Origin of the sequence: Trichococcus alkaliphilus (assembly GCF_003008695.1) — a bacterium.
Lineage (GTDB): Bacteria > Bacillota > Bacilli > Lactobacillales > Aerococcaceae > Trichococcus > Trichococcus alkaliphilus.
Genome location: NZ_PXZT01000006.1, coordinates 57672 through 115342 on the forward strand (window position 1 = coordinate 57672; position 57671 = coordinate 115342).

The window sequence follows — 57671 nt, forward strand, 5'->3', positions numbered from 1 at the left end:
GTCTTGCGTCGGCTAACTCAACTCCGGAGAGCGAATGCTGGCCGGAGGAGGATAAGTTGCGGGCGGTTGTAATCCTGCGAAGCGGCGGTGGTCGGAGGTAACCGTCATTTGGGATGTTCTCTTCCGGCGGAAATATGGTTCACCGGAGGAAATCACAGCTCCGATGAGACGGGCCCTCATCGGAAGACAGCCTTGCGTCGGCTAGCTCAACTCCGGGGAGCGAATGCTGACCGGAGTTGAGAGCAGTGCGGGCGTCTGTACTCCTGCGAAGATGCGGTGATCGGAGGTGATCATCATTTGGGATGTTCTCCTCCGGCGGGAAGGCTCCTGCCCGGAGGAAAACGTCAGCTCCGATGAGGCGGGCCCTCATTGAATATTGCAAATTTATAGAGCCGCCTTTGCGGATGATGGAGCCGGCGAGTGCATGAAGGAGAGCCACCAAGTGCGAACTTGGTTACCGTTCATTGAAAAATGCTAGTGCTAAACTGAATTGAACAGTTTCCAATGATTAAGATTGAACATTTTCGCCAAAGTTGAATATTGCAAATGGATAGAGCCACTTGTGCAGAGAAATGTACCAGCAAATGCAAAGCTTTTTACCACTCTCGGCAAAGAGGTTACCAGTTGGTGTATCTAAGCCACCAGTTGTACCAATCGTATAAAGTGGTAACATCAGTGGCACTCGCTGGTAATTCTCGTGTCATTGACTGGTAAGTATCCTGTCACTGATGGTAACTGGCCTGGCGGGGGATGTTGCAGATAACAGAGCCTCGTATCTGGATGAAGGGACACTCTCCTCGATTACTCCACCTCCGATGAGAATGTTTTGCCCGGAGCTAGTCGATTTCCGCACTCCTGAAGTACGGTGAGGCCATGCTTACCGGAGGTAGGTATCTTTTCGGATCTCCAGCTCCGGCGAAAGAGCTGCTCGTCGGAGCTGAGCTATTAGGACACAACAGCCAGGTTCTCTATTACCGCCATGAAATGCTCGAAGGAAGGCTCACTCAGAATACGTTCCTGTTTCTCAGCCTGATCCATCAATTCCAGCAATAAGTCATAAATATATTCTGTATTCGCATAGTCTTGCTTCGTGATCGAGAACAGGAAGACGAATTTCACAAGGTGGCCGTCTCCCCAATCGATGCCGTTCGGAATCACAGAGAACAGGGACAACCGACTTGAATGCCATCAGCGACATCGGATGCGGGATGGCCAGGATATTGTTGAGATTGGGATCTGATCAAACAATGAAAAACTGACAATAGGTGAAGCTGATGAAAGTGGAATGAGGATAGAGTTGTGATTTTATTATTTAATCATAGTTTAATGCGAAAGCGTGTAGTAAAATTGAAATTAGGAATTATAGAATTATTGTAAAGTTTTTCTCGGCTACGAGCGATGGCAAATACAAACTCCAGTTGGCATTGGTGAATGCTGGTTATTTTCATCAAACTTGCGTGAACTGTAGGGTAATTATTAAACAAGGAGGCTTATGGATGAGTGAACGGACTGTTTGGGAAATTGATTTTGAAATGATTGGGCCCATTACAATGGATAGGCAGATTTCTTTCCAACAAGAAAAGGGCTTTCATATGAATCAATTTTACAGTGATATACAGCTGAGCAAATCCCCATATGGCATTAATGCTACGATAACTGCCTACGCTGATAATCCAGAGGATGCCGAACGTATAGCATATGTGTATTTTGGGCGCATGAGAGATGTTCTTTCACTAAATAGCGATGTACCAATCCGATTAAATATAGGGCATGGAAATTCAGTTGGGCGAAAACCTAACATCCGCAGAAGGGTAATACGACACTCAGAAATAAAAACGGCCTTCAATATGGCGAGAACATTTGAGAAGGAACATAAAAAAATATTAAGAGCGATAAGTTGGTATTCAAAAGGCAAATTATCACATAATACACTGGATCAATTCTTGTCTTATTGGAGTGTAATTGAAATACTCGCAAATGAGTATCATAAACCAACACAAAGAACAAATCACGGAGTAATCAATAAAGCTTACCAGAGTTTTCTTGATTACTTTGGTGAAATAGAGCAATGGGGCCTGCCAGCAAGATGGATAAATGATACATATGAAAAGCGAAACATGATTGTTCATGGTGCAGAGGACTTTACGATAGAAGCAATCATCAAATATTCGGATGAAATCCCATTGCTGGAAGGCACTGCTAGCAGACTGATTAAAGCGATTATACAGGCGCATTATGGTGGGATGGGCATATTTACTGAGTTTAGAAGATAAAAAAACATATGGAATAATAAATATTTTTATGCTCCGTATAGTCTGAAAAATTGGGTTTTGATGTACAAATATTATTACATTTCGTTGTATATTATCAATAAATTATCAACAATAGTTCATTTTGTCAAATTATGGAGGTTTAGAATGTTTATTTACAAAGCAATACGTGACTTAAATTCAAAATACGATGTAAAAATGTCTAGTTCAGGTTACAAAAAGGAAGGTCTCATTGAAACTAAGAAATACGGGGTATATAAAAGAAAGAAATTTTACACCAATTATGGTGTTTTGAAACTATCTTATAAATGGAAAATTATATTTGAGGCTGATTCGAATGCGGATATAAACTTCCAAAATTTTTGGTACTATGATAAAGAGTTTGATGTATTAGTGTCTTTAAAAAAATTCGATAAACCTCAGGAGAAGATTTCAATAAACTTCCCATATAATTTGAAAATCACATGTTACACATTTTCAGAAGATAATTTAAAAAACATGCATGATGATTCGAATGAGTTAATTGAAAAGTTAACGTTAATATTAATTGATAAATTTTCAATAGTCTTAAAGAGTGTTCAGCAAGTAGAAATTTATAATCCAAGCAATAATCATAGCGTTTATAGCGCACAGCGTACACTCTATAATAAGCAGACTAAAAGAGTAATCGATGATACTTATAATACATACATAAAAGGTTTAATGGATAATGCCAACTATAAAATCCCTAGCGATCAAAATCAGAATTTGAGAGCGTATAAAGAAATTTTAAAATCAGAAAATATTGTAGGAAACTATCTAACATTGTATGGAATGATGCAAGATAATGTTCCTAAACCAACTGGAGGCTACAAGGCTCAAAAATATGTAGATGCATTTATTAGAAGAGTTTATGCGATTTTATCAAGTGATCCATCTTTTATCCAGTATGAGAAAAACCATGACAGTCGCTTTAACAACAACGGGAGCCCGAATAGCTTTCAAATGAATGATGATTCTTTTGTAAAATGGGTGAATGAATTAATAGATAGTGAATTAAAGGTTGGAAATAATCTATTTGAGATAAACCAAAAGGGATGCTTTTCTGCAGCACACGACCAGTTTAAAGTTAAGATGGGGTTAGAAAAAATTATAGGATATCAATTAAGAACCTTAGACGATGAGGATCTAAGAAAATTAATAGAGGTAGAGACCTCCTTAAAAAATAAAAACTATCATGAAACAATTTATAGTTCAGTGCGAAATGAAATTGGACACTTTTCGAATGAGGTTGAATATTGTTCCGTTTTACAAAGTGTCGATAAATATTACTATGGTTTGGTTATTTTAGTGAAGTTGGTGTTATAAAAAATTTCAAATTGCAATAAATAGCAGAGGAATTGTTTTGTTGTAATTCAAAAATAAACTTTGTCATCTATCAAGTACTGGTGTAAGCAGGCAACTATATTCCCCCCAAAAAATGACTTTAACAATTACTACGGAAATACAGACTTTCTGAAATATTTTGAATTATTTGACTTGAAAACTACTGAAAAACGACTGAAATTCTATGGAGGGTATGGGTCGTTCATTGATAAAAATACAAAAGAAATTAATAACCAGACTTTTACGTTTCAAGCCTTTTATAGAATAATCTAACATTTAAATAAATATGAGGTGCCCCATGAATAAAAAATACCTTGCATTTTACGTTTCTTCCCACGGCTTCGGCCATATGACCCGCTGCCTGGCAATCATCGAGGAACTTTTGGAAACAACGGATAATATGATTTATCTGGCGAGTGGCGCCTACCAGAACAGCTTTGCCAGAACCTACCTCGCCCGTTTCGGTGACCGCGTCGTTTACAAGGACATCCGCACCGAAGTCGGCCTGGTCAACAGGGAGAACAGTCTGCAGGTCGACATCCCGCGCCTGGAGCACGAGCTGACCGATTTCATGGCCGGCTGGGATACGGCCGTAGTGGAGGAAGTCGTCTATCTTCAGCATATACCCGTTGCCTGCGTCGTCAGCGACATCAGCGTCATCGGCATCCAAGTGGGGGAACAATTAGGTGTGCGCAACATCGGCATCGCCAACTTCACTTGGTGCGAACAGTACGAGCACCTCGGCCTTTCCGAAATCCTTATCGCCCGATTCAGGGAAGTCTACGCCAAACTCGACCTCCTAATCGAATACGACCTGATGCTGCCGATCCATGACCTGGATGTCCCCAGAAAGAAGATCGGCTTCCTGTCCCGCAAATTCGATCCGGACCGTATCGCAGCCATCAAAGAACGATACGGCCCAAGCATCTTCATAACCTGCGGCAAATCCGCCAATCTGGATAATATCCAGATTCACAACTACGACGGTACCATCTTCGCCACCAGTGGCATCGACATAACCAGCACCGCCAAAATCGTCCAACTCCCCGTCGAAACCTTCGACACCCACAACTACCTCGCCGCCAGCGACATCATCATCGCCAAAGCCGGTTGGGGCACCATCTCCGAAGCACTACTTTCCAAAAGTAACCTCGTGCTGATCGAAAGGGAAGGCGTGCTGGAAGATACCGAAAACATCAATGAACTGAAACGCAGAGGAGTCGCAGTCTCAATCAAAGAAACCAACTTAGCGCGTATTGATATGCATGCGATCAGCGATCTGAGCGCATCGAATATCGTCAGAGAGAATTTGAATGCTTATAAAAATGCCGTCGAAGAGGTTGTCAGCATTCTGAAATCAAATAGTCACGCCTAAGGTGTGACTACCTCCGACAAGGCATCCCTAACAGGAGAAGAACATACATCCAGCTACACCAACTCCGATGAGAAACCTTTCATCGGAGCTGGAAACATTTTATATTGGCTCACCTTCGACAAACACATTCCTCATCGGAGGTGAGAATCAGTCAAGGCAATCCCATCATTTCCCGCAAAATAACAGTCCTGGTTCTAGCTCTGGTCAGCGGTGTGCTGGTGCTTTCCACACTCGTCAGTAGACGGTTTATCGATAAGAGTTAGTTGCATTTTAATATAGAAGAAGCTCACCGGCGAAATTCGCCGGTGAGCTTCTTCTATATTGCTGGAGGTGGGCTTTCTCCGACTAGGACGGTGCTCGCCGGAGCACAGAGTGCCCTTGCTTTTAATCCACTCAACTCCGACGAGCCGATCCTCATCGGAGCTAAGATCCCGCAGGAATGCACGAACTCCGGCGAAGCCGTCGCTCACCGGAGGAGAGGGGGCTTCGCCGAACAAACAGGCATTGCCAAGCGCAAAGCGATGAAAGGTCAATGCAATACTTGGCCTTTACCATGGTAGTAGCCTTGCTGATAAACCATGCCTAAGTTTTTAAGCTTGTTGCTGATGCATTCTGACTCGACTCCTTCAACTATCATTTTAAGATGGTAATAGTTTGACAGATTATGCCAACTAGTCAAGAAATTGAACATGATGTCTTCATTGATGTTTCTGAAATTTAACAATGAGATTTTAATAGTATGAATATTTTGAATGTTGTTTGATATTAATTCAAAGTTGTTTTGGCCACTCCCTATATCATCAATCGCTAATGAAAAACCTTTATCCTTTAGATTTGAGATATAGGTTTGGAGGTGATTCGCTCTTTCGATTGGGTCAAATTCGCAGTAGTGCTCAGTCAATTCGATTGAGATATTTCCTTTCATCGAGGAAATATTGTCCAAAAAAGTCCAAGTTGAAGGATGTTGCAACTGTTTTGGATGCAAATTCAGCGATAGTTTGGTGTTGCAGTGGCTGGCCATTAATTTTTTCAGTTCCCTAAAATAATAAGCCATCAACTTGGAATTGCGTTCTTCCTTCTCAATGAACCACAGGAACATTTTTTCAGGGAAAGCACACAGCTTTTTTGATCTTAACAAAATTTCGTACCCATCGATACTATTTGTGTGTGAACATAGCATGATTGGCTGACATACCAAGTATAAATCATCTAACAACTCTTGCATCTTATCCATTAACTTTTCCCCCTTTACGATCACTGCAAATGAACCAGTGAAAATATGTTGGACCTAATCCTACGGTTTAATAATTACAACGATTATATTAAAAGATATCCAATGATTATTCGAATACATTTGTGTGTAAAAATCACTAACTATCTAAGACAATGCCTCGTCGAACTTCCGGATCATAGCCGATTCAATTGGCATTTCATAATAGCTACATCCTAAAAGAGGTGACTCTATACAGTGAAAAAGGAAAATCTTATATGTAACAGCATTTATCCTGACTGTGATTTATCTTGTTTGGAGAGGGCTCAATACGCTCCCATAGGACGAATCTGTTTTGCACGCGTCTTTGGGATTTTGTCATTTATCTGTGAGCCTATATCTAATTTTACCGCTGCGATCCTTATTTGGATCAAAAAAGTCTTAAAAGAATAACCAAACCTGTATACATCCAGTGTCATATTTTCGCTGGAGGTTGCCATGATGGTACTTTCCCGATACTGAGTGGTTCTTCGACCAGAAAAGAGTTGGAAGGAGAAAGCTATCCAAGGGACTCATCTCCGACGAGCAGGGTGTTCATAGGAGGACAGATCTGCGCCAGCGAGATCAACTCCGGGGACCGAATGTTGGCCGGAGGAGGATGCATTGCGGACGGCTGTACTCCGGCGAAGCCGCGGTGGTCGGTGGTGATGATCTTTTTGGATCTTCTCCTCCGGCGGAAAGGTTGCTGCCCGGAGGAAAATGTCAGCTCCGATGAGAAGGGCGCTCATCGGAAGACAGCATTGTGCCGGATAGCTCAACTACGGGGAGGGAATGCTGGCCGGAGGAGGATGCATTGCGGGCGGCTGTACTCTGGCGAAGCCGCGGTGGTCGGAGGTAATATTCTTTTTGGATTTTCTCCTCCGGCGAAAGGACCGTTCACAGGAAAAGCGGGACGCTTAAAACCCTACTGAAAAAGCAATCAATTTCTGGTGAGTCGCGTATATTATCTTCGAATGCTTAAACGCCTCTCTCGTGCTTAACCGATTAAAGGAGCTGCTGAATTTGGAAATAATACTGCTTTTTCTTCTGGCTGTTGGTTTGTTTAAGGAATTTAGTGGAGGCCCGCCGAAGCAGAAGAAACATAAACGATACAACCGATACCAAAGGACCGCGTATAATGCTGCAAGCGGCAATAGCGTCTTCGATACTCTGTTTGATGATGGGAAATATGGCGAATTCCTCATCTATTCCTGTTTGGAGGACTTGGGCGATGAGCACAAATTGTTGACGAATATTTATTTGCCCAAGGGAAATGGGACGACCACTGAAATCGACTTGATCATGATTTCGGCAACCGGCATTTATGTTCTCGAGTCGAAAAATTACAGCGGTTGGATTTTCGGGGATGAGAACAGCAAGTACTGGAAACAGATTTTTCGAGGCGGCCGGCACTATCAATTCTATAATCCCATTTGGCAGAACAAGAAGCATATCAGCGTTCTGAAACAGCATCTTGGTCTGGGCGACGAGGTTTTTCGTTCTTATATCGTTTTCAGTGAGCGGTGCGCCATCAAGAAAATGTTTGTTTATTCGCCGGAAGTGAAGGTGATGAACCAGGATGTGCTGGCTTGCGAAATTGTAGAGGACATGATGCAGCGGCCGGAATTCTTCACGCCTTTGGAAATGGAACAGATCTACAACGAATTGAGTCGATACACCCAAGCTGATGAGGAAACGAAACAGGCGCATATCGATGCGATTAAGCGCAGAGATCCGTGAGGGGGATATCTGTTCATATATAATCATGAAATGAATAATTGTAGCGTACTTGCTACAATAAAAAGACCGATGGGACGATATTCCATCGGTCTTTTCAGCATGCTCAAGAAACGAGATCCCTCATGAAAAAGTGTGGAGACGGAACTCCTACGAGAGGAGAGCTCCACGGAAGATAGTCTCGAGCTGGTCAGATTACCTCTGACGAGCGAATGCTGGCCGGAGGAGGCTGTGTTGCGGGTGGCCGAACTCCGGCGAAGCCGTGCGTCCCCGGAGGTAACACTAGGAAGTGATGCACCAGCTCCGGCGAGGAAGGCCTCCCCGGAGGACAGCCCCAGCAGGCGGCGCCAACTACGGAGAGCCCGCCGCTCACCGGAGGAGAGCGCACAAAAATGTTTGGCCGGAGTCCCGGCCGCAAAGATCAAACCAACACTTGGCCTTTCCCATGGTAATAGCCTTGCTGATAAACCATACCCAAATTTTTAAGCGTATTGCTGACGACTTCACACTCAATCCCTTCAATAATTAGTTTAAGATGATACTGTTGGGATAGTGAAAGCCAGCTGTTCAAAAAATTGAACAAAACTTGCTCATTTAGATCTCGAAATTTCAACAGTGAAAATTTTATCGTGGTAATATTCGGGATGTTCCTCGTTACTAATTCAAAGTTATTTTGACCGCTCCCCACATCATCAATCGCTACGGAAAATCCTTTTTTCTTCAGTTTTAAGATATAATTTTGGAAGTAATCCTCTCTATCTGGCCGATCAAATTCGCAGTAGTGCTCAGTCAATTCGATTGAGACATTCCTTTTCATCGATGAAATAGTGTCCAAAAAATCCCAGGTTGAGGGATGCTGCAACTGTTTGGGATGCAGATTCAGTGATAATTTGGTGTTGCTGTGGATATCCATTATTTTTGCCAGTTCCCTCGAATAATAAGCCATCAATTTGGAATTGCGCTGCTCCTCTTCGATGAACCACATGAATGTTTTTTCAGGAAAACGGCGCTGCTGTTTTGATCTTAGTAAAACTTCGTACCCATCGATAATATTTGTATTTGAACACAGCATGATTGGCTGGCACACTATGTATAAATCATCTAACAACTCTTGCGTCTCATCCACTAACTTTCCCCCTTTATGATCACTGCAAAATAACTAGTGAAAATACATTGGATTGAATCCTATGGTTAAATTATTACAGCGATGAAAATATATTATACCAGATGATGATTCGAATGTATTTGTTCTTTTGCAAAACTAAAATTACCAAGCTAAAGTTAACTTATCGGTTAAAAAAAATATTTTTAATCCCAAAACAAAAAACAATATTGTATTTTGATTGTTCAAATATTTTTTACTTTTTTTATTATTATACAATATGAAATAAGTAAGATATAATAAGCAAGATATTACTGTATTTAAGAAAATGTTTGTTCTAATCAAACGTTTATTCTGCGGTAATTTATACTTAAATTTTATATAACGATGCAAGGTTTAAAAAAAAAATAACTCGTTTCTATTAGGCATGCATGTAAGGAGAACACGATGGGTAGTCTACTGGCAAATATTGGAATCATGTTTTTGGGTATTTATTTCTATTTGAGGAGCAAGTTTGGGTCGCCCAATCAAGATAATGCGAAAATATCCTACTTCATCAAATGCATATTATTGGAAGTGCTGGTAGGAATCGTTTTGTTAAGCTTTTCCACGGTTATTCTGGGCATAAGATATGATTTCAGATTTCTGATGTTTTGTTTTTCTGCTAAATATATGGATTGGAAAATAACCAGTTCGACTATCCTATTGTTAGGGATTCTCAGATTTTTCTGGGGCAATACTAGCATTGCCCAGGTCAACCTGATTGTCGGTATTTTGCTGGCAGTCACATTGCCGCTGATAGTCCATTATACTCAGGACAGGTTGAACGAGCTGACCCAATTGCTTGTCTTGGTCACTTATTCTCTCATCCCTACATTGGTAATTACTAACCATATAATAGCTGATAAATCAATCGTGCTGTTGATAAGCGGTATTCTGTTTATCTCCGGTTATGTCTCAACTTTTGTCATGCACTATTTCATTACGGATCTATACAGTTTGATTGTATCTGCCAGTACCGATCCTCTAACGAAGCTCAAGAATGTGCGTACTTTCAACAACGATCTGATGAAAATGGAGCGGGAAAAGAAAGCAGTCACATTGGCAGTGATCGATATCGATCACTTTAAGGCCTATAACGATAGCTTCGGACATGATGGTGGGGATGCGCTTTTAAAACAGTTGGCACAGGTGTTCAATGAGCTTACGACACCTAGTAAATCCTTCTACAGAATCGGTGGGGAAGAGTTCGCCGTGATCATCGACAACTTAAATCCAAGGGATGCAGAGGAGTTCATTTATGATTTGCAGGAAATAGTCGCTCACAGCAAATTCTCTATAATGTCAGGTGATCCGGTAAGTGTCACAATATCTGTGGGGGTGGCGCACAGCCGCACCGAAGAAACCTTGAAAAAAACGTTCAAACAGGCCGATGTAGCGCTATATGAAGCAAAAAAAGGCGGCAGAAACAAAGTTATTGTTTCTTTCCCGCATCAATAACAAGGCGGTCATTGTGTTGAACAGGAATCAAGGCTTCATTTGTAATAAGTAAGGTTTCTAAACTAACGTGTACTCGGCCGCTCTAAATAAGGGATATGGGTATTTCCGTTAAAGACAGCCATAAATGTTGATAAAACAACTTTTGTGGCTGTTTTTCTATATTTTAGTGCTGGTCGGAGAATAATAGTTATCGGGGGTTGAGTGATGGGAAGAGACAAATTAAAGATGGTAGAAATAACCTATTTCTTGATACCCTTTTTGATAATAGCAATAGGTTTTTCGATTTTGACAGCTTTAACAGTCAAAAATCGAATTGATGAACAGTATCGTCAGCTTGAAGAGACGACTTTGGAAATTGCAAACAGCTATTCCCACAGTTTGACTAACACAAGCGAAGCATATGAGATCATTACGGAACTTTTGGATGAAAAAATAATGATAGCAAGTCAAGCCATCATGCTTATTGAAAATAAGGACAATAATGAGGTATTGGATAGTATTTCCCAAACATTCAATGTGGATGAAATACATTTGTACAACAATGAGGGAGTAATCACCAATAGCACTTACGAAGAATTTATCGGGTGGCAAGCACATGAAGGACATCCGGTTTATGATTTCATGATGAGCGATCAGACTATGTTGGTGGAAGACGTCCGTCCGGACACCGTGAATGGCGTTTACTATAAATTTGGCTATGTTAAAGATGAGACGGGTGGATTTGTTCAATTAGGGATTCTGGCAGAAAATATACAGGATTTCATTGGGGCGTTTGAAATCACAAAATTATTAAGTGATATTTCAAACAGGGGAGATGTAAAACACGTATTCTTTGTCGACACGAAGTACGAAATCATTGCGAGCAGTCTTCCAAACTATACAGGCAGTACAATCGATGTGAAAGATATTCGTGCGGAAATGGATGGCAATGAATCGGATGTACATAGAGATGAAATAAATGGATCCTCATTTTTTAGAATTTCTGTACCTATATTTGTCGAAAATGAAAAAATAGGGTCGTTGTTGATACATTGGCCTACCGATAAAGTGGATGCCAAAATTACTCAAATGCTTCGTTACGCGATTACAGTCTCCCTAATTATTATTAGTATAACGGGGAGCATCCTCTATTATGCTTATCGGAAAAATAAGTCCAACATCAAAATTGCTTACTATGATGAGCTTACGGGTCTTCGTAACAGCAAATATCTTACGGAGTATCTAAATCAAGTCCTACGAAATCCATACAGAAGAAATAAAGCGGTGTTGCTTCTCAATTTCGTTAATTTTAAAACACTGAATATCACCTACGGATTTTTATATGGAGATGAGGTACTAAAACAGATTGCGGTTAAAGTCAGGACATTATTGGATTCGGAAGACTTATTTTTCAGGTTTGACGGAGACAGATTTATATTAGTGCTTGATGATTACGCAGACCAGCAGGAACTGAGAGCATTCGCTGATAAACTTATGCACATTTTTGAGAATCCGATAGTGGAAGGAACGGAATATCAGTATGTGGATGTTCAAATAGCTATAGTGGAGATCAAAGATAGACATACCTCAACGGATAAAATTCTGCAGGATGCAACACTGACACTTTCTCATATCAAGGATAGTTCAATGGATCAGGTGGCTTTCTTTAACGAAGATATGGAGAAACGACTTCTGCGGCAAGATAAAATTGTGAAAGTATTGCGGGAAGTCATTGAAGGTACAGATACTGAATCTTTTTATCTGGAATTCCAACCGAAGCTCGACTTGATGAAAGATAAAGTCATTGGGTTCGAAGCGCTGGCTAGGCTTCGAATTGATAATCTAGGCCAAGTGGCTCCGGATGAATTTATTGCTTTAGCTGAGGAAAAACTGTTGATCTATGATTTAGGCAACCATATTCTGCTGCTTGCATGCGATTTTGTAAAACGACTCCAGGATGGAGGGTTTCCTGAAACGAGTGTAGCAGTCAATATATCCGGCATTCAATTGTTGCGGGAAGACTTTTTAGAAAATTTGCGACAAAAATGCTTTTTATCGGAAAAAATAAGGAAGTCGCTGGAATTCGAAGTTACGGAAACGGTATTGCTCGACCATTTTAGCCAGATCAACGAAACATTAGAGGCAATCAAAAAAATGGGCATAGCCATTTCGCTGGATGATTTTGGGACGGGTTATTCCTCTTTTTCCAGACTTGCTGAACTGAACATAGATACCATAAAGATCGATCGCTTCTTTATCGATAAGATAAGTCATACAGCTGAAAAGGATCTAATCATTTCAGATGTCATCTCTATGGCCCATAAAATTGGGTTAAACGTTGTAGCAGAGGGTGTAGAGGACGAGAGGCAAAAGGCTTACTTGCGAAAATACGGGTGTGATATCATCCAGGGCTATCTTCTGAGTAAACCCTTGCCTGCAGATAGTGCCATAAACTTCTTAAGACGTTACGAAAGTGAAGTACAACGATGAATTTGCTCAGTAAAGGTGACAAAAACATGACTTGAATGCACCGGGAAAGTGATTAAAGGAGGATAAAATGGCAGCTGGATTTCAAGAAAGTGACTCGGATAAACTTGACTCAGTAATTAAGAGTGATACCCATAAGGACATCACAGTGCAAAAGCAAACAGATAATAATCTGAGGGAGGAAAACATCGAGCTTCAGCGTTACGTCTCAGTGACAAAAGATTTATTCTGTATCTGCTCATTCAATGGAATAATCATTAAAAGCAATCGGACATGGCGCGAATCATTGGGTTACAATGATTCACAGATGATTGGCAAGAGTATTTTTGAAATCATCGTAAATGATGATATTTATGCCACAAAATTTGCTATCAGTGAGTCAGTGAAATCTGGCGGGCTTGATAAATTTGTCAACCGAGTCCTGAACCATAAGGGAATAGTCCGTTACTATGAGTGGCGTGTGAAAGTTTTTGAGAATAGCATATATGCATCAGGACGAGATATTTCAGATCTGATTATGACGCGGGAAAAACTTGAGTACTATCATAATAGAGACGCGTTAACAGGGATGTATCAGCGCAGTTTTATCCAATCTTCATCGGAGGCGATGGTTCTGCCCTATCAACTGCCTCTTAGCGTCATTTTTGTTGATCTGAATGGATTGAAATTGATCAATGACTCTTATGGCCATGATCAAGGGGATGAATTACTGCGCACGATTTCAGAGAAAATGCTAAGTTATCAACGGGAAGGCGATATTTTCGTCCGTTATGGTGGAGATGAGTTTGTGTTGTTGCTCCCATACACACCTTATGATGTTGCCTGTTCACTTGCTGACAAAATAAAAAATAGCGATACTTTAAAAATTTCCGGGAGATTCCCGTCAGAATGGGTTTCAATTTCATTGGGGGTTGCAACAAAGACAGGGATAGAAGACTCTGTTGAAGACATCATTTTGGAAGCAGATAGATTGATGTACGAAGATAAGTTGCGCAAAAGCCGGAAGCACAAGAATTCGATTATTGAAGGTATCAAGTCGAATCCGAGGTTATTAAGGAAATGGGATCCGATACACGCAGAAAATGTTGCCAACCATTCCGGAAAAATTGCAGAAAAAATGGGACTTGAGCCATACATGCAAGAATTAGTGAAAAAAGCTGCCTTAGTGCATGATATCGGGAAAATCACGATACCGTCAAAAATTCTCAATAAGGACTCTTCATTAACTCAAAAAGAATTAGAGCAAATCAAACGCCATCCTGAATCGGGATACCAAATTCTTCGGTCCGTAGATGAATACACATCTGTTGCGATGATCGTTTTGTCCCATCATGAGTGGGTAGATGGATCAGGGTATCCAGAAAAATTGAAAGGAGAGGACATTCCTTTAGCTTCCCGAATCATCGCAGTTGCAGATTCATATGATGCAATGACCAGTGGGCGTGCGTACACTGACCAAAAAACAATGGAAGAAGCTATTCGAGAATTAAGAGCATGCGCAGGATCCCAATTCGATCCTGAAGTTGTTTCCGTATTCATCGAAAAAGTGCTGCCTTATGGGAAATACTGAGTCTGAAGACAACGATGATGGATTTCAAATAACCAAACTTAAAAACCCCTACTGCACAATTTTATGCAGTAGGGGTTTTTGGGTCACGCATTTCAACAAAACGATTAAGCATCGATAATGCGGTTTCTGCCGGTATTTTTTGCGCGGTAAAGGCGCCCATCGGCAAGTTCCAAGAGTTCCATGACATCTTGAGTTTCATGGTTCGAGGCGATTCCAGCGCTGACCGTCAAGACATGCGCGATGGGGAATTTGGTGCTCTTCAGGCTCTGCTGAATGCGTTCCCCTATCTTTTTGGCATTTTCACTGTCCAGATCGGGTAACACAATCAGAAATTCTTCTCCACCATACCGAGCAGCGATATCAACTTCACGAATGTTGGAACGGAGGACTGGTCCGATCGTTTTCAGTACTTGATCACCGACCAAATGGCCGTAGGTGTCATTTATATTTTTGAAATGATCAATATCCAATAATAAAATAGAATAGTTTTTCTGGTTTTGAAGACTGTATTGATGAATCGAGAATAACTTTTCATCCAATGCAGCCCGTGTGTACAGCTTGGTCAGGCCATCAATTTCTGCTTGTACACGCCAGAAAGTGGATTTTTGAAGCAGTTCCCGCTTCTGGTTTTCGTCATCGGTTACATCAAATACGTTACCTACAAGGAATAATGGCTTGTGATCGGCAGACCATTGCGTCACTTTACCTCGATCATAAAAAACTTTCCAAGATCCATCCTTTGCTTTGATGCGATACTTGACTTCCCATACAGGAACTGATCCTTTGAGGTGGGCACGCATTTCATCCATTACAGCGTCATAATCCTCAGGGTGCAACTTTTCCGTAAAAAATTCGAATCCTGTTTCTGCAGGTATTTCATCCTTTGAATATCCAAGAGCACTTGCTTTCAAAGGGTTGAAAGTGACAATGTTATTGGGACAATCCCAAAACCACTGCCCCAGGTTACCCAACCACGGGAATTTCGAGAAATCATCTTCATATATTTGACTGATCAGTTCCTTATTCAAACGCTTTAAATAGGCATTTTCATCCAATAGTTTTTTTTGCGCTGCTGCTTCATTGTTTTTCATGAGAACCTCCATGTCGGTATACTCCTTAACAACCATTTTACCACCATATTTATGAATAGTCTCGCCATCAAATAGCTACTCAAGAATAATGAGATCTGCCATGACAGCAACTCATTCTGCGGCCGCATTCTAATGAAGGAAATCGACCATTTTCCAAAATTTCAAAACCATTGACAGTCAATCGTTAAGATAATATACTAATTAATAGCATCTTTTTACAGAAATATTGCATTGTAAAATGAAAAAAACGACCGATGTTTATAACTATATTTTGAAAAGGAAGAAAACAATGAAATGTTGGTATAGAACACAAATGAAAGGTATGTTATCAAAAGAAGAGGGAATGACTCTCGTAGAGGTGTTAGCATCTATTCTGCTCCTGTCACTTATCATAACCACGTTCATGTCTTTCTTTATCCAAGCGGCTAAAACAAATAACCAGACCGACCTTGTAAATGAAGCAACTTTTATTGCTCAAGAGCAAATCGAATTACTTACCTACTATTCAAACACAAAGAGTGTGGAAGAAACAGATAGTCTCATGGAAACGGAAAGCTCGAGTACCGGTTCAGGATTTCAGATTGAAACCGAATTGTCCAAAAAATCAGGCGATACACTCTACACAGGAACTGTGAAAGTTTCCAAGGAAGGGAAAGCTTATGCACAAATGGAAACGCGGCTGTCGTTTCGTACAGCAGAAGAGCTCGGAAATTGATCTACGGAACGAATCAGGAATGACGCTCATAGAACTGTTGGCGAGCATTGCGCTACTTTCGGTGGTGCTCTCATTGGTGGGAGCTGTACACCTGTTTGGTCAAAGGCAATATCTGACGCAATCATATTCTGCTAGTCAGTCAAATGATTTCGCTTACACGTTGTCTGTTATTTCCAGAGAGGTGCGCAAGACGCCTTTTGCTGATGTAACGATATCAGCATCGGGGGATACATTGTTTATTGACGGTGCTGTGGCATTCAGCCAAAAAGATTCACAGCTTGTGAAAAATAATAATCAGGTTTTAGCAGAGGATGTTGAGGACTTCGTTGTCACTCCCGATACTGATACAAAGAGCATCAAAATCGTATTGAAAAGTATGTCAGAAATGAATAGCCAACCAAAAGAATATCAAACTACGATTTATTTCAGAAGGTGAGTGGATGGGATGGGAATCAAGCATCTCCGAGAGGACGAAAAAGGCAGTGGCCTGGTTTTGACATTAATGGTTCTTCTCGTGCTGTCTGTACTTGGTGTTGCAATCGGAACACTCACACTCGGCAGCTATCGCCTGAGTGATGCGAACCGTGATGATACATCAGCTTATTATGTGGCAGAGGCGGGAGCCGTTGCAGCCTATGAAAAGATTCAGAGTCAGGTGTTGGGCGCTTATGAAACCAATGCAACAGAGGGCGCCTTCTATGATCATGTGTCGACCCTTGTGAACACTCAAAATGGTAAATCCTCTGTTGATTTTGCGTCACAGTTCGGCAGCAAGCCTACTGCAACGATCACAACAGCAAAAACAGACTTGAAAACCTACACCATTACTTCCACTGGTGAAGTGGATGGGAAAGAAAGAGCCGTTACCAAACAATTCACAGTGACTTGGGTCGAAAAAAATACCGGCGGCAGCGGATTGCCGATACTTCCTGATAAGGGAGCTTTGCTGACAAAAACGAGTATTAATATTATAGCAGGTGTGGCAATAGAAGGCGATATATATTCTGACGGAAATATTGATATACCTAACGGTAACATTAAGGGTAACATTTACACTGATGGGGAATTTAGTATGTCCGGTGGTATATTAAATGGTGATATATATACCAATCAGACAGAAAAAGGCTCAATTCAGATTAATGGATGGACAAATATTAACTCTGCTAAGTTATTTTACCCAGATACGCTAACACTTGAACAAGCTAAGGCATTAGCATCTTCTGATGTTCGTGGGTCTAAATTGCCTCAATTAGTGTCCAAAAATAACGTATGGGATAGTGATCTTTATCTTTCGAATTTTAGTTATTACATCAGCCTTTTAGATGGAATTAAAGCTCCTGATAAAAACCAACTTGTTAAAAAAAGTGACTTAAATGTCACAGATAATACTGGCAAATATAAACTTGAGTTAGATTCGAATGTTTACATTCCGAAAATGAAAATTACCGTAAATCCGGACAAAAAGGATAAATCGAAAAATAGTATTTTTTCAATCACTACTGATGGACAAAATCGTACAATTTTGGTGGATGAATTGGAGATTACCTCGAATAATCTAATCGCCATCGGCGGAGGAACACTTACTATAGTTGTGACAGATAAACTAAATATCACTAGTGTTCCAAATTTTAATAGTATTGACCCAGTTGATCCAGACAATCCAGTTAATCCCGTTAATCTTATTTTCCTAGGGAAAGATCCGGTAGTGCTGAGTGGTTGGGAGGATGCAAATATAAATGCAAATATTATCATTAAAGAAGCAGCTGTTTCTGCCAACACAACTAAAATAAATGGTATCTTGCTGACTGGCGGAGATGAGGTTAATTTATCTGGTGGGAAAGTAGAATCCAACATGATGCTCATCGCGCCTAAAGCAGCGGTCTCATTAACAGGTTCTTATGCGATAAGCGGTACGGTTATCGCAAAAACATTCGATATGAGTGGGGGTACGCTCCTCAAATATGCAGATGTTGCCACGACCGGTTTTCCGTTTGGATCATCGGCGGCGACGGCTGATCCGGACCCGGAAGATATCATCAGTTCAGGGGCAATCATAGAAAACTAGCAGAAAGGTGGGAGAATGTGGCAGATTTTAAGAAGAAAAAATTAGGGGATTTATTGAAAGACGCAGGTCTGGTAACGGAACTGCAGATTGTAGAAGCAATCAGCATGAAAAAGCAAGATCAAAAATTAGGCGATTTGTTGGTTGATCAAGGTTATATCACCGAGAAACAATTACTGGATGCATTAGAAATCCAATTGAAATTAGAAAGTGTGTCCTTGTATCAATACCCGATCGATATGTCTGTAGTGGAGCTGATATCAAAAGATTTTGCACGATCAAAATTATTGCTCCCGATCAAAAAAGAGAATACGCGCTTGATTGTGGCAATGAACGATCCTCTAGACTTCTATGCCATAGAGGAGCTGGAATTTTCTACTGGCTATGTCGTACACCCGGTGATAGCGACACGAGATGATCTACTGCAGACAATCAACCGCTTATACGACTCAAAAGAGGTGAATATTGAACACATAGAGGGTGAAGATGCTCCCGCAGTAAGAATCTTCAATCAATTGCTGGAAACGGGTGTATCGCTTCGGGCATCAGATATTCATTTGGATCAAACCGAACGCCAAGTATCCGTTCGGTACCGCGTAGATGGTCTGCTCCGGAATGAACGCCCGTTGCCGAAAACTCTGATGAACGCTTTGGTTGCTCGGATCAAAATCATAGCTGGATTGAATGTTACGGAAACGCGCTTGCCGCAGGATGGACGTATCAGCACAACCGTTTTGGGGAAAAGAGTGAATTTGCGTGTGTCAACTTTGCCGACTGTTTTTGGTGAAAAAATCGTACTGCGGATATTGGATATCTCCAATATGTTCAGAAAAGTAGAGGATATCGGCTTAGAGAAGGATATTTTAGATGATTATCGGGAATTGATTGCCCAGCCGTCGGGACTGATCTTGTTGACAGGTCCGACAGGTTCAGGGAAAACGTCCACGCTGTATGGCTCCATCAATGAACTGAACCATCCCGAAAGTAATATCATCACGATCGAAGATCCGGTTGAATATCAACTCGAGGGCATCAACCAAGTCCAGGTCAATGCCCAGATCGGGTTGACCTTTGCGACCGGATTGCGTTCCGTCTTGCGTCAAGATCCGAATATCATCATGGTGGGGGAAATCCGGGATACAGAAACAGCTGAGAACAGTGTGCGTGCAGCTCTGACTGGTCACTTGGTATTCAGCACGCTGCATACCAACAGCGCCATTGAGGCCATTCCCCGCTTGCTTGATATGGGGGTCGAACCTTATTTGATTGTATCCGCCTTAAGTGGTGTCGTAGCGCAGCGGCTTGTCAAAACCATATGTAAAGATTGTGCGGAAACGCGAGAGGCAACGCCGGTTGAGCGGGAAATCTTTGGACGACGCAATCAGACAATCGACACGATCACGTTCGGCAGGGGCTGTGACGTTTGCCGTCATACCGGATATCGTGGACGGATGGCTATTCATGAATTGATTGTGATTACGGACGAAATGAAGCAGCTGATGATGAATCAGGTGTCCATCCAAGAAATCAAACGCCATATCAAGCAACAAGGTGTCCGTTTTCTGGTTGACGATGGCTTGATAAAAGTGAAAGCGGGCAAGACCACGTTGGAAGAGGTTTTGCGGGTTGCTTCAATCAATGAATAAGAGGGCGGAAATAATGGAACAAGTCGATAAGATATTAACAGCCGCCTATGAAAAAAATGCCTCTGATGTCCACCTTGTGGTAGGCTCTGCGCCGGTCTTTCGGGTAGATGGAAAGCTGATTCCCCAAAAACAAGCACCCCTCACGCCTCAGGATACGGACCAGTTTGCGAAAACTATCTTGAGTGAAGACTTGTGGGAGGTGTTGGAGAAAAAACGGGAGATTGATTTTTCTTATGGCATCACTGACATTGCCCGATTCCGGGTGAATGCATTCTACCAACGCAGCGCACTTTCGCTTGCTTTTCGGATCATTTCAAAAGAAATTCCCAGTGTGGAAAGTTTAGGTCTTCCCGGAATCGCCAAAAAATTGGTTCAACAGCCACACGGACTTTTCTTGGTTACCGGTCCAACCGGCAGCGGGAAAAGCACTTCTTTGGCGGCGCTGATCGATTATGTGAACGAAACGATGAACCGACACATCATTACCTTGGAAGATCCTATCGAATATTTGCACATGCACAAACAATCCATCATTGAACAGAGGGAAGTAGGCTTCGATACCTTATCATTCAAAGACGGTCTGCGCGCGAGTTTGCGCCAAGATCCCGATGTCATTCTGGTAGGCGAGTTGCGCGATATGGATACCATCTCCACCGCCATCACGGCATCGGAAACGGGACATTTGGTCTTGGGGACGTTGCACACTTCGGATGCGGCCGGCAGCATTGAGCGGATGATCGATGTCTTCCCAGCAGGGCAAAGGGATCAGATCCGTTTGATGCTGGCGAATGTGCTCTTGGGCATTTTATCGCAGCGATTGCTACCGATCAAGAAGGCCAATGGGCGTGTGGCAGCGACCGAAATGTTGGTCAACAACGCAGCGATCAAGAATTTGATCCGGGCTGAAAAAATGCATCAAATCCCCAACGTGCTGCAGACATCCGTTGACCAAGGCATGCACACCATGGAGATGAGCATCAAGCGGCTAGTGGAAGAAGAAACAATCAGCCGGTCACATCTATTACTATAGTAGAAGAAAACAATCGTTAAATAAGGAAGGGGGGTAATGATGGCTGTTTTTGCCTATAAAGCCAAAACAAAAGATGGAAAACTGATGAAGGGGAAAATTGAGAGCACCAATAAAAAAGAAGCCTTGAACGAACTCAGACACATGGATCTGATCGTCTTTGAAGTGGATGTGCTTAATGCCGTTCTGAACAAGGATCTCACCTTACGTACTTCTTTGAAATCCAAGGATTTTATCGTGTTTCTGAGACAGTTTTCCTCTTTGATGAACGCAGGGATCTTGCTTGTCGACGCTTTGGACCTGCTCGCTGTCCAATCCACGAGCCTAGCCCTCAAAGAAGCGTTGGAAGAATTGTCCGAGGAAATAAGGGAAGGGGTTGCTTTGTCTGAAGCGATGGCGAAAAAGCCGAAATTGTTTCCTGACTTATTGATTCATATGATCCATTCGGCCGAAGTAAGCGGGCGTTTGGAGGAAGCTCTCCAACAAATGGCGGACTATTATGAAAAGCAGCACCGCATCAAGCAGAAAATTACGACAGCCATGACCTACCCGCTTATTGTAGGTGTGTTAGCGTTGTTCATCACAGCCTTCCTATTGGTGTTCATTGTGCCTATTTTCGGGGATATGTTTGCCTCCATGGGAAGTGAACTGCCTGCGATTACGCAGTTTGTCCTGACACTCAGCGGGTTGCTTCAGCATTACTGGTGGCTTATCATCTTAGTGATCGGAGTTCTCGTAGCAGTCATCATTCAGCTTGGGAAAAAAGAGCAAGTCGCTTATGTGTTCGATGTGCTGCAGCTGAAGGTCCCTATTTTGGGGACGTTCATCCAGAAAACGCTGTTGGCGCGGATGACGCAAACGTTAAGTTCCTTGATCAACAGTTCCGTACCGATTCTGCAGGCCATCGAAGTGACCAGTAAAGTAGTGGGTAATCGCGTGGTTGCAAATGTACTGTTGCAAGCGCAAAAAGATGTTGAACAAGGTGAATCGCTGGCTAAGCCGATGGTCAATCATTGGTTTTTCCCGCCGCTGATCATTCAGATGATCCAGGTCGGGGAATCGAGCGGAGAGCTGGACGAGATGTTGAAGAAAGTTTCGGAAATCTACGATCAGGAAGTACAGGAATCATCCGACAGACTGCAAGCTTTGATTGAACCGGTTATGATTATTTTCCTCTCAGGCATCGTTGGCCTGATCGTCCTTTCGATAGTTGTGCCGATGTTCAGCATGTTCGAAACTTTCGGATAATTTAGAGCTGAATATATTGCATGTGCAAAATAATTGTTGTATGATTTGAATTAGAAATAAACTTCTGTTGTCATCAGAAGTGAGTTTTTTTACTAAACAAACTTTCAGAAATAATACAAAGAAAACGGAGGAAAAGAATATGAGAATTAAAATCAAACAGTTGTTGAAAAAAGAAGGCGGCTTTACATTAGTTGAATTACTAGCGGTTATTGCGATCTTGGCACTTATCGTAGGTATTTCAATTCCGTTGATTGGTAATGTGATTGGCGATGCTAGAGATAATACGGATGCGGCTCAAGATGAATTAGTTATTGATGCTGCTCAACTTTACTTTGTTGAGAACGATACAGAAACATCAGTTGCAGTAGCTGACCTAATAGATGATGGTTTTCTTGAAGTTGGTGCAACATACGGTGGTACAGATCCTATCACAAAAGCAGAAGCCCTAGGTGAATAATCAGGGAACTAATCAACAAAAAACTAACACCCATTCAAATACATAGAAAGGCTCCTTCGTGGAGTCTTTCTTGCTTACTAGGAGTTTTTTCATGCATACAATCATCACTGTTATTTTTTTTATCTACGGCTTAGTATTTGGGTCTTTCTTTAATGTAGTGGGGTTGCGGGTACCGAACGGGACTTTGTTGGCTCAAACACGTTCCTATTGCGATACGTGCCAGCGGACCTTGACTTGGAGAGAATTGATTCCGGTCTGGTCTTTTTTGCGCCAAAGCGGCCGATGCAGTCAATGCAAGGAGAAAATCTCGCTGTTGTACCCGATCATGGAGCTGGCGACCGGACTTTTGGCGGCCGTTACTTTCTACCGTTATGGCTGGAATGAACAAACGTTTCTGGGTTTGCTGCTGATCGCGCTCATCATTCCTATCACGGTGTCCGATTTGGCCTACAGGAAAATCCCAAATAAGTTACTTTTGTTTTTCACGCCATTGTTTGTAGTTTTGCGCATCATGTATCCTCAGCCTTCTCTTTGGGCGTCCTTAATCGGAGCGGGTCTGGCGTTTGGTCTGGTTTTCGTGATCATCCTCGTATCCAATGGGGGCATGGGCGCAGGTGATTTGAAATACTTCACTTTATTGGGCTTTGTTTTCGGGCCTTATCTTTTTTTGCTGCTTTTCTTCTTGGCCACGCTTTACGGAGCAATCACGGGAATAATCATCATGAAGCTGAAAGATGGCGATCGAAAAATGACCATTCCGTTTGGACCATACATCAGTCTGGCCGCAATAACGGTTTTTTATTTTGGAGAAACGATGATACAGTGGTACCTAACACTTTTTAGCTGAGTTGGACCACTTTTTGCGTTTCGGATACGGAGGGAGGGACATTATGTTATTTCAGAAAAAACCATTGCTTTACTTTGAATTTTTGGAAAGACGAATCCGCTATCTGGTCATGGACGCGCAATCCCGCACAGTGCTGGAAAAAAGTGAGATTCTGTTTGATACCGAAATCCTTCATGAAGGGAGAATCATCAATCCTTCGTTGCTTGAGAATCGCCTGAACGCACTGGTTTCAGAAAAAAAATGGAAAAATGCGCCAGTATCCATCCTTTTGCAGGACGATTTTGTCATTGTGCGGGAAGAAAAAATACCGGCACAGCTGGCGCCGTCAGAAATAAAGGCTTACGTCGCTCTGCATATGGGTCAGCTGATCCGCTCCCCGTTCAAGGAGACGCGCTTTCATTTTGAGTTGCTTGAAGTTGGCGACACGGAGCAGACCATTCTTCTGATGCTCTATCCGCAAGAAGTCATTTTTCAATACGAATCTTTGTTGCGAAAGGTTTCCTTGAATCCAGTCGTAGCGGATATTTCTTCGCTTTGCCTGAACCGGATCATCCGGCAACAAAATGATTTGCACCAAATTCCCGATAAGCATGTGATGGTGCTGCAATGGAGTCCTGTGGATCATGCGATCATGGTTTTTCACCAAAATCTCCCCAAATTTTCGCGTCATTCGCGCTTGGCCCGTTTGGTGGACTTATGGGATGTTACCAAAGAAGGTGAGTGGATCTGGAAGGACGATCAAGATTCTTTTGAAGAGGCAATCACGGATACGCTGGATGTTTTGGAAAGATTACTGGAGTTTTATCGCTATTCAGTGATGAACGGTCAAGGCGGCGTAACGGATATATTTTTGACGGGCGATTTTCCTGATCTGGAAAAAGTAAGGGAACAATTATCCCAACGATTCTTTCTGCCGATTCATATATTGCAGGCGTCTGAAGAAATCAGCTCCAAGTTTTTGCCGTTATATGGGCTGGCCTCGAAAGAGAAACATGCAGCTGTTCCGCAGAAGGATGCTAAGAAAAAAGTGAAGCGCACCAGAAAAAAAGTGCAGGAGGAAAATGAACATGTTTGAAGTCAATTTTTTTGAAAAAAAACAGAGAAACTTTCTTCCTTATGTGCTAAGCGGGGCTTTCCTTTTCCTGCTTGCTTTGGTGGGTGTCTACTTTTTCTTGATGCAAACATATTATGCGAATGCTGAAGTACGCGATCAGGAATGGCTTCAAGCCGAGGAATCGCAGCTAATGCTATCAGGGCAAATGCAGGAATATGCGCAATTGACGGAGCAAGTGGCGGAAAATAAGGCCACTTTTGAAGAAATGCAATATCCAATGGCCTTCGTAACAAAAGCGATCATTGCACAAGTTCCGAATGGCGAACAGCATGTGACCATTTTTAACAAAAATGAAACGAATCAAATTACGTTAGTGTTGGAAGGGTTGACGATTACGGAGATTTCCGATGCTGTCGAAAATTTTAAAGCATTGGTGTACGTCTCTGATGTTCAGTTTATACGCATGGAGAACCAACCAGATGGAGCAGGTTCAACGGTTGAAGTCTGGCTGGAACTAGATGAAGTGGCATTGCGAGAGGAGGTTCTGTCATGAAGCTGAAATGGAATCGTATGTCACTCCTCCTTGCCATTGTGATGGGACTGTTGATTCTTGGGGCTTTTATTTTCGGTCAGGTGTATTTTCTCAATCCGATTAAGGAGCAAGCTGATCTTGTAGCGCAGCAGGTGAAGGAACAAACGAATTTGAAGGCCGAATATCCACCAGAGGAAACGTTGCTGGCTGACTACAGGCAAAAGTATGAAGAAACCTGGGGATTTTTACCTGAAGGCGAAAAAATTAATCAAGAGCTGATTGTTCTGGATAGGATCGCTGCTGAAGAGAATGTCATTTTGCAAAAGATAGCACGTTTAGAAGAACCCCAACTGATCGAAGGACTTGATGAAAGCTATAGGAAGAGTACTTATGAAGTTGAAATGACAAGCACTACTGCGGGTAACATGCAGAGGCTTATTGAAAGACTTGAGGGATTTGAACGCATCTGGAATATCTATTCTTTTGGGTTCGAAAAGCTTGGGGAGGAGTCTTTCAGCGGTAGACTAACTTTTGAGTTGTTTTACTATGTGGTTGCTTCCGATGAAAAAGATTAAAGCGAAGCCTGTGATGTAGCTGCAATGGGTCAACTGCAGAGGCTGTCTCATTGCCGCAGTGAGAATAAAGTTTGATATGCTAGGTTCTTTATACCTTTTCTTGAATCATAACTATCGAAAAACCGCCTACATCAAGGATTAAATCCGTGATGTAGGCGGTTTTTCGTAAGATAGCGATATTTTCCGATGAGAAGGCCACGGCACAGTAAAGCTCATTTCCAAAAGGAGAATGTTGGCTTGAGCTCGAAACTTTGCTGGCAGATTACCTCCGGCGAAGCCGTTTGTCCCCGGAGGTAATAAATGGACAAGATGCACCAACTCCGATGAGGGAAGCTTCCCCGGAGGAAAGCCCCAGAAATCTGCACCACCTCCGGCCAGACCACTGCTCACCGGAGGATAGACCGAAAAAATGTTCGGCTCACAGACTACACCGGTCGACAGCTTTCTGATATACTGGAAGGAACATTCAGTCGGAAAGGAGGAGACGCCGGTGAAAAAGGAGCGACTTTATAAGGGGTGGCTGCCGGTATTTGCATGGATGATTGTTATCTTCATCCTCTCGGCCCAAACCGCGGACCAGTCAATCGTCTTGAGCGGAATCGTGACGCGCTTCTTCGCAGACGCGCTAAATCAGCTTTCTGCGTTCATTGAATATTTTACCCGTGCGCAAGGGACGGTTGTATTTTTGGCAGGTATCCTGTTGCTAATCTATTTATTGGAAACGCAAACGGATGAGCCGCGGCTTTTTGCCATCAAAAAGAGTTGGATCATCGGCGGAACCGCCATTTTTTTAGTGCTAGCAATCAGCCTCTTCCTGTTCGTTGATTTTGTCCAGGGCACAAACATTGCCTACGCTGGCAAATTGATACGGAAATCTGCCCACTTTATCGCCTATCTGGTCCTCGGTTTCCTGGTTTCCCATGCGATGAAGAGTGAAGTCCACCACGCGAAACGGGGAGGCGCTAGCTTGCTGCTTTGTGTAGTGTATGCCATCAGTGACGAGATCCATCAACTGTTTGTGCCCGGCCGTGGTCCAATGCTGAAGGATGTTCTCATCGATGGATCAGGCGCCGCAATCGGAATCATTCTTTACTTAAGTGTCAGCAAATTGTGGGCATGTGGCAGAAAAAGGCAGGAAAGATAGTTGACTTTTATGTTAGTAAATTTTTGACGCTCAAAATCCAGATTGACATAGAGACATTTCTCCCTTGATTATGTGGTGTGATAACTACATTTCCCCAAAGAGAGGTGTCTTTTTTGCGCACAATTTGGACATTCAGCAATCACCTCGAATTTCCAAAAGTTACCTGGATTGGAATTCAAAAAAAGTGCCGTTAGTTTGATTTTATAAGAGATCATTCTTGCAGATAAATAGCTTTTTAAGGTGTGTATATTTTTTGTAAAAATACGGTAATTACTGGAGAATGTTCACTTTTTTTGTGTGAATTATCATTTAGGAGTGGTATCATTATAAATGCATTAACATTTTTTCATTTTATTGGAAAAATATTATGGGCTGCACCACTCTACAGAAAATCAACAATATTTGCTTTTCAATCTTTCCGACTCAAATTCATACAGGAGTATACATTAATGAAGCTATCGGGTGAACGCTTTTTATGAATGTGTTGTGATGACTTGCCCATATCAGCTTGAGATTCTTTTTTGTCTATCCAGAGTGAGTCTATGTGAACAAGTGAAAAATGTAGTTATATCTATGGGCTGGTAATGACTATTTGAAATTGTATGAATTATCCAGTTTAAAATGGGGTATAATTACACAATATAATTAATTGAAAAAGGAGCATTAAAATGAAAGGTATTATTTTAGCAGGTGGAAGCGGGACTCGGTTATATCCGTTGACGAAAGTTGTATCGAAGCAACTGATGCCAATTTACGATAAACCGATGATTTTTTATCCCATGTCAACACTGATGTTGGCTGGGATCAAAGAAATTTTAATTATCTCTACACCGTCCGATACGGAGCGATTTGAGCAATTATTCGGCGACGGATCCGAATTAGGCCTTCGGATTGAATACAAAGTGCAGGAAAGCCCAGACGGATTGGCGCAGGCTTTCATTATCGGCGAAGAATTCATCGGAGATGATTCGGTGTGCCTGATACTGGGGGACAACATCTACTATGGCAGCGGCCTGGCAGAAATGCTGCGACGCGCCGCTTCGAAGGAAGAGGGAGCCACCGTTTTCGGTTATCACGTCCAGGATCCAGAGCGTTTTGGCGTGTTGGAGTTCAATGTGAATAAGAAGGTCATCTCTATAGAGGAAAAACCGGAGCATCCTAAGAGCAATTATGCGGTTACGGGTCTTTACTTTTACGACAATGACGTAGTCGAGATTGCAAAAAATATCAAACCATCACTACGCGGTGAGCTGGAAATTACGGATGTCAATAAAGTCTATCTGGAAAAAGGATTACTGGATGTAGAAATAATGGGGCGCGGGATTGCTTGGTTGGATACGGGAACGCATGAATCTTTGCTGCAAGCATCTACTTTTATTGAAACCATCGAAAAGCGCCAAAATCTTAAGGTTGCCTGCTTAGAGGAAATTGCTTATCGCATGGGTTACATCACCCGTGAACAGCTAATTACTTTAGCTCAGCCGATTAAGAAAAACGGTTATGGACAATACATGCTTCGTTTGGCAGAATCCGAAAATCTATAAGGGATAATTCATTCGTTTTATCAGAAAAAGACAAGAAACATCCGACTTTGGCGGAATGCGACAAACCATTTGTTTGGGAGGAAAATAAGGTGAATTTATTAGTAACGGGTGGGGCAGGTTTTATCGGCAGCAATTTTGTTCATTATATCTTAGAAAAATATCCGGATGATAAGGTCATCAATTTGGATTTATTGACCTACGCAGGGAACATCCACAATTTGGATGATATTAAAGACAATCCAAATCATTTTTTTGTGCAAGGCAATATTGGCAACAGCGAATTAGTGCGTCATTTGGTGAGAACTCATGGTATCACGCATTTTGTGAATTTTGCGGCTGAATCACACGTTGATCGCAGCATCCTGAATCCGGAAATCTTTGTGGAAACAAACATACAAGGCACACTTGCATTGTTGAATGTTGCGAAAGAAATGGGCATCGAAAAATATTTGCAAGTTTCAACAGACGAAGTGTACGGTTCGCTTGGCGCAACCGGCTACTTCACTGAGGAAACGCCATTGGCACCAAATAGTCCCTATTCGGCAAGCAAAACGGGTGCGGATTTATTGGTTCGTTCTTATTATGAAACGTATGGCATGGACGTAAATATAACGCGTTGTTCAAACAATTATGGACCTTATCATTTTCCCGAAAAATTGATTCCACTGATGATCACAAACGCAATGGATGGAAAAGAATTGCCTATCTACGGCGACGGCGAGAACATCCGCGATTGGCTGCATGTGAAAGATCACTGTCAAGCAATCGACCTGGTATTACGCAAAGGCCGCAAAGGCGAAGTCTATAATATCGGCGGGCACAATGAACGCACAAACAACCAAATCGTAGATATCATCATCGAAAAATTGGGCGTATCCCGCGATCTGATCAAATATGTGGATGATCGCTTAGGACACGACAAACGTTATGCTATCGATCCAACCAAACTGGAATCAGAATTAGGCTGGAAACCACAATACACCTTTGACACCGGCATCGTCGAAACCATCGACTGGTATTTGGCCAATGAAGATTGGTGGCGGCCGTTGAAAGAACGCGCACAATTAAGCAAATAGATAGAATTATTGTGCTGGATAAATGGCTTTATTCACAAAGATCACAAGAATGTTTAAAGACAAATTTCCGTTCCGCAAATTTAAGAAAATCCAAGGTGCATTAATTATGAATAATGACTTAAATAAATCAAAAGTAATAGACTCGCTTTTCTGGAAGTTGATGGAACGCGGCGGGACTCAGGGGTTACAGTTCGTCGTCCAGATTGTATTGGCGCGCTTGTTGGAGCCTGAGCAGTATGGCGTAATTTCCATAATCACCGTCTTCATAGCTATCGCTAATGTATTTGTGCAAAGCGGCTTCAATACAGCGCTCATACAGAAAAAGGAAGTCATCGAATCCGATTATTCCTCAGTTTTTTATCTGAGTTTGGGTATTGCGGTATTGCTGTATATCGGGCTCTTCCTGACGGCCCCAGTGATTGCCACTTTTTATAGTATGGCACAATTGACGCCGGTGATTCGGGTATTGTCCATCACCCTCATCATTGGGACAGTAACTTCGATCCAGAACGCAGTGATATCAAGAAACATGGAGTTCAGAAAGCTCTTTACGAGCAGTTTGGGTGCCACAATTGTTTCCGCTGTTGTAGGTATTACGATGGCATATGCCGGATTTGGCGTATGGGCTCTAGTAGCACAACAACTGACGAACCAGATTGCCATCACCATCATCCTTTGGTTCACAGTAGCCTGGCGTCCGAAACTCCTGTTTTCTTTTGAGCGAGTTAAATCACTGTTTTCGTTCAGTTCGAAATTGCTTGTTTCCCAACTGCTTGACACGCTTTACAACAATTTGAGGAGTCTGATAATCGGGAAAATATATGCCCCGGTTGTGCTCGGGTATTATAATCGCGGAGAGCAGTTCCCTTCCTTGATTGTGACGAATGTAGATACTTCCATCCAATCAGTGATGCTTCCGGCACTTTCTTCGCAACAAGATAACCGAAAGCGAATGAAAGACATGATGCGCCGATCGATTGTGACAAGTTCATTCTTGGTCTTTCCAATGATGATCGGTTTGGCAGTGGTCGCGAAACCGTTGGTGCTCATCATCCTTACGGAGAAGTGGCTTCCGGCAGTGCCGTTCATCCAGATTTTTTCGCTAAGTTACGCTCTGAGGCCGATTCACACTTCAAACTTGCAGGCTATCAACGCTATGGGTCGCAGCGACATCTTCCTGAGATTGGAAGTCATCAAAAAAATCATGGGTCTCATCGTTTTGGCGTTTACTGTCCAATATGGCGTGTATGCCATTGCAATCGGAGCAATCTTTACTTCAGTCGTTGCTAGTTTCATCAATGCTTATCCTAACCGTGCTTTGCTGGACTATAGTTATCAAGAACAATTGAAAGATATCATGCCTTCATTATTGCTATCGGTGTTGATGGGGGCGGTCATCTACGGTGTCCAATTTTTTGATTTACCGGTTTTGTTTTCCTTGATAATCCAAATTTTTGTTGGGGCATCCTTTTATTTTGCGATGGCTAAAATATTGAGACTGGAATGTTTTAATTATTTACTGAATACAATTAAGGAAGTTCGGAGCAGCAAAAAAAGCAACCAAAAAAATCCTGCCTAAAAGCAAGGATTTTTTGGTGCATTAGTGAAATGATTTTTGAAAATAGAATAATTGGAGGAAACGGAATGAATATACTTTTAACATCTGTCGGCAGACGTAGTTATCTGGTGAAATATTTCCAGGAAGCTTTAGGGGAGGACGGCCTGGTACATGTATCGAACAGTAGCCCGATTACACCAGCTTTCCTGTGTGCAGATAAATCTACGCTCACTCCTTTAATATATGAAGATAATTACATTTCATTTTTAAAAACGTACTGCACAGAAAATAATATTGAAGCCATCATCTCTTTGTTTGATATCGATTTACCCATTTTATCCGCAAATAAAAAAACATTCGAAGAAATTGGAGTGAAGGTGATTGTGTCCGGCACGGACGTGATTGATATCTGTAACGATAAGTGGAAGACCTACAAATTTCTTGTGGATAACGGTTTCCATGCCCCTAAAACGTACCTTTCCCAAGCAGCTGCTAACGAAGCAATCAGTAAAGGAGAGATTGCGTTCCCTGTGATAATCAAGCCGCGTTGGGGTATGGGTTCTATTGCCGTGTTTGAGGCGGAGAATGATCAGGAGCTTGCGGTGTTTTATAATAAGGTGTTTGCCGATATAAAAGGGAGTTATCTTAAATACGAGGCTCAGGAGAATATGGACGAATCAGTCCTCATCCAGGAAAAATTGAAGGGTAAAGAATACGGTCTCGACGTAATCAATAATCTCGAATGCACGTATCAGAACACTATCGTCAAAAGGAAATTCGCCATGCGCTCCGGGGAAACTGATTGCGCGGAAACGGTTTTTGAACCGCTACTGGAAGAATTGGGTGAGGAAATCGCTAAAAAACTTCAGCATATAGCTAATCTGGATGTAGATGTTTTTTTTGACGGGGAGACACCATACATATTGGAAATGAATTCCCGTTTTGGTGGAGGATACCCATTCAGCCATATGGCTGGGGTGAACTTACCATTGGCAATCATCAAATGGTTAAGGAATGAGCCTGTTGATAAAGGCTTACTTGAGGCGCGCATCGGAGTTTTTGGGCACAAAGATATCGAAATGGTAGATATTTCCGATATCGTCAAAGTCGAATACTGAAATCAAAATAGATAGGCGACAATAAATATATTTCAGAGGTGATACAATGGAAACAATTCAAGTTACCCGTTCCTCAATGCCAACATTTGAGGAGTACACGGAAGAAATCAAAGATCTTTGGGATAGCCATTGGTTGACAAATATGGGTACAAAACATAAGCAATTGGAAAAAGGATTGTCTGAATATTTGGATACTCCAAATATTTCATTATACACGAATGGACATTTGGCTCTAGAGGGTGCCATAGCTGGGCTCAAGCTGAGCGGAGAGGTGATCACTACCCCGTTCACTTTTGCGTCGACAACACATGCCATCGTAAGGAATGGCGCGGAGCCGGTTTTTTGCGACATCAACGCGGATGACTATACTATGGATGTCAGCAAAATAGAGAGTTTGATAACGGACAAAACTACGGCAATCTTGCCGGTTCATGTATATGGGAACATTTGTGACGTTGCTGAAATCGAAAGAATCGCAAAAAAACACGACCTCAAAGTGATTTATGATGCAGCGCATGCTTTTGGAGTCACTGTCGACGGGATGTCAGTCGCAAACTTCGGTGATGCGTCCATGTTTAGCTTCCACGCCACAAAAGTTTTTAACACAATCGAGGGTGGTGCAGTGACATTCAAGGATCCATTCTTGGGGAAAACCTTGAACGACCTGAAAAACTTTGGGATTACGGGGCCAGAGACGACAGAGTACATCGGCGGGAATGGCAAGATGAACGAATTCCAAGCCGCTATGGGAATCTGTAACTTGCGCCACATCGAGACCGAAATCATGAAAAGAAAAGCAGTAGTAGACAGATATATTGAAAGATTAACTGGTGTTGCCGGGATCAAAATAGTGCAGCCCAAAGAAGGGATCAAAAGCAATTATGCCTATTTCCCTGTTCTGTTCGACGGTGATGGATGGAATCGCGATGAAGTTGCTGAAAAATTGAAGGAAGAGGATGTCATCGCACGTAAATATTTTTATCCTCTGACCAGCGCATTTGAATGCTATGAAGGTCGATTCAATCCGGAGGACACCCCTGTTGCGAAATATGTAGCAGAAAGGATTTTGACACTGCCGCTTTACGCTGATTTGGCGCTTGAAAATGTGGATAGAATCTGTGATAATATCTTGGGAATAATCTAGCAGCGAAAATTGATGTGCCTTGAGTTAAATGAAAGGAATGCTTATAAATATGGAGAATGTGCTAGTGAGTGTCTGTTGCGCTACCTTTAATCAAGAAGATTATATAGCTAAGGCAATAGAAGGATTCTTGATGCAAAAAACAAATTTTGACTTTGAAATCATTATACATGATGACGCTTCAACGGATGGAACTTCGGATATCATCAGGGAATACGCAAGAAAATATCCAAACATCATCAAACCAATTATTCAAACTGAAAATCAATACTCTAAATGCAAACGTGTTTCATATCTTGCTTGGTCGCATGCAACAGGAGAGTATGTCGCACTTTGCGAAGGCGACGATTATTGGACAGATCCGTTGAAATTGCAAAAGCAAGTTGATTTCATGGAAGCTAATCCCGAATGCAGTATGTGCTTTCATGCGGCGAATATTGTGGATGTCACCCGAAACGCTGTTGTTGATGTAACCAGACCTTATAATAAGACGCTTGTTCTTCCACCAGATAAGCTCTATATGGGTGGGGGACATATCTGTCCTTCTGCCTCCATCCTCTTTAAAAGGGCGCTGATGGCTAATCCGCCAGAGTTTTATTTCACGGCTCCGGTGGGGGATCATCCGCTAGCGATGCTTTTGGCCGATCAGGGGAGGATTGGTTATCTGGATGAGGTGATGTCGGTCAGAAATCTTTGGGTTCCTAATTCATGGAATACCTTACATTTTGACGATGCCGACCAGAAAAAAGTGAAACATCTGGAAGAAATGATCCAGTTCATGGAAAACTTCAACATATACACCAAAAACCGATGGGAAAAAGACATCAACAAAACCCTTTTGTTATGGAATTTGGGTAAGTACTCATTGCAAGGTTTCCAAAAACCGTTGAGGGATGCAACTATCAAGGAATTGATTAAAAAACAGCCAACAATTACAAAGGTGAAGATTTACGGAAGCATTTTGACACCTAAGCTATTCCAGGTAGCTTATGATATGAAAATGAAATTGTACAAAAAGGTAGCTAAGGTGGGCGTGGAAGATGCTTCGAAGCTGAAATAAATGTGCTAGCGGGCTTGTTTATTTCACCTTGTTTACAAAGTAACAGACAATAAATTGCACATGAAGATAAAAATACCCCAGCAAATTGGAACGATAAGTCCAATTTGCTGGGGTATTAATATTGAGTCAAAAAACAAGCTGTCTTAGTTGTGCGAAATGAATCAGCTTAAAAAAGGTTTCACCAGATGACAGGTAAATAGGTGTAACGATATGAAACCACTATAATAAATTCAAAAATGAGGAAGTCACGTTGTAAGGTTAAGTGTTAGCGCAATGTCATAACTATAGTTCTTACTGATGCTATCATCGGGGGAAAATCCGTGATTCAAATACATGTTAAGCGCATTCTGATTGTCTTTGTGAGTGAATAACGATAGCTTTTTCATGCCTTCTATTCGTGCCTGGTCTATAAAAGATTGCAATAGTCTACTTCCGATTTTTTTACCGCGATGATGCTCCGAAACACCCAGAACGGATATATATCCGTTGCCGGTAACTGTATCATTTACGTATCCAGTGATTATTCCAATGATTTCGTTATTTTGTTCCATTTTCATTACTAGTCCCAAACGCAAGACTTTCTTAGCGTACTCATCTATTTGTATCTTTTCACTTAATGAAACAGGGAAAGAAGCATTAATCTCATTCAAAAAAATGATCAAGGCCCTAATATCAGTTTCGTCATCACTCATTCGATTAATTGTTTGAATATTATTTTCATTCATTTTTTACCCACCTTATCTGTGTGTTTATAGTTAATGATTAATTCCTTTAGGTTTTTATAAACTAAATGATTTGAGACTGTTTTTGGTAAGAATACAAATGACATTATAGCATGAGAACCTACAATGAATATTTATCTTCGAAAAATTATTTAATATATCTGTGTATGGTAAATCTGATGTCTATAGTACGAAATTGTTTTATTGATGGATCCTTAATTTTTGAAATTTTCTATCTTTGAGAGTATACTATTAAATAATAGTTAGTTTATCATATTTACCTTATGTTATAAAAATTACGCAATTAAATTATAATATATAGAAAAAATATTTTTATTGCTGGGGTGTTCTATTGGTAGATGCGTACATTCTTTTGAATTCACTTGTCTTCTTTAAAGTGTAATTAAAGGAGGGATAACCATGAGGAATAAAATATCGTTACTTACTCCCATTCTCTTAATGAGTTTATTGTATGGGAATGTAAAAGAGGCAAGAGCAGATACAGTTGAGTCAATAGCTACCACACAAATGGTGAACTCTGTTACAACAGAAACGCCACCAGAAACACTAACGCCAGAAACGCCAACACCAGAAACCCCAATAACTGAAACGCCAACACCAGAAACCCCACCACCAGAAACGCCAACAACAGAAACACTAACGCCAGAAACGCCAACAACAGAAACGCCAACAACAGAAACGCCAACAACAGAAACACCAACAACAGAAACACCAACGCCAGAAACGCCAACAACAGAAACACCAACGCCAGAAACGCCAACAACAGAAACACCAACGCCAGAAACGCCAACAACAGAAACACCAACGCCAGAAACGCCAACAACAGAAACACCAACGCCAGAAACGCCAACAACAGAAACACCAACGCCAGAAACCCCAACAACAGAAACGCCTACACCAGAAACACCAACAACAGAAACTCCAACAACAGAATCGTCGATAACAGAAACGCCTACACCAGAAACACCAACAACAGAAACTCCAACACCAGAACCTCCAATAACAGAAACGTCGACAAAAGAAACTCCAACGACAGAACCTCCAACAACAGAAAACCCGACAACAGAAAACCCGACAACAGAAACTCCAATAACAGAAAACCCAACAACAGATACGTTATCTCCTACTGCGCTATCTCTGACTGAAAATGTTGCCACTGAGCGATACGAAGATCTTAATGTCTGGGTATCCGGGGACGGAAACGTCTTTATCCGCAATACCGGAGATTATCCTGTAGTGACATACAAAGCCATCCTTGAAGCCGACACGACTTATACCGTCAAAAGCCTGGGATCCGGTAATGATCGTTTCAGGATTGCGGTAATGAACAGCACGGTTTCTTTAACGAATGCCGGCGATGAGGTATTGGTTGATAGGGTCATCAATCTGGACAATTCTCTAATTGAGTACACGTTCCATAACCTGAATGGGTCAGAGCTGTATGTGTATTTGAGCAATTACGCCAATTCTTTAGCTGATATTTCTGTTTCATTAATCCCGACTGAACCGGAAATTTTGTCGACGGTTCGATTGGAGGGGACGAATATATTTGTTTCAGAAGATAACAATGTATACATCCGCAATACCGGAGATTATCCTGTAGTGACCTACAAAGCCACACTTGAAGCCGACACGACTTATACCGTCAAAAGTTTGGGGTCCGGTAACGATCGTTTCAGGATTGCGGTAATGAACAACACGGTTTCTTTAACGAATGCCGGTGATGCGGTATTGGTTGACAGGGTCATCAATCTGGACAATTCCTTGACTGAGTATACGTTCCATAATTTGAATGGTGTTGAGCTATATGTGTATTTGAGCAATTACGCTAACACTTTAGCTGATATCTCTGTTTCGAGTTTCCCAACTGAACCGGAAATTATATCGGCGGTTCGTTTGGAGGGAATGAATGTTTATGTTCCGGGAGACGGCAACATATATATCCAAAATACTGGTGACTATGCCGTTGTAACATACATGGCTGCAATCGAAGCCAATACGACTTATACCGTCAAAAGCTTAGGGTCCGATAATGATCGATTCAGGATTGCGGTAATGAACAGTTTGGTTTCGCTAGAGAATTCCGGCGATACGGTATTGGCTGACAAAGTCATCAATCTGGACAATTCTTTGACTGAATTCACCTTCCGCAATTTAGAAGGAGTATGGCTATATGTTTATCTTAGTAGCTACGAAAACCCAGCATCCAAGGTAGAGATAACGAAAATTGCAAACCAAGTCAGTTACAGCTTGGAAATTTCTGCAGTGACTTACCCTGAAACGGATGATTGGAACATATATCCCACTTTGTTTGGCGTCAAGACTTCAAATGCTGTCGCAGGTCAACAACCCCAAACCGTTGGTTGGCTTTACTACAGTGGCTATCAAATTCTTTACGCAGAAGGAAATCCGACTAATATGGTAAAGATTGCGGAGTGGGATAGTTCGCTTGCATATGAAGGTTATGATGGGCCTGAGAACTATTCACCTTACATGACGCCGGATGGGGACATCATTTTTGTCTTTCGTGGAGAGCAGTTGGCTCCCTTGGATTATTCTTATGTAGGGATTCTGGAGGAAGCACGTCAAAATCCGATTATTTATCCGGCTTACGATTATGATAATCCGTTTGTCATTGATTTCGGGGACAGCATCAAGCCAACCTCATGGCTTCAAAATAGTGGCGCAGATTTTGTGTACGCTGAAGATTTCTTCATTTTTGCTGAATATACCCGTCCTATTCATGAAATGTCTTATGTTTGGAAAGTAACGGTACCTTTCGATGATCCCGAAAATTGGAGAATCGTAAAAGAATTCGAAGTGAGTGGCAGCTATACAGAAGGTTTTGAACATGGACATTCCGTGAGCTATGATCCATACAGTGGTGTAATACTCTTGACTGTCGGGGATGATAATGATTCGGCGAAGATTTACCAATCAGATGATTTTGGAGAGAATTGGTATGTCGTTGTTGAAAGTCAAGAGAAATATGCGCGTTTGTTGAACTTTGTGTATACTGAAGATAAAGTCTATTGGGCGTCTGACAGCGGTCAGCCAGATATGCATGCTTTTCTTTCAGTTGATAGGAATTCGGATGGCACACCGAATTTTGATAGCATAACGGAGATATACAACTTCGGGTATGTTCCCGGTGAAAAAGCCACATACACCACAGCTTACATCAGTGATCCGAACGGCCTATTATTTTTGGATAGATTCGATAGTCCAACAAATATGCCCTTGGAAATACTGTTTTGGAGTTTTGAGACCAATAGCATGTATACAGTGGCGGTCCTTAATGCACTTGAAGGAGAGTATTTGACATATGGTTTCCGTAATGAGGCCGTCAACTGGTACGCGTCGGCGAATGATAACCTGATTGTTGCAGGATTTGGTTATTATCCAAATGAAATCGATGTTTTGGGAAATAGTTTTGACTATAGTGTGAATAATTTGGCTCTTAAAGTTACCAAGATTACAGCTTAATTACGAACGGTTTGATAATTAAATGAGAGGTTCTCCAAATATTTGCAGATCTTTATTAAAGGGCGTTGATGAAATAATTTTCATCAGCGTCTTTTATTATGGAACCGAATGATGAAGAGATTTAGCTGCTTATATTTGCATGAATTATCCGCTACGATGGGAAATATTATGCCTGTATGGTTTTTTTATAAAAATTTTTCCAAACCATCCTTTTCATGTATAATAAGAAAGAATAATTTATAGGAAGAGGATAGAATAAATATGATAACTTTAAAATCTGAACGCGAAATTCAAGCTATGGAAGAGTCAGGTGCAATTTTGGCGGGAGTCCATGAGGAATTGCGCGGTTTCATTAAGCCAGGTCTGACTACGATGGAGATCAACAACTTCGTGCAGTCGCGCATCGAAGCGGCTGGAGCCATCTGCGAACAAATCGGTTTCGAAGGGTACGAATATGCGACTTGCACGAGCGTCAACGACGAGATCTGCCATGGCTTCCCGGGCAAGTATGTGCTGAAGGACGGCGATCTGATCAAGGTTGATACCGTCGTCAACTACAAAGGCGCCATGTCAGATTCTTGCTGGAGCTATGTCGTCGGCGAAGCGACACCTGAAGTGAAACGCCTTATGGAAGTGACCGAGAAGGCATTGTATCTGGGCATCGAACAGGCTAGAGCAGGCAACCGTGTCGGTGATATCGGCCATGCGATCCAAACTTACGTCGAAAGCGAAGGTTTCTCTGTTGTCCGCGAGTTCATCGGCCACGGCATCGGACCGACGATGCACGAAAGCCCGTCCATTCCGCATTATGGTGACGCAGGTAAAGGTCTGCGCCTTAAGGAAGGCATGACGATCACGATCGAGCCGATGGTCAACACAGGAGCTTGGAAGTCCAAAATGGACGAAAATGGCTGGACTGCCCGCACGAAAGACGGCGGCCTGAGCTGCCAATTCGAGCACACGATTGCCATCACCAAAGAAGGCGCGAGAGTATTGACGCAACAAAAATAAATAGCGGCAATGAAAACGTAGCTTTTATTTATTAAGTTGTAAAATAAGTTATAGTTATTTCAAAAATGATATAGTAGAATATGTTATAGTAGGGAAGCCTGAGTTGTATGCGTTCAGGCTTCTTGTTTTGAAGAAATGCCAAGAGGCAATAATCAGATTTTGGAGGGAAACAATGGAAGAAGAAGAGATTTCTTTAGGTGAAATTTTTGCAATCATAAAGCAGCGACTGTTGCTGATCATCAGTTTGGGCATCGTTGGTTTGCTTGTATCAGCGCTCTATACTTTTTTCCTGGTGACGCCGATGTACGACTCCACCACGCAACTGTTGGTTAATCGCACGTCCGACAGCGCCAACGAGATTCAACTCAGTGACATCAATACAAACGTGCAGATGATCAATACCTACAAGGACATCATCAAGGGGCCGGTCATCCTGGGCGATGTGAAAGATAATTTGTCGTCCAATTACACAGTCGGCGAATTGGCGAACATGGTGACAATCGGTTCGAACGAGAATTCGCAAGTCTTCTCCATGACCGTTATTTCCGCCGATCCGGTCGAAGCGGCCGAGATCGCGAACGAAATCGCGACAACTTTCCAGACCAATATAGGCGAAATTATGAAGGTCGAGAATGTCTCAATCATTTCTGAAGCGGTCGTTGATCCTAATCCGATTTCACCTAATGTCTTGATGAATTTGGTATTGGGCGCGCTGGTGGGCGGCATGCTGGGACTTGGCTTAGCCTTTCTGCAGCATTTCATGGACCGCTCTATCCGCGACAACCAATTCATTACGCAAACGATCGGTTGGCCTGACTTGGGTGTCATCTCTGAAATGGATGGGGATGAGATTGCGGCAATCTCCCAATACCAAGTGACCGAAACAGCCAAAAGCAGAAGAGAGAGGGTAAGATAGGATGGCCAGAAAAAAAGATAAACATGTGCGCCAAAATACCGGGCTCATCACAATGGCTTTGCCTGGTTCTGCCATATCGGAACAGTTCCGGACTTTGCGGACGAACATCCAGTTCTCAATGGTGGATAATAACCTGAAGGCTTTGTCCATCGTCTCCGCGGCTCCGAATGCCGGTAAATCGACTGTTTCGGCCAACTTGGCAGTGACCTTCGCATCCCAAGGGATGCGTGTCCTGATCGCCGACTGCGACTTCAGAAGACCGACCGTACACAAAAATTTCAGCCTGCCGAACGGGCATGGCATGACGACCCTTTTGACCGACAAGAGCGGCTCCATCGAGGATCACATCCAGACGACCAAAATGGAGAACCTGTTCGTCATGACGAGCGGACCGATTCCGCCGAACCCGGCGGAATTGCTGTCCAGCAAACGCATGATCCAATTGGAGCATGAACTGGAAGGCATGTTTGACCTTGTCATCTACGATACCCCGCCTTTGCTGGGCTTTGCGGATGCTCAGATCATCGCCGGACGCGTCGATGGCGTCATTTTCGTCGTGAACCACGGCATCGCGACCAAAGACGAAGTATCACGCGCATCGGAATCCCTGAAGATGGTCAATGCCAACGTGCTTGGCGCCGTCTACAACCGCGTACCGATCAACAGCAACGACAACAGTTACTATTATTACTACAATCAAGAAGAATAAGTTAGTCTTTGTAATGCTCAGAGAGAAACATCTTCCCTTAGGGGAAATATAAAGTCAAAATAACTATGAAAATAATTCTGTCTTTTACATTTATTAAACCGAAAAATCCCCATAAATCGCGTTATAAACATGCGTTTGTGGGGATTTTTTTTGGTATATAGATATGTATGTTTGCTTTTATTTTTTTCAGTAGGAGGGAATCTATTCTTGGTCAAGTTCATCCAATATATTTCTTAATTTGTTACAAATCACAAAAAGTGTGATTGAATAAAATCTCGCTTTTTATGTAAATTGTCCCCCTTAAATGGTATAATTAGATTGTATAGCTTATTTTACTATTTTTTAATAAATTGCTAAACCGAGTAATTAGCGGAGACTTTGGAGGAACATTAAAAAATGTATGGAAAACTGAAACGAATGATTGATTTTGCTCTGTCTGTTTTGGCTATTGTCGTGCTGTCCCCGGTCTTTTTGATTTTGATTGTTGCGATAAAATTAGACTCACCAGGGCCAATTTTCTTCAGACAGAAAAGGGTAGGGACAAACAAAAAGTATTTCAATATCCTGAAGTTCCGGACGATGCGTATCGACACACCGAAAGACATGCCAACCCATTTATTGAACAATCCGGAACAATACATCACAAAAGTTGGGAAATTCCTGAGAAAGACCAGCTTGGATGAATTGCCGCAGATTTTCAATATTATCGTTGGCGAAATGGCCATCATCGGTCCTCGCCCTGCGCTTTGGAATCAATATGATCTGATAGCAGAAAGGGATAAGTATGGTGCCAACAATGAGCGGCCTGGATTGACCGGTTGGGCGCAAATCAATGGCCGCGATGAATTGTCGATTGAAGTGAAAGCGGCTTTGGACGGCGAATATATCCAAAAAATGGGCTTTGCCTTTGACGTGAAATGCTTCATCGGAACGATCACTAGTGTGTTGAAGAGCGACGGTGTAGTTGAAGGCGGAACAGGAGCGACAAACGAATGAAGACAATATTGATTACGGGTGCCAACAGTTATATCGGCAACGCCTTTGAAAAATGGCTCTCACAATGGGCCGATAATTATCGAGTGGATACTGTTGAAACAAGAAATGGTGAATGGCAAGAGAAGGATTTTTCCGAATATGATGTCATTTTCCATGTTGCTGGGATAGCCCATCAGGATGCGAAAGCGGACCAAGAAGAATTTTACTACAAAGTGAATCGAGATTTGACTATTGCGGTCGCCGAAAAGGCAAAAGAAGAAGGATGCAAACAGTTCATATTTATGAGCAGCATGATTGTCTATGGCGCCAGCAGCAAGATTGGCGAAACTAAAGTCATAACTAAGGAGACGATCCCCCATCCAGCCAATTTCTACGGAAACAGTAAGCTGTTGGCGGAGCAAGGAATTCTACCTTTGCAGTCGGATGACTTCAACGTTGTTGTTTTGCGTCCACCGATGATTTATGGTAGAGGTTCTAAAGGGAACTATCCTTTGCTGGCGAAATTTGCCAAGATATCGCCCTTTTTCCCGGATGTGGAAAATCAGCGTAGTATGCTTCATATCGACAATCTAACGGAATTCATTCGTCTGATGATCGACAATGAAGAGAGCGGTATTTTCTTCCCACAAAACAAGGAGTACGTGAAGACTTCCGAAATGGTCAGGAAGATTGCAGCCGCAAGTGGGGGGAGCATCAGACTGGTCAAATTTTTAAATCCGTTGCTGAAGGTATTGGGTAAAAAAGTGAATGTGGTCAATAAAGTATTCGGCAGTTTGCTTTATGAAAGAGAAATGTCCGATTATCGATTTGATTACCAAATAAATGATTTGGCTGCTTCCATCGCCAAAACGGAAGAGCTTTAAAAAGTTTCCCCCGCATCTTTCCGCTGTGAGTGGGGAAGAACAATGAACAAAGAGCGAAGGGATAGGTAGCATAATGAAGCCAATAAGGGTATTACATGTGTTGAACAGCTTGGGTAGCGGTGGTGCCGAGTCATTTATAATGAGTGTTTACAGAAATATTAATAGGCAAGAAGTACAGTTTGACTTTCTTATCAGGGATGATAAGAATAATATCCTGATTGACGAAATAAAAGAGTTGGGTGGAGAGGTATTTATCCATCCCGAATTCCCGAAGAAAGCAATCCAAAACTATGTCACTCTGTATGAATTTATGAAGAATAAGCATACGGATTATGAGGCGGTACATGTACATGCGAATGCGCTTCTGTATGTCAGCCCCATTATTCTGGCTAAAAAATTTAAAATCAATCATCGGATCATGCATAGCCACAACAGCCGAGTGGCGAACGGAAACGGCCTCTATAAGCTGATTCATAACAGCAACAAAAAAAGAATCAAAAAATATACAACCGCGAATTTTGCCTGTGCAGATTTTGCCGGGAAATGGATGTTCAATGATGATTACATCGTAATCAATAATGCGATTGACACCAAAAAATTCAAATTCGATGAAAAGAGCAGAGCGGAGATCAGGAAAGAATTCCATCTGGAGGGGAAATTCGTTCTGGGCAATATCGGTAGATTCGTTTATCAGAAAAATCATGATCTTTTGATTGATATTTTTATGGAAGTGCGCAGGAAAAACCCGGATGCCTACTTACTGTTGGTGGGTGAAGGTGAGCTTAAGGCTGCTGTCGAAGATAAAGTGACTAAGAATAACCTTCAGGATTATGTCATATTTGCCGGTGTCCGTAAGGATGTACAAAAACTATTGTCGGCAATGGACCTATTTGTTATGCCCTCAAGATTTGAGGGTCTGCCGATTGTTCTGGTAGAAGCTCAAAATTCGGGTTTACAGTGTATTACCACGAAAGACGTCGTGACAGCTGAAACGAAGATAACAGAATTGCTTCACTTCGTACCGGCCGAAGATAGTCCTGGGAAGTGGGCTGATATGGCCACGACATTGCGAAATAACGGCTATCAAAGGACAACTCAAAGTGCCGCGTTAAGCACTGCAGGATTTGATATCGTCGTTTTGGCTAGGGAACTGGAGAAATTTTATTTGGGCAAAGGATAGACCATTACGTCTAATTTTGGAAAGGCCGATTGAAAAAAGGCGGCAAGGAAATAGTGTGTCCACGTACATTGCTGAAACGGAGGAGTATTGGTTGAAGAAAGCATTAATGTTAAGTTCAGTTGCATCTATGATTGATCAGTTTAATATGTCCAACATTAATATTTTGCAAAATTTAGGGTTTGAGGTACATGTGCTGGCGAATTTTCAGGATCCTGGTACTATTACGCAAGAACGTGCGGATAAACTCAAAGTCAAGTTGGAAAAAATGAATGTTAAAATATATGATGTGGATATGCATAGATATCCGGCCAGCAAGGAAAACTGGATAGCATACAAAACAATCAAGCAGATCATCGAAACAGAAAAATATGATCTGATTCATTGCCATTCGCCTATTGGAGGTGTGTTGGCAAGGTTGGCCGCCAATAAATCCAGAAAACTGTTTGGTACAAAGGTTATCTATACTGCACATGGCTTCCATTTTTTCAAAGGCGGCCCCTTAAAAGACTGGCTAGTCTTTTATCCAATTGAAAGATACCTATCCCGATATACGGATGTACTTATTACCATCAACCAGGTCGATTCGGCCGTTGCCGGCAAATTCCGTATGAAAAAGTTGGAATACATACCCGGTGTTGGGCTGGACACAAATAAATTTGAAACGGTTGCCATTGATATAAGTAAAAAGAGGGAAATGCTAGGAATTCCGAATGATGCCTTCGTAATCTTATCTGTCGGTGAGTTATCCGCCAGAAAAAATCATCAGGTCATCATTGATGCCCTGCACAAACTCAATAATAGTAAGCTATATTATTTGATATGCGGCAAAGGCGATACAGAAAATGAACTGAAGGAGATGATCCAGCGTTTTGACTTGGATAACCGTGTGTTTTTGTTGGGATATCGTAGCGATATCAATGAATTGAATCAAATAGCCGATGTATCGGCTTTTCCTTCCAGAAGGGAAGGTTTGGGAATAGCAGGACTTGAGGCCATGGCGGCTGGGTTACCTATCCTGACATCAAATGTGCAGGGCATCCCCGACTACTCAATTAACCGAGTAACCGGATTTAATTACGATCCGATGGATGCGGATGGCTTTGCCAGTGGCATCAAGACGCTTTTTGATGAGCCCGCTTTGGCTGCACAAATGGGATCCAACAATCGCCAAGCCGTAAAAAAATATGATATCAAAAATGTAAATAAAATAATGCGCAGAATATACAGTGATTTGAGTAGCCAATGAGGATAATGCAGCTATTTGTGTGTAAGTGATGGGGGTATACATTTTTTGGAAAAGAATAAAATATATAGAGTATCATTAGTATATCAGCTTTTGTTTTTGGAATATTCTTTACTGACCATATTTGTATATTTTCTCTCCAAGCGTGTGGGATTTTTAGGCATCACCTTGCCTATCACCGGTGGTGGAGATGATGGATACTTCTATTGGGAACAAGTAAAATCTTTCCTAAATGGCGGTCAGATAATCAATACTTCAATCTATCCAGGTCTGATCAGTCGCTTGGTGGCGGCGGTCGGTTTCGAGGATGTCATTGTCATAAGGACATTCAATTATCTGGGCTTCATTCTGCTGGTCTTGGTGGCGGCATTGTTGCTGAAGGAAATCCAGCGGGGCTTTTCTTTGGAGAAACAGCCTCTGTCCGACGATGCATTTGTGCGGACAAACCTGATGTTGGGTTCATTTTTTATGTTCTACCTGAGTTTGCTGATGACCGCAAACTTATCCATCTACAGGGATATATGGATTTATTTTTTTTATTCGGTTTCCATCTATTTGGTGGGCAAAATAATTTTTCAGAAGGCCTATCGCTTTCTGTTTTTGCTCCTGCCCAGCATTGTATTTCTGGGCGGTTTTCGGACGTATGCATTGGTTGCATTCATCGTGGCGACGATTCTTAACCTGTTGATGCATAACAGCAAAAATCTGATGAAATACATCGTTGGCGCAATCATAGTATTTACAATCTATTATACCTTTTTCATTGATTTGACCTTGCCGATTGTGCACATGTCGTTAAGAGGGGCATTGGCATTCCGACAGTTGGGAGTAGAAGTTCTAAATGGCGGCAGTAACATGTACATTAATCTAAATCAGTCAAACATAATTCTTTTCCTCTTGAACTATCTCTATAGTTTTATCGGAAACCTTGTCGGACCTTTTTTCTGGCATATCAATAGCGGAATGCAATTGCTTGTATTTATACTCGAAAGCATTCCGATGATAGGTATCTTGTATTATCTGATTAGACATCGGCATGAGATATCCAAAGAAGAAATATTTACACTGGTCTACGCGTTTGTTTGGATCGCATTCATTGCGCTCAGCAATGACAATATAGGCACGGCAACACGTTTGCGCGTCAATGGATGGATTCCGATTTTGCTCGTGTATATTTCTTTGTGGAATCGCAATTCAGAGAACAAAAGGAATGTGAAGCTGATGGATATTATCAAGTAGACGTCATTTTCTGATGAGGAGGACATAATTACAAGGTAATTATGATAAAAATATGGAGAAAAACAAAAAAAATATCTTATTTTTTGGTATGAGCGAAAATAGAGGCGGAGTCGAAACGTTCATCATCAATTACTATAGGGAACTTAAAAATGATCCAAATATCCATATCGATTTTACAAAGTTTTCGGATGAAATAGCGTATGAAGAGGAGCTCTTGGATTCCGGAGCAAAGATGTATCGATTGCCGGAAAGACGCAAAGGTGTCGTGAAATATTTGCGTGCCCTGATTGCCTTTTTCAGGGAACATCCGGAATATGCTGTTGTTCATGCCCATTTTGTTTCGTTAAGCGGTGCGGAAATGGCAATCATAGCCAAACTATTCAAAAGGAAAGTTATTATCCATAGTCACAGCGAATGGAAAGGGAAGCGGGGGTTCACTAGCTTGATGCATGCATTCTACAAGCCTATTGTTTCAGCTATCGCCGACAAGAAAATCGCTTGCTCTCAAGCTGCTGGCAAATCAATGTTCGGAGAAACCCCTTTTAAAATCATCAGAAATGCAATAGCCGTTGATGACTATGCCTACAACGCCAACAGCAGATACAAAATCAGGAAAGAGTTGCACTTAGGTGATAATCAGTTGGTCATCGGGCATGTAGGCTTTTTTACCTATATTAAAAACCAAGAGTATCTTATTAACGTTTTCGAACACCTGCATAAAGGTATCCCGAATTCGGCTCTTTTGCTTATCGGGGATGGTGAATTGAGGGTGGATATGGAGGCGCTTGTCAGAGAAAAGGGTCTTGAAGATAAAGTAATATTTACCGGCGTCAGATCGGATATGAACGAGCTTTACCAAGCGATGGACGTTTTTGTCTTGCCATCCCTATTTGAAGGTTTGCCGTTCGTGGCGATAGAGGCTCAGGCGGCTGGCCTTCCCTGCTTCATTTCCGATACAGTATCAAAGGAAGTATTTATAACCGGTAATGCCTTTTCGATTTCGATCCAAGATACACCAGCAAAGGTTGCGGCTGAAATTATCGGTCAGATTAGTGATAGAGCAAGAGTCGATGTATCCGACGAATTAAGGAACATGGGATATGATATCAGGACAGAAATCGAGAAATTGAGGAAATTGTACGTCTAAGGATGAAATGCCAAGCATGAAGGAGAAGAATCGAAGATGCACCCAATAGTCAGTGTAATTGTACCCGTCTATAACAAGGAAGAATATTTGGAAAAATGTATCATGAGCTTAACCAACCAGACCATGCGGGAAGTGCAGATAATTCTTGTGAATGATGGTTCGACCGACAACAGTTTGGCTATCTGCAAAAAAATTTCCGAACAGGATGACAGGATTATAGTCATCGATAATAAAAATGGTGGTGTATCAGCAGCAAGAAACTGTGGGATGAGTCTCGCGACGGGGGAATACATAGGATTTGTCGATCCGGATGATTGGGTTGATCTGGATATGTACCAAAAGATGTATGGAGCCATCACAGCTTCCAAATCTGAAATATGCATGTGTAATTATGTGGAAGAAAAGCCGGGTTCGGTGAAAGAAGTGATTATACCGTATAGTGGAATCATAGAAAAGGCTGACATCACCACCGCCATTGTGGCGAATATGATAGCTGCACCTACTCTGAACAGTGGGGAAGTGACCATTATGGGGAGTGCTTGTCGATTGCTGATAAGAAACGGTTTATTGAAGGAAAATGGCATCCGATTTGATACAAAGGTATCCTACATGGAAGATTTACTATTCTGTATCGAGACCTTTCTTTTTTGCGAGCGTGTAGTCATCACAGAGGGTACACATTATCACTATCGGGTATATTCCACCTCGACGGTAGGCTCCTACAAACCAAAATTCATTCAAATGCACAGAGAGATCTACAATAAAATTCAGGAACTCCTTGTAAAAACGGGCAAAGAATCCACATTACATGAACGCATGAACATAAGATATGTCAATATGGCTTTCAATTCTTTTTTGCAGGAAACATATAAAAGCAACAAAAATCCAGCAAGGGAAAAAATACGTACCATAAAATATATTTGCGGTGATGCTACTTTGCAGGGGATATTGAAAAATATTAGCTTCGAGGGGTATACCCTTAGAAAAAAAATGGTGTTGAAAGCAATTAAAAAGAGATGGCATTCCTATATTTACCTCTACTATACAATAGTGAATCCGAATTGATGGTTCATTTTAATGGAAAAGGCATCTGACAGACAGGCAATATAAAGAGCACCTCCTAGTACGATAAACGTATCAGGAGGTGCTTTTCATGTATATACTTATTCTGAATGCGGACCTACAGCCAACCGAGTGGTCAGGTGATCAAGTTATAGTGAGGCTCTTGCCGCTGCGTCTGTGAATAAGCCAATGGTATATTCGGGTTGCCCGGTTCCGATGTCGTAATTGGCCAATCCGTCGACAGCATAAACGTATCCATCACCATATGGAGCATGCGAAATATGGTGCGTCGCTATTTCAGTCCAACTCCAACTACCGTCCTGTGGCGGTTCAATAGCTATGCCTAAGTTCGTGACATCGACAGTTGTTGGAGAGAGGTTGGAGAGTTGGTACCAGTACGTATACTCGCCATAGATGTTGGTGTCATTCGGTGTCACTTGAACTGGCATCACAACATAACCATCGTACACAAAAGGATTACCAGCTCCACGATAGCCCCTTTCCTGCTCATTTTCTTCAATTATAAGACCAGTCGGGTGCAGTTGCCATTGACTATTTCTCCAGTCACCGGAAGTGTTGTAGTAAAGAGACATGCTGTTGGTTGGAGCTTCTGAAGTCGTAAGATACCAGACATCATTAAACTCGAAAACATTGCTGTCAACGAAAACGCCTTCTATCAGTGTGGAATTGTATTCCCATCCTGTCGGAAAGTCTGTAGCGATATAGGCATCAATGTTCCCTACTTGATCGGGTACCATATAGTAATCGCCGGCGTAGTTGAACACCGATGGATAGGCCACTCTTACACCATTAGCCTCTGGACTAAGAACTACTTGATCGTATGTCCAATTGACCAAGTCGGTGCTCACGGCGTGTGCGACCTTATCCGTATATACACCGTTGACATAATCATACGGGGTTAGCACTTCAAAAAACAAATGATAAACTCCCCCATCGTACATGATAAATGGATCTGCCACACCTAAAGGTGAAGATACATCATCTACTTCATTTATTGTCATAACTGGGTTATTTACACCTGCAAGAGGTTCAAGAGAAGGTATGACAAATGAAGGAGTAGCCGGGGATGGTTCCAATGCAAGCAAGTCTTTTATTGTAGCAAATTGATAACCTCTATCTTTTATTTCAGCAATGATATTTCTTAAAGCAGCGGGAGTTTCAGTCGCTGTTTGATTGGCATGCATCAAATAAATTAAACCGGGTGCAATGTCGTTCGTCACCCATTCAGTTATTTCAGCTGCTGAATTTCCAGTCCAGTCCCAGGTGTCAACTGTCCAGCCTATGGTGTAATCGTAACCTAAACTACCGATTGTATCCAATACTGAGTCATTTAGGTCTCCATAAGGTGCTCTGAAATAAGGTTTGGATGTTGTTCCTGTGGTATTGTTGATAAATGCTTCCATCAGGTTGACATCAGTTGCGAGTTGCACAGGAGTCAAGGTAGTGGAGTCGTAATGGGAATAAGTGTGGTTTGCAAGTTGATGCCCTTCTGCAACAATTCGGTTCATTAATGCCTCGTCGGTAGTGCCATTCATAAAGAAAGTCGCTTTTGCACCTGTTTCCTTAAGGATATCCAGAATTTCCTTGAGATTTTGAGCATCACCTCCATCGTCAAAAGTCAGGCTGATTACTTTTTGGTTAGTGTTCACTGAGTTGATCAGTTTCGAAGGACCTGCGTTTGGTTCGATGTAGACACCTTCAAAAGCCAACAGACCGCTTATTGTGGCGAAGCTGTAACCGTTGGACCGTGCTTGGTTGACGATGGTCAATAAAGCGGCAGGTGTCCCAACTGATGCTGGGAGGGCATGCAATAGGTAGATGGATCCTGGAAGCAGATTTTCAATGACGTTATTGGTGATTTGCGTTGAAGAAATGCCATTGTAGTCGGTAGTGTCAACTGTCCAACCGATGGTGTAATCGTAGCCTTGATTCCCGACCGTTGTCAGTACGGAAGTATTTATTTGACCGTAAGGGGCTCGGAAGTAAGGCTTGGATGTTGTTCCGATGGTGTTTTGAATGTAGGTTTCCATCTGGGCAACGTTGGCTTCCAGCTGTGCTGTTGTCTGTTGGGTAGCATCGGTGTGTACATAGCCTTGGTTCCCGATTTCATGACCTGCGCTATAGATCTTTTCCAACATAGTTTGGCTAGCTCCGCTATCCACAAAGAAGGTTGCCTTAACGCCAATGGTGTTAAGGTTACTTAAGATAGCATCCAAATTGGTTTCGTTGTTAACACCGCTGATAGTGAGAGAAACGACTTTTTGGTTAGTGTTCACGGAGTTGATCAGTTTCGAAGGACTTGTGTTTGGTTCGGTGTAAACACCTTCAAAAGCCAATAGACCGCTTATTGTGGCGAAGTTGTAACCGCTGGACCGTGCTTGGTTGACGATGGTCAATAAAGCGGCAGGTGTCCCAACTGACGCTGGGAGGGCATGCAATAGGTAGATGGATCCTGGAAGCAGATTTTCAATGACGTTATTGGTGATTTGCGTTGAAGAAATGCCATTGTAGTCGGTAGTATCAACTGTCCAACCGATGGTGTAATCGTAACCTTGATCACCGACCGTTGTCAGTACGGAAGTATTTGTTTGACCGTAAGGGGCTCGGAAATAAGGCTTGGATGTTGTTCCGATTGCGTTTTGAATATAGGTTTCCATCTGGGCAACGCTAGCTTCCAGTTGTGCAGTTGTTTGCTGGGTAGCATCAGTGTGCATGTATCCTTGGTTCCCGATTTCATGTCCCGCGCTATAGATTTTATCCAACATAGCTTGGCTGGCTCCACTGTCCACAAAGAAGGTTGCTTTTACGCCCAGGGTGTTAAGGTTGCTTAAGATAGCATCCAAATTGGTTTCGTTGTTAACACCGCTGATGGTGAGCGAAACGACTTTTTGGTCTGTGTTCACTGAGGTAATCAGTTTTGAAGGACCTGTGGCTTCTGCCAAAACGGCTAGTTCGCTTAAGGAAAAAGTTAGTTCAGAGGCAGTCGCTTCAATCGGTTCAGTTGTAATTACTCCAGTAGTAGCTTCGGAAACGGAAGGAATGGTATTAATAGTTTCGGATACGGCAGGAATGTCAACATCGGTTTCGGAAACGATAGGAACGTCCACATCGGTTTCTGAAACGATAGGAACGTCCACATCGGTTTCTGAAACGATAGGAATGTCAACATCGGTTTCGGATACGGCAGGAATGTCCACATCGGTTTCTGAAACGATAGGAATGTCCACATCGGTTTCGGATACGGCAGGAACGTCCACATCGGTTTCTGAAACGATAGGAATGTCCACATCGGTTTCGGAAACGATAGGAACGTCCACATCGGTTTCGGAAACGATAGGAACGTCCACATCGGTTTCTGAAACGGTAGGAACATCAACGTCGGTTTCTGAAACGGCAGGAACGTCCACATCGGTTTCTGAAACGGTAGGAACATCAACATCGGTTTCTGAAACGAGAGTTGATGTTGACATATCGGTATCAGTAATTTGGATAGTTTCGGAGGGGGCTTGTGTATCTGCATGAACTTCTGCTTCAATGCTGAAAATTGAGAGTGATAATAAAGCGGGAACAAGTAATAGCAGGTTTTTTTTCATATTTATCTCTCCTTTAGAGTTGATAAATTCGAAATAAACAATAAGCAACCCCTCAATGCTTCGTTACTTATTGCATAAATCCGATGCATTTTGTTACGTTCCCATATTAGCTAGATCACCTCATTTCTACTTTCGAAGATGGTTAAAACGATTGGGAGCAGATAAACAGAGAATCATACGATTCATATTAATCCGGATTTTACATGTGATTGCCCACATTTTTGTGCATTCACAAATTCCTTCAGTAAGCTTCGCTATCAAAGTTGTTGGAAAAAGAATTCCGATTTGAAAAGCTCACAATCCTAAGGGGTTTAAAGAGAAATCATAGAAAGCGTCTATAGGAGATTACGACGTTATCCAAGGAAGAAATGCTCCATCCGAATTTAATATAAACGTGAATTTTTTTAAAACTGTAGTATTATTTTATACCCGTGTAAAAATTTATACTTATTTAAATCAGTATCTGCTCGAAGTAAGTATAACACGAAAGATAGCGCTATCAAAAGAATACAACGTTAATGTCTCAAGTGTAATTTGGTGTCATCGGATAGTATCTTTGCTAGATAAATACTTCTTGCGGTGGTAACTTTTCCACCTTTGTCAGTTCCAAAAGTTACCTGTTCTTCATTTATATCGATTAGTGTTGTCGTCGCCTCCTCTATATGGATTAATATATCCAGAATGCCTTTTGAGTTTTTGGGTGAGGCTATAGTTTTTTTTTTAATATTGTAGTAAAATAGCAGTAGATTGCTTTTCAATGTTAATCTAGGGCGGAGCATTTTTTTGCATTGATAAATTTATAAAGCATAACTGGGAGGATATAATGGAAGGAAGATTCTTTTTAAGCGAAATTTTTTCGATGCTAAGAAAGAGGATTGGGCAAATCATAGTTGCTGGATTATTAGGCTTATTGGTTGCAGGGGTATATACATTCTTTTTTGTGACCCCCACATATAGCTCGACATCCAAAATTGTCGTCAATCAGACACAGAATACCGATCAAGCACTTACAAATACGGATATTCAGACTAACTTGAGTTTGATCAATACTTATCAAAGCATTATCAAGGAACCTATAATTCTGGAAGATGTTATCCAACGGACGGGTTCAGATTTGACTGTGGACCAGTTAAAGAACTTAATTCGAGTTTCCACGGAAACAAATTCACTAGTATTCGGAGTGAATATCACACATGTAAATCCTTTTGAGGCTGCAGAACTAGCTAATGCAATTGCGGTTGTTTTTCAAGAAAAAATCGGAAATATACTAGAAGTGGAATCCGTTACGATTTTATCGACGGCAGCTCCAAGCTTAACGCCGATTTCTCCGAATAATCCTTTGAATCTGTTGATTGGTCTATTTTTTGGCTTAATGCTTGGTATAGTCTGGGCATATTTAGCAGAATTGACAAATAAATCTGTAAAAGATGAAAAGTTTATTGAGAGTCTAGGATGGACAAATCTGGGGTCTATTTTGGAAATGTCAGCAACTGAAATCAATGACAGCAGATTGTTCAAGGACACGCAAATTCAAGCACTGAAAACAGGCAGAAACAAGAGACGTAGAGTTTAAGGAGGTCCGGCAAATGTTTGATAAAAGAAACAAAAAAAAAATCGAAAGATTGGATAAAGAACAGAGAAAAGGAACGTCTTTAATCACGGTGACAAAGCCGAGCTCTATTATTGCAGAACAGTTCCGTACGATCCGGACTAACATTCAATTTTCTATGGTGGACAATAATCTGAAGACAATCCTATTCACATCATCTGGGCCATGGGAAGGAAAATCGACAGTGGCGGCAAACATTGCATCGGTATTTGCTGATCAAGGGAAAAAAGTACTTCTTGTTGATGCGGATATGCGAAAACCTACAGTATTCCGCACATTCAATTTGCATAACAACATCGGGCTGAGCACCCTGATTACTTCAAGGGAAATAAACTTAAAGGATGTCGTACAGAATGTAGATGATGTAGGCATTGATATCATCTCAAGCGGCCCAATTCCGCCGAATCCATCTGAGTTATTGAATTCAAATCGGATGAATGAAATTATCAAATTGATGGAATCAGAGTACGATTTGATTCTGTTTGATATGCCACCGGTTGTTACCGTGACCGATGCACAAATTATGGCGACAAAAACTGATGGGGTGATTTTTGTGGTCCGACGTGGGGTTGCCCATACCGATGATGTCAGGCAAGCCAAAGAATTATTGGATATGGTCCAGGCGAATGTGTTGGGTGTCGTATTCAATGGTGCCGAAAAGAAATCAGATCGCTCTTACTCCTATTATGGATATGGTTATAATCTCGATGGTGAAGAGCAATGATAGATATCCACTGTCATTTGCTGTACGGTATAGATGACGGGCCTCGATCGTTGGAGGATTCTTTGGCAATGGCTGAATTGGCTGTTGCTGAAGGAGTCACTCATATGCTAGTGACTCCGCATCATAAGAATGGTAAATTTGAAAATGTAAAATCTGACATTGTAAGGCTGACGGCTGAACTTCAGAAAGTACTGGATGAGAGAGGCATTGCTCTGACGTTATTTTCCGGACAAGAAATTCGTATCAACGGTGATTTGCTTTCCGATATCGAAAATGATGAAATCCTCTTTGTGGATGAAGACAACCAGTACATTTTGATTGAATTTCCTACAATGTCGATTCCACATTACGCGGAATCGCTTTTTTTTCAGCTCCAGCAAAAGGGCATCATTCCTATCATCGTACACCCGGAACGCAATCAGCAAATAATCGATAACCCTAATGTTTTGTTGTCCTATATCGAAAAAGGAGCTCTTGCCCAATTGACGGCCAGCAGTTATGTCGGCGTATTCGGGAAGGACATTGCAGAGTTGAGCAGTAAGCTTATTAAATCCAACCTTGTGCATGTATTGGCTTCCGATGCCCATAATATAAGCGGGCGTTCTTTCCACATGGAGGAAGCTTTTAAAAAAATGGGGAAAGAATTTGGCGACGAAATAGTGAATGCGTTCCAACAAAACGCGAAAGACCTAGTCAATGGAGATATCCTTCGAACAGGGGCCCCTATGGAAATATATGAGAAAAAAAAGAGGATCAGATTATTTAACTGGAGAGGATGAGTTGGGTGAAACTTAATTTAACAAGAAGGCAAAAATCGGTAATATTAATATTAATGGATTCAATATTTATTTTTATTTCTTCATTATTGGCACGTGAATTGGTGCAAGCATATACCTTTCCTTCAGACCAGTTTTATTTTGTGATGGTTGGCGTTTGCGTCAGTGGATATTTGATTCTAGGTCTACGCTATCATTTGTTTTCAAAAATCATTCGATACACAAGTGTGTATGAAATAAGTAAATCAATGATGCTGATGACGGCATCCTTTGCAATTTCGGGCCTCATCACACTTTTATTCATCAGAACAGTCAGTTATCGTTATATCTTCTTGATGTACGTCTTCTGTCTTGTGTTGATTCCAGGTTCAAGGGTTGTTTGGCGCTTTTATCATGAGTGGCAACAAGGTGATATCTCCTTTCTGAAAACAAAAAGAGAGAAAACCGTCCGCACCCTTGTGGTCGGAGCGGGAGCCGGTGGTAACATGTTCATCAGAAACATCCTGAAGCATCCAGGTGACATCGATATTGTGGGGATCGTCGATGGCGATTCCAGTAAAGCGAACTCTCGGTTATATGATATTCAAATCATGGGAAAAGAATCGGATATCCCAGCATTGGTCAAAGATTTGTCCGTTGATCAGGTGACGATCGCTATACCATCCCTGAAACCGAAAAATTTGGAGAAAATTCTGGATTATTGCAACCAAGCGAATGTCAAAGTGAACCAGATGCCGCGCATAGAGGATGTGATAAAAGGGAAACTGACCGTCAATAGACTGCGGAATATCGATGTAGTTGATTTACTTGGCCGTGAAGAAGTGACATTGGATAAGACGAAAATTGCAGCCCAATTGGAAGGCGAAGTCATCTTGGTCAGTGGAGCCGGTGGTTCAATCGGCTCAGAGATTTGTCGTCAAATAGCAAAGTTCCATCCGAAGACTTTGATTTTATTAGGGCACGGTGAAAATTCGATTTATTTGATCGACAAAGAATTGAGGAACTTGTACGGACGGACTATAGACATCATCCCGATAATTGCGGATATTCAGGATCGTGACCGTATTTTCCAAGTTATGGAAAAATACAAACCAAGCCATGTTTTTCATGCAGCAGCACATAAACATGTGCCTTTGATGGAATACAATCCGAAAGAAGCCATCAAAAATAATATCTATGGTTCGAAAAATATGTCAGAAGCTGCAAAAGCAGCGGGTGTAAAAAACTTTGTCATGATTTCAACTGATAAAGCAGTTAGACCGACAAATGTTATGGGTTCCACAAAACGGATAGCCGAAATTCTTGTGACCTCATTGAACGAACCAGGAAAAACCAAATTTGCAGCGGTGCGATTCGGCAATGTGTTGGGGAGTCGCGGCAGTGTCATTCCAGTATTCAAGGAACAAATCGAGAATGGTGGACCGGTTACTATAACGGATTATCGGATGATCCGGTACTTCATGACTATTCCGGAAGCAAGCCGACTAGTATTGCAAGCAGGGGTACTTGCCAAGGGTGGAGAGATATTCATCTTGGATATGGGCGAACCCGTAAAAATTGTGGATTTGGCTAGTAAGATGATCAAATTGTCCGGTTATACGGAAGACGAAATTCCAATTGTGGAATCCGGCATCAGACCAGGAGAAAAACTTTATGAAGAATTGCTTGTCGATGGTCAATTGGCGGACAATCAAGTGTATGAAAAAATTTTTGTCGGTAGTCCTTCAGACTGTGATAGGCAAAGAACATTGGAGTTTGTTGCGGCGCTTGAAGGAAACTCTGATGCAGACGTACAAACTAAACTAATCGCATTCGCAAATGAAC

General features: G+C 41.9%; 46 protein-coding genes (1 of these 46 only partly in view). 40 read left to right on the forward strand and 6 right to left on the reverse strand.

Features of this window, described 5'->3' with window-relative positions; translation table 11 throughout:
- Positions 1-945: 945 nt before the first annotated feature.
- Positions 946-1119 carry a hypothetical protein gene (locus C7R73_RS13670; RefSeq protein ID WP_239992588.1) on the reverse strand — a complete coding sequence of 58 codons (174 nt, stop codon included), beginning with the start codon at positions 1117-1119 and terminating at the stop codon, positions 946-948.
- 377 nt (positions 1120-1496) lie between these two features.
- Here C7R73_RS13670 and C7R73_RS06810 point away from each other — a divergent pair, with 377 nt between their 5' ends.
- The 3 genes from C7R73_RS06810 to C7R73_RS06820 all read left to right on the forward strand — a co-directional run bounded on the left by C7R73_RS06810 (position 1497) and on the right by C7R73_RS06820 (position 5010).
- On the forward strand, positions 1497-2273 hold the full coding sequence (locus C7R73_RS06810; protein WP_106449776.1) for a methylamine utilization protein MauJ: 777 nt from the start codon (positions 1497-1499) through the stop codon (positions 2271-2273).
- Between the two features lie 144 nt (positions 2274-2417).
- Positions 2418-3617 (forward strand): hypothetical protein, encoded by a 1200-nt coding sequence (locus C7R73_RS06815; RefSeq protein ID WP_106449777.1) that lies wholly within the window; start codon positions 2418-2420, stop codon positions 3615-3617.
- Between the two features lie 316 nt (positions 3618-3933).
- Positions 3934-5010 carry a glycosyltransferase family protein gene (locus C7R73_RS06820; protein WP_106449778.1) on the forward strand — a complete coding sequence of 359 codons (1077 nt, stop codon included), beginning with the start codon at positions 3934-3936 and terminating at the stop codon, positions 5008-5010.
- Positions 5011-5539: 529 nt separating this feature from the next.
- Here the strand turns inward: C7R73_RS06820 and C7R73_RS06825 are convergent.
- Positions 5540-6244, reverse strand: coding sequence for an EAL domain-containing protein (locus C7R73_RS06825; protein WP_106449779.1), 705 nt, complete (start codon positions 6242-6244; stop codon positions 5540-5542).
- A gap of 1038 nt (positions 6245-7282) precedes the next feature.
- Here C7R73_RS06825 and C7R73_RS06835 point away from each other — a divergent pair.
- Entirely contained in the window at positions 7283-7999 is a 717-nt protein-coding gene (locus C7R73_RS06835) for a nuclease-related domain-containing protein (protein WP_161525884.1), read from the forward strand.
- A 418-nt stretch (positions 8000-8417) separates the two neighbouring features.
- On the opposite strand, the gene C7R73_RS06840 is transcribed toward C7R73_RS06835, so the two are convergent.
- On the reverse strand, positions 8418-9122 hold the full coding sequence (locus C7R73_RS06840; RefSeq protein ID WP_106449782.1) for an EAL domain-containing protein: 705 nt from the start codon (positions 9120-9122) through the stop codon (positions 8418-8420).
- A 423-nt stretch (positions 9123-9545) separates the two neighbouring features.
- Here C7R73_RS06840 and C7R73_RS06845 point away from each other — a divergent pair, with 423 nt between their 5' ends.
- The 3 genes from C7R73_RS06845 to C7R73_RS06855 all read left to right on the forward strand — a co-directional run bounded on the left by C7R73_RS06845 (position 9546) and on the right by C7R73_RS06855 (position 14634).
- A complete protein-coding gene (locus C7R73_RS06845; protein ID WP_106449783.1) occupies positions 9546-10598 on the forward strand; it encodes a GGDEF domain-containing protein in 1053 nt (350 codons plus the stop codon).
- Positions 10599-10802: 204 nt separating this feature from the next.
- Positions 10803-13067, forward strand: a complete 2265-nt coding sequence (locus C7R73_RS06850; protein ID WP_106449784.1) for a putative bifunctional diguanylate cyclase/phosphodiesterase — start codon at positions 10803-10805, stop codon at positions 13065-13067.
- A 67-nt stretch (positions 13068-13134) separates the two neighbouring features.
- Complete coding sequence (locus C7R73_RS06855) at positions 13135-14634, forward strand: sensor domain-containing diguanylate cyclase/phosphohydrolase (RefSeq protein WP_106449785.1); 1500 nt, start codon at positions 13135-13137, stop codon at positions 14632-14634.
- A 104-nt stretch (positions 14635-14738) separates the two neighbouring features.
- Here C7R73_RS06855 and C7R73_RS06860 read toward each other — a convergent pair whose 3' ends face one another.
- Positions 14739-15725 carry a sensor domain-containing diguanylate cyclase gene (locus C7R73_RS06860; protein WP_161525885.1) on the reverse strand — a complete coding sequence of 329 codons (987 nt, stop codon included), beginning with the start codon at positions 15723-15725 and terminating at the stop codon, positions 14739-14741.
- 289 nt (positions 15726-16014) lie between these two features.
- Here C7R73_RS06860 and C7R73_RS06865 point away from each other — a divergent pair, with 289 nt between their 5' ends.
- The 18 genes from C7R73_RS06865 (at position 16015) to C7R73_RS06950 (ending at position 34529) form a co-directional block, all read left to right on the forward strand.
- Positions 16015-16440, forward strand: a complete 426-nt coding sequence (locus tag C7R73_RS06865; protein ID WP_106449787.1) for a hypothetical protein — start codon at positions 16015-16017, stop codon at positions 16438-16440.
- Positions 16385-16876, forward strand: a complete 492-nt coding sequence (locus tag C7R73_RS06870; protein ID WP_106449788.1) for a PilW family protein — start codon at positions 16385-16387, stop codon at positions 16874-16876. The genes C7R73_RS06865 and C7R73_RS06870 overlap by 56 nt, the downstream gene beginning before the upstream one ends.
- A gap of 9 nt (positions 16877-16885) precedes the next feature.
- Positions 16886-18505 (forward strand): PilX N-terminal domain-containing pilus assembly protein, encoded by a 1620-nt coding sequence (locus tag C7R73_RS06875; RefSeq protein WP_106449789.1) that lies wholly within the window; start codon positions 16886-16888, stop codon positions 18503-18505.
- Positions 18506-18522: 17 nt separating this feature from the next.
- Positions 18523-20148: a GspE/PulE family protein gene (locus C7R73_RS06880; RefSeq protein WP_205076486.1), complete on the forward strand. Its 1626-nt coding sequence runs from the start codon at positions 18523-18525 to the stop codon at positions 20146-20148.
- Positions 20141-21178: a type IV pilus twitching motility protein PilT gene (locus C7R73_RS06885; protein WP_479688036.1), complete on the forward strand. Its 1038-nt coding sequence runs from the start codon at positions 20141-20143 to the stop codon at positions 21176-21178. Before C7R73_RS06880 ends, C7R73_RS06885 begins: the two co-directional genes overlap by 8 nt.
- 36 nt (positions 21179-21214) lie before the next feature.
- Complete coding sequence (locus tag C7R73_RS06890) at positions 21215-22423, forward strand: type II secretion system F family protein (protein ID WP_205076488.1); 1209 nt, start codon at positions 21215-21217, stop codon at positions 22421-22423.
- 139 nt (positions 22424-22562) lie between these two features.
- Entirely contained in the window at positions 22563-22880 is a 318-nt protein-coding gene (locus tag C7R73_RS06895) for a competence type IV pilus major pilin ComGC (RefSeq protein ID WP_106449790.1), read from the forward strand.
- A gap of 91 nt (positions 22881-22971) precedes the next feature.
- Positions 22972-23727, forward strand: coding sequence for a prepilin peptidase (locus tag C7R73_RS06900; protein ID WP_106449791.1), 756 nt, complete (start codon positions 22972-22974; stop codon positions 23725-23727).
- 43 nt (positions 23728-23770) lie between these two features.
- Entirely contained in the window at positions 23771-24802 is a 1032-nt protein-coding gene (pilM, locus tag C7R73_RS06905) for a type IV pilus biogenesis protein PilM (RefSeq protein WP_106449792.1), read from the forward strand.
- Positions 24795-25334, forward strand: a complete 540-nt coding sequence (locus tag C7R73_RS06910) for a hypothetical protein (RefSeq protein WP_106449793.1) — start codon at positions 24795-24797, stop codon at positions 25332-25334. Before pilM ends, C7R73_RS06910 begins: the two co-directional genes overlap by 8 nt.
- A complete protein-coding gene (locus C7R73_RS06915; protein ID WP_106449794.1) occupies positions 25331-25888 on the forward strand; it encodes a hypothetical protein in 558 nt (185 codons plus the stop codon). The genes C7R73_RS06910 and C7R73_RS06915 overlap by 4 nt, the downstream gene beginning before the upstream one ends.
- 490 nt (positions 25889-26378) lie before the next feature.
- Positions 26379-27032, forward strand: coding sequence for a VanZ family protein (locus tag C7R73_RS06920; RefSeq protein ID WP_161525886.1), 654 nt, complete (start codon positions 26379-26381; stop codon positions 27030-27032).
- Positions 27033-27700: 668 nt separating this feature from the next.
- On the forward strand, positions 27701-28576 hold the full coding sequence (rfbA, locus tag C7R73_RS06925; RefSeq protein WP_106449796.1) for a glucose-1-phosphate thymidylyltransferase RfbA: 876 nt from the start codon (positions 27701-27703) through the stop codon (positions 28574-28576).
- Between the two features lie 89 nt (positions 28577-28665).
- Positions 28666-29652: a dTDP-glucose 4,6-dehydratase gene (gene rfbB / locus C7R73_RS06930; RefSeq protein WP_106449797.1), complete on the forward strand. Its 987-nt coding sequence runs from the start codon at positions 28666-28668 to the stop codon at positions 29650-29652.
- Positions 29653-29758: 106 nt separating this feature from the next.
- Positions 29759-31231, forward strand: coding sequence for a lipopolysaccharide biosynthesis protein (locus tag C7R73_RS06935; protein ID WP_106449855.1), 1473 nt, complete (start codon positions 29759-29761; stop codon positions 31229-31231).
- Between the two features lie 65 nt (positions 31232-31296).
- Entirely contained in the window at positions 31297-32328 is a 1032-nt protein-coding gene (locus C7R73_RS06940; protein WP_106449798.1) for an ATP-grasp domain-containing protein, read from the forward strand.
- Between the two features lie 46 nt (positions 32329-32374).
- Positions 32375-33472: a DegT/DnrJ/EryC1/StrS family aminotransferase gene (locus C7R73_RS06945; protein WP_106449799.1), complete on the forward strand. Its 1098-nt coding sequence runs from the start codon at positions 32375-32377 to the stop codon at positions 33470-33472.
- Between the two features lie 49 nt (positions 33473-33521).
- Complete coding sequence (locus C7R73_RS06950) at positions 33522-34529, forward strand: glycosyltransferase family 2 protein (RefSeq protein ID WP_205076489.1); 1008 nt, start codon at positions 33522-33524, stop codon at positions 34527-34529.
- A 245-nt stretch (positions 34530-34774) separates the two neighbouring features.
- On the opposite strand, the gene C7R73_RS06955 is transcribed toward C7R73_RS06950, so the two are convergent.
- Positions 34775-35254: a GNAT family N-acetyltransferase gene (locus C7R73_RS06955; RefSeq protein WP_106449800.1), complete on the reverse strand. Its 480-nt coding sequence runs from the start codon at positions 35252-35254 to the stop codon at positions 34775-34777.
- 417 nt (positions 35255-35671) lie between these two features.
- Here C7R73_RS06955 and C7R73_RS13765 point away from each other — a divergent pair, with 417 nt between their 5' ends.
- The 11 genes from C7R73_RS13765 (at position 35672) to C7R73_RS07015 (ending at position 49127) form a co-directional block, all read left to right on the forward strand.
- Positions 35672-38758 (forward strand): hypothetical protein, encoded by a 3087-nt coding sequence (locus tag C7R73_RS13765; RefSeq protein WP_192875247.1) that lies wholly within the window; start codon positions 35672-35674, stop codon positions 38756-38758.
- Positions 38759-39019: 261 nt separating this feature from the next.
- On the forward strand, positions 39020-39769 hold the full coding sequence (gene map, locus C7R73_RS06970) for a type I methionyl aminopeptidase (protein WP_106449802.1): 750 nt from the start codon (positions 39020-39022) through the stop codon (positions 39767-39769).
- Positions 39770-39941: 172 nt separating this feature from the next.
- Positions 39942-40685, forward strand: coding sequence for a YveK family protein (locus C7R73_RS06975; RefSeq protein WP_106449803.1), 744 nt, complete (start codon positions 39942-39944; stop codon positions 40683-40685).
- A 1-nt stretch (position 40686) separates the two neighbouring features.
- Complete coding sequence (locus C7R73_RS06980; protein WP_106449804.1) at positions 40687-41394, forward strand: CpsD/CapB family tyrosine-protein kinase; 708 nt, start codon at positions 40687-40689, stop codon at positions 41392-41394.
- A 396-nt stretch (positions 41395-41790) separates the two neighbouring features.
- Positions 41791-42390 carry a sugar transferase gene (locus tag C7R73_RS06985; protein ID WP_106449805.1) on the forward strand — a complete coding sequence of 200 codons (600 nt, stop codon included), beginning with the start codon at positions 41791-41793 and terminating at the stop codon, positions 42388-42390.
- Positions 42387-43253, forward strand: a complete 867-nt coding sequence (locus C7R73_RS06990; RefSeq protein WP_106449806.1) for an NAD-dependent epimerase/dehydratase family protein — start codon at positions 42387-42389, stop codon at positions 43251-43253. The genes C7R73_RS06985 and C7R73_RS06990 overlap by 4 nt, the downstream gene beginning before the upstream one ends.
- A 97-nt stretch (positions 43254-43350) precedes the next feature.
- On the forward strand, positions 43351-44433 hold the full coding sequence (locus tag C7R73_RS06995) for a glycosyltransferase family 1 protein (protein WP_161525887.1): 1083 nt from the start codon (positions 43351-43353) through the stop codon (positions 44431-44433).
- Positions 44434-44524: 91 nt separating this feature from the next.
- Positions 44525-45679 (forward strand): glycosyltransferase family 4 protein, encoded by a 1155-nt coding sequence (locus tag C7R73_RS07000; protein ID WP_106449808.1) that lies wholly within the window; start codon positions 44525-44527, stop codon positions 45677-45679.
- Positions 45680-45724: 45 nt separating this feature from the next.
- Entirely contained in the window at positions 45725-46915 is a 1191-nt protein-coding gene (locus C7R73_RS07005) for a hypothetical protein (RefSeq protein WP_106449809.1), read from the forward strand.
- Positions 46916-46967: 52 nt separating this feature from the next.
- Positions 46968-48062, forward strand: a complete 1095-nt coding sequence (locus C7R73_RS07010) for a glycosyltransferase family 1 protein (RefSeq protein ID WP_106449810.1) — start codon at positions 46968-46970, stop codon at positions 48060-48062.
- 36 nt (positions 48063-48098) lie between these two features.
- Positions 48099-49127: a glycosyltransferase gene (locus tag C7R73_RS07015; RefSeq protein WP_106449811.1), complete on the forward strand. Its 1029-nt coding sequence runs from the start codon at positions 48099-48101 to the stop codon at positions 49125-49127.
- Positions 49128-49273: 146 nt separating this feature from the next.
- On the opposite strand, the gene C7R73_RS07020 is transcribed toward C7R73_RS07015, so the two are convergent.
- The gene (locus C7R73_RS07020) at positions 49274-52615 is read right to left on the reverse strand and encodes a polysaccharide deacetylase family protein (protein WP_161525888.1); all 3342 of its coding nucleotides are present in this window, start codon (positions 52613-52615) and stop codon (positions 49274-49276) included.
- Positions 52616-53561: 946 nt separating this feature from the next.
- Here C7R73_RS07020 and C7R73_RS07025 point away from each other — a divergent pair.
- The 4 genes in view from C7R73_RS07025 to C7R73_RS07040 are tightly spaced (at most 13 nt apart) and all read left to right on the forward strand, a layout consistent with a single transcriptional unit that may run on beyond the window.
- Positions 53562-54311, forward strand: coding sequence for a YveK family protein (locus tag C7R73_RS07025; protein WP_106449813.1), 750 nt, complete (start codon positions 53562-53564; stop codon positions 54309-54311).
- Positions 54312-54324: 13 nt separating this feature from the next.
- Entirely contained in the window at positions 54325-55071 is a 747-nt protein-coding gene (locus C7R73_RS07030) for a CpsD/CapB family tyrosine-protein kinase (RefSeq protein ID WP_106449814.1), read from the forward strand.
- On the forward strand, positions 55068-55850 hold the full coding sequence (locus C7R73_RS07035) for a tyrosine-protein phosphatase (RefSeq protein ID WP_239992589.1): 783 nt from the start codon (positions 55068-55070) through the stop codon (positions 55848-55850). Before C7R73_RS07030 ends, C7R73_RS07035 begins: the two co-directional genes overlap by 4 nt.
- Positions 55847-57671: the 5' portion of a polysaccharide biosynthesis protein gene (locus C7R73_RS07040; protein WP_106449815.1), read on the forward strand. It continues 8 nt past the right edge of the window; the window shows 1825 of its 1833 coding nt (coding positions 1-1825); it begins with the start codon at positions 55847-55849; its stop codon lies off the right edge, out of view. The genes C7R73_RS07035 and C7R73_RS07040 overlap by 4 nt, the downstream gene beginning before the upstream one ends.

What these genes read in the sequence shown, in the direction of transcription:
- rfbA (WP_106449796.1), top strand. Translation starts at nt 27,701, where the DNA reads ATGAAAGGTATTATTTTAGCAGGTGGAAGCGGGACTCGGTTATATCCG.
- C7R73_RS06955 (WP_106449800.1), bottom strand. Translation starts at nt 35,254, where the DNA reads ATGAATGAAAATAATATTCAAACAATTAATCGAATGAGTGATGACGAA.
- C7R73_RS06815 (WP_106449777.1), top strand. Translation starts at nt 2,418, where the DNA reads ATGTTTATTTACAAAGCAATACGTGACTTAAATTCAAAATACGATGTA.
- C7R73_RS06895 (WP_106449790.1), top strand. Translation starts at nt 22,563, where the DNA reads ATGAGAATTAAAATCAAACAGTTGTTGAAAAAAGAAGGCGGCTTTACA.
- C7R73_RS06850 (WP_106449784.1), top strand. Translation starts at nt 10,803, where the DNA reads ATGGGAAGAGACAAATTAAAGATGGTAGAAATAACCTATTTCTTGATA.
- C7R73_RS06935 (WP_106449855.1), top strand. Translation starts at nt 29,759, where the DNA reads ATGAATAATGACTTAAATAAATCAAAAGTAATAGACTCGCTTTTCTGG.
- C7R73_RS06870 (WP_106449788.1), top strand. Translation starts at nt 16,385, where the DNA reads ATGCACAAATGGAAACGCGGCTGTCGTTTCGTACAGCAGAAGAGCTCG.
- C7R73_RS06865 (WP_106449787.1), top strand. Translation starts at nt 16,015, where the DNA reads ATGAAATGTTGGTATAGAACACAAATGAAAGGTATGTTATCAAAAGAA.
- C7R73_RS06985 (WP_106449805.1), top strand. Translation starts at nt 41,791, where the DNA reads ATGTATGGAAAACTGAAACGAATGATTGATTTTGCTCTGTCTGTTTTG.
- C7R73_RS06990 (WP_106449806.1), top strand. Translation starts at nt 42,387, where the DNA reads ATGAAGACAATATTGATTACGGGTGCCAACAGTTATATCGGCAACGCC.
- C7R73_RS06940 (WP_106449798.1), top strand. Translation starts at nt 31,297, where the DNA reads ATGAATATACTTTTAACATCTGTCGGCAGACGTAGTTATCTGGTGAAA.
- pilM (WP_106449792.1), top strand. Translation starts at nt 23,771, where the DNA reads ATGTTATTTCAGAAAAAACCATTGCTTTACTTTGAATTTTTGGAAAGA.
- C7R73_RS06845 (WP_106449783.1), top strand. Translation starts at nt 9,546, where the DNA reads ATGGGTAGTCTACTGGCAAATATTGGAATCATGTTTTTGGGTATTTAT.
- C7R73_RS06950 (WP_205076489.1), top strand. Translation starts at nt 33,522, where the DNA reads ATGGAGAATGTGCTAGTGAGTGTCTGTTGCGCTACCTTTAATCAAGAA.
- C7R73_RS06810 (WP_106449776.1), top strand. Translation starts at nt 1,497, where the DNA reads ATGAGTGAACGGACTGTTTGGGAAATTGATTTTGAAATGATTGGGCCC.
- C7R73_RS06910 (WP_106449793.1), top strand. Translation starts at nt 24,795, where the DNA reads ATGTTTGAAGTCAATTTTTTTGAAAAAAAACAGAGAAACTTTCTTCCT.
- C7R73_RS06860 (WP_161525885.1), bottom strand. Translation starts at nt 15,725, where the DNA reads ATGAAAAACAATGAAGCAGCAGCGCAAAAAAAACTATTGGATGAAAAT.
- C7R73_RS06885 (WP_479688036.1), top strand. Translation starts at nt 20,141, where the DNA reads ATGAATAAGAGGGCGGAAATAATGGAACAAGTCGATAAGATATTAACA.
- C7R73_RS07020 (WP_161525888.1), bottom strand. Translation starts at nt 52,615, where the DNA reads ATGTCAACATCAACTCTCGTTTCAGAAACCGATGTTGATGTTCCTACC.
- map (WP_106449802.1), top strand. Translation starts at nt 39,020, where the DNA reads ATGATAACTTTAAAATCTGAACGCGAAATTCAAGCTATGGAAGAGTCA.
- C7R73_RS07035 (WP_239992589.1), top strand. Translation starts at nt 55,068, where the DNA reads ATGATAGATATCCACTGTCATTTGCTGTACGGTATAGATGACGGGCCT.
- C7R73_RS06975 (WP_106449803.1), top strand. Translation starts at nt 39,942, where the DNA reads ATGGAAGAAGAAGAGATTTCTTTAGGTGAAATTTTTGCAATCATAAAG.
- C7R73_RS07010 (WP_106449810.1), top strand. Translation starts at nt 46,968, where the DNA reads ATGGAGAAAAACAAAAAAAATATCTTATTTTTTGGTATGAGCGAAAAT.
- C7R73_RS06915 (WP_106449794.1), top strand. Translation starts at nt 25,331, where the DNA reads ATGAAGCTGAAATGGAATCGTATGTCACTCCTCCTTGCCATTGTGATG.
- C7R73_RS07015 (WP_106449811.1), top strand. Translation starts at nt 48,099, where the DNA reads ATGCACCCAATAGTCAGTGTAATTGTACCCGTCTATAACAAGGAAGAA.
- C7R73_RS06980 (WP_106449804.1), top strand. Translation starts at nt 40,687, where the DNA reads ATGGCCAGAAAAAAAGATAAACATGTGCGCCAAAATACCGGGCTCATC.
- C7R73_RS06890 (WP_205076488.1), top strand. Translation starts at nt 21,215, where the DNA reads ATGATGGCTGTTTTTGCCTATAAAGCCAAAACAAAAGATGGAAAACTG.
- C7R73_RS07030 (WP_106449814.1), top strand. Translation starts at nt 54,325, where the DNA reads ATGTTTGATAAAAGAAACAAAAAAAAAATCGAAAGATTGGATAAAGAA.
- C7R73_RS07025 (WP_106449813.1), top strand. Translation starts at nt 53,562, where the DNA reads ATGGAAGGAAGATTCTTTTTAAGCGAAATTTTTTCGATGCTAAGAAAG.
- C7R73_RS06900 (WP_106449791.1), top strand. Translation starts at nt 22,972, where the DNA reads ATGCATACAATCATCACTGTTATTTTTTTTATCTACGGCTTAGTATTT.
- C7R73_RS13765 (WP_192875247.1), top strand. Translation starts at nt 35,672, where the DNA reads ATGAGGAATAAAATATCGTTACTTACTCCCATTCTCTTAATGAGTTTA.
- C7R73_RS06820 (WP_106449778.1), top strand. Translation starts at nt 3,934, where the DNA reads ATGAATAAAAAATACCTTGCATTTTACGTTTCTTCCCACGGCTTCGGC.
- C7R73_RS06825 (WP_106449779.1), bottom strand. Translation starts at nt 6,244, where the DNA reads ATGGATAAGATGCAAGAGTTGTTAGATGATTTATACTTGGTATGTCAG.
- C7R73_RS06945 (WP_106449799.1), top strand. Translation starts at nt 32,375, where the DNA reads ATGGAAACAATTCAAGTTACCCGTTCCTCAATGCCAACATTTGAGGAG.
- C7R73_RS06855 (WP_106449785.1), top strand. Translation starts at nt 13,135, where the DNA reads ATGGCAGCTGGATTTCAAGAAAGTGACTCGGATAAACTTGACTCAGTA.
- C7R73_RS06875 (WP_106449789.1), top strand. Translation starts at nt 16,886, where the DNA reads ATGGGAATCAAGCATCTCCGAGAGGACGAAAAAGGCAGTGGCCTGGTT.